This window comes from Streptomyces sp. CBMA152 (assembly GCF_014596475.1).
GTDB lineage: Bacteria > Actinomycetota > Actinomycetes > Streptomycetales > Streptomycetaceae > Streptomyces.
Map to the genome: position 1 here is coordinate 1 of NZ_MECJ01000016.1, position 55,703 is coordinate 55,703.

The 55,703-nt window shown below is 71.9% G+C and carries 54 protein-coding genes, 2 pseudogenes and 1 riboswitch (1 of these 57 running past the window's edge); of the genes and pseudogenes, 32 read left to right on the top strand and 24 right to left on the bottom strand.

The window, feature by feature from the left end:
- From BG418_RS15800 to BG418_RS15810, 3 genes and pseudogenes are all read right to left on the bottom strand, one after another.
- A pseudogene (locus BG418_RS15800) lies at positions 1–191 on the bottom strand (cobalamin biosynthesis protein); the annotation flags it as partial.
- A gap of 107 nt (positions 192–298) precedes the next feature.
- Positions 299–442: riboswitch (cobalamin riboswitch) on the bottom strand.
- 107 nt (positions 443–549) lie between these two features.
- A complete protein-coding gene (locus tag BG418_RS15805) occupies positions 550–774 on the bottom strand; it encodes a hypothetical protein (protein ID WP_188274514.1) in 225 nt (74 codons plus the stop codon).
- A 29-nt stretch (positions 775–803) separates the two neighbouring features.
- A complete protein-coding gene (locus BG418_RS15810) occupies positions 804–2,075 on the bottom strand; it encodes an inorganic phosphate transporter (protein ID WP_188274515.1) in 1,272 nt (423 codons plus the stop codon).
- Between the two features lie 209 nt (positions 2,076–2,284).
- On the opposite strand from BG418_RS15810, the gene BG418_RS15815 reads away from it, so the two are divergent.
- From BG418_RS15815 to BG418_RS15825, 3 genes are all read left to right on the top strand, one after another.
- A complete protein-coding gene (locus BG418_RS15815) occupies positions 2,285–2,944 on the top strand; it encodes a class II aldolase/adducin family protein (RefSeq protein ID WP_188274516.1) in 660 nt (219 codons plus the stop codon).
- A gap of 104 nt (positions 2,945–3,048) precedes the next feature.
- On the top strand, positions 3,049–4,176 hold the full coding sequence (locus tag BG418_RS15820; protein ID WP_188274517.1) for an alpha/beta hydrolase: 1,128 nt from the start codon (positions 3,049–3,051) through the stop codon (positions 4,174–4,176).
- A gap of 205 nt (positions 4,177–4,381) precedes the next feature.
- Positions 4,382–5,812 carry a hypothetical protein gene (locus tag BG418_RS15825; RefSeq protein ID WP_398998962.1) on the top strand — a complete coding sequence of 477 codons (1,431 nt, stop codon included), beginning with the start codon at positions 4,382–4,384 and terminating at the stop codon, positions 5,810–5,812.
- A gap of 26 nt (positions 5,813–5,838) precedes the next feature.
- On the opposite strand, the gene BG418_RS15830 is transcribed toward BG418_RS15825, so the two are convergent.
- Together BG418_RS15830 and BG418_RS15835 are read right to left on the bottom strand one after the other, a co-directional pair.
- Positions 5,839–6,228, bottom strand: coding sequence for a VOC family protein (locus BG418_RS15830; protein ID WP_188274518.1), 390 nt, complete (start codon positions 6,226–6,228; stop codon positions 5,839–5,841).
- Positions 6,229–6,365: 137 nt separating this feature from the next.
- On the bottom strand, positions 6,366–7,259 hold the full coding sequence (locus BG418_RS15835; protein WP_188274519.1) for a neutral zinc metallopeptidase: 894 nt from the start codon (positions 7,257–7,259) through the stop codon (positions 6,366–6,368).
- A gap of 121 nt (positions 7,260–7,380) precedes the next feature.
- On the opposite strand from BG418_RS15835, the gene BG418_RS15840 reads away from it, so the two are divergent.
- The 4 genes from BG418_RS15840 to BG418_RS15855 all read left to right on the top strand — a co-directional run bounded on the left by BG418_RS15840 (position 7,381) and on the right by BG418_RS15855 (position 11,338).
- Positions 7,381–8,076: a hypothetical protein gene (locus BG418_RS15840; RefSeq protein ID WP_188274520.1), complete on the top strand. Its 696-nt coding sequence runs from the start codon at positions 7,381–7,383 to the stop codon at positions 8,074–8,076.
- 185 nt (positions 8,077–8,261) lie between these two features.
- A complete protein-coding gene (locus BG418_RS15845; protein WP_188274521.1) occupies positions 8,262–9,860 on the top strand; it encodes an ABC-F family ATP-binding cassette domain-containing protein in 1,599 nt (532 codons plus the stop codon).
- Positions 9,861–10,207: 347 nt separating this feature from the next.
- The gene (locus BG418_RS15850) at positions 10,208–10,429 is read left to right on the top strand and encodes a helix-turn-helix domain-containing protein (protein ID WP_188274522.1); all 222 of its coding nucleotides are present in this window, start codon (positions 10,208–10,210) and stop codon (positions 10,427–10,429) included.
- Positions 10,430–10,546: 117 nt separating this feature from the next.
- Positions 10,547–11,338, top strand: coding sequence for an enoyl-CoA hydratase/isomerase family protein (locus tag BG418_RS15855; RefSeq protein ID WP_188274523.1), 792 nt, complete (start codon positions 10,547–10,549; stop codon positions 11,336–11,338).
- A gap of 282 nt (positions 11,339–11,620) precedes the next feature.
- On the opposite strand, the gene BG418_RS15860 is transcribed toward BG418_RS15855, so the two are convergent.
- Positions 11,621–12,262: a nucleopolyhedrovirus P10 family protein gene (locus BG418_RS15860; protein WP_188274524.1), complete on the bottom strand. Its 642-nt coding sequence runs from the start codon at positions 12,260–12,262 to the stop codon at positions 11,621–11,623.
- Positions 12,263–12,349: 87 nt separating this feature from the next.
- On the opposite strand from BG418_RS15860, the gene BG418_RS15865 reads away from it, so the two are divergent.
- Genes BG418_RS15865 through amaP form a run of 5 tightly spaced genes read left to right on the top strand, consistent with a single transcriptional unit; the run spans position 12,350 to position 14,745 of the window.
- Positions 12,350–12,856 carry an Asp23/Gls24 family envelope stress response protein gene (locus BG418_RS15865; protein ID WP_188274525.1) on the top strand — a complete coding sequence of 169 codons (507 nt, stop codon included), beginning with the start codon at positions 12,350–12,352 and terminating at the stop codon, positions 12,854–12,856.
- 29 nt (positions 12,857–12,885) lie between these two features.
- Positions 12,886–13,083 carry a hypothetical protein gene (locus BG418_RS15870; protein WP_188274526.1) on the top strand — a complete coding sequence of 66 codons (198 nt, stop codon included), beginning with the start codon at positions 12,886–12,888 and terminating at the stop codon, positions 13,081–13,083.
- A 9-nt stretch (positions 13,084–13,092) separates the two neighbouring features.
- Positions 13,093–13,461 (top strand): Asp23/Gls24 family envelope stress response protein, encoded by a 369-nt coding sequence (locus BG418_RS15875; RefSeq protein ID WP_188274527.1) that lies wholly within the window; start codon positions 13,093–13,095, stop codon positions 13,459–13,461.
- Complete coding sequence (locus BG418_RS15880; protein WP_188274528.1) at positions 13,458–14,162, top strand: DUF6286 domain-containing protein; 705 nt, start codon at positions 13,458–13,460, stop codon at positions 14,160–14,162. The genes BG418_RS15875 and BG418_RS15880 overlap by 4 nt, the downstream gene beginning before the upstream one ends.
- A 4-nt stretch (positions 14,163–14,166) precedes the next feature.
- The gene (gene amaP, locus BG418_RS15885) at positions 14,167–14,745 is read left to right on the top strand and encodes an alkaline shock response membrane anchor protein AmaP (RefSeq protein ID WP_188274529.1); all 579 of its coding nucleotides are present in this window, start codon (positions 14,167–14,169) and stop codon (positions 14,743–14,745) included.
- A gap of 18 nt (positions 14,746–14,763) precedes the next feature.
- Here the strand turns inward: amaP and BG418_RS15890 are convergent, their stop codons facing one another.
- The 6 genes from BG418_RS15890 to BG418_RS15915 all read right to left on the bottom strand — a co-directional run bounded on the left by BG418_RS15890 (position 14,764) and on the right by BG418_RS15915 (position 20,259).
- A complete protein-coding gene (locus BG418_RS15890) occupies positions 14,764–15,519 on the bottom strand; it encodes an SDR family oxidoreductase (protein WP_188274530.1) in 756 nt (251 codons plus the stop codon).
- Positions 15,520–15,523: 4 nt separating this feature from the next.
- A complete protein-coding gene (locus BG418_RS15895) occupies positions 15,524–17,311 on the bottom strand; it encodes a glycoside hydrolase family 15 protein (protein WP_317453665.1) in 1,788 nt (595 codons plus the stop codon).
- 123 nt (positions 17,312–17,434) lie between these two features.
- On the bottom strand, positions 17,435–18,220 hold the full coding sequence (locus BG418_RS15900) for an SURF1 family protein (RefSeq protein ID WP_188274532.1): 786 nt from the start codon (positions 18,218–18,220) through the stop codon (positions 17,435–17,437).
- A 101-nt stretch (positions 18,221–18,321) separates the two neighbouring features.
- A complete protein-coding gene (locus BG418_RS15905; RefSeq protein ID WP_188274533.1) occupies positions 18,322–18,555 on the bottom strand; it encodes a hypothetical protein in 234 nt (77 codons plus the stop codon).
- A gap of 53 nt (positions 18,556–18,608) precedes the next feature.
- Entirely contained in the window at positions 18,609–19,595 is a 987-nt protein-coding gene (locus tag BG418_RS15910; protein ID WP_188274534.1) for a DEDDh family exonuclease, read from the bottom strand.
- A 40-nt stretch (positions 19,596–19,635) separates the two neighbouring features.
- Positions 19,636–20,259, bottom strand: a complete 624-nt coding sequence (locus BG418_RS15915; RefSeq protein ID WP_188274535.1) for a TetR/AcrR family transcriptional regulator — start codon at positions 20,257–20,259, stop codon at positions 19,636–19,638.
- 135 nt (positions 20,260–20,394) lie between these two features.
- Between BG418_RS15915 and BG418_RS15920 the strand changes: the two genes are divergently transcribed.
- The 5 genes from BG418_RS15920 to BG418_RS15940 are packed head-to-tail and all read left to right on the top strand — an operon-like array spanning position 20,395 to position 25,405.
- The gene (locus tag BG418_RS15920) at positions 20,395–21,192 is read left to right on the top strand and encodes an acetoacetate decarboxylase family protein (protein WP_188274536.1); all 798 of its coding nucleotides are present in this window, start codon (positions 20,395–20,397) and stop codon (positions 21,190–21,192) included.
- Positions 21,192–22,076 (top strand): SDR family NAD(P)-dependent oxidoreductase, encoded by an 885-nt coding sequence (locus BG418_RS15925; RefSeq protein WP_188274537.1) that lies wholly within the window; start codon positions 21,192–21,194, stop codon positions 22,074–22,076. The genes BG418_RS15920 and BG418_RS15925 overlap by 1 nt, the downstream gene beginning before the upstream one ends.
- A 53-nt stretch (positions 22,077–22,129) precedes the next feature.
- On the top strand, positions 22,130–23,413 hold the full coding sequence (locus BG418_RS15930) for an amidohydrolase family protein (RefSeq protein ID WP_188274538.1): 1,284 nt from the start codon (positions 22,130–22,132) through the stop codon (positions 23,411–23,413).
- Positions 23,410–24,639 carry an amidohydrolase family protein gene (locus tag BG418_RS15935; RefSeq protein ID WP_188274539.1) on the top strand — a complete coding sequence of 410 codons (1,230 nt, stop codon included), beginning with the start codon at positions 23,410–23,412 and terminating at the stop codon, positions 24,637–24,639. The genes BG418_RS15930 and BG418_RS15935 overlap by 4 nt, the downstream gene beginning before the upstream one ends.
- Positions 24,640–24,664: 25 nt before the next feature.
- Positions 24,665–25,405: a VIT family protein gene (locus BG418_RS15940; protein ID WP_188274540.1), complete on the top strand. Its 741-nt coding sequence runs from the start codon at positions 24,665–24,667 to the stop codon at positions 25,403–25,405.
- Positions 25,406–25,407: 2 nt separating this feature from the next.
- Here the strand turns inward: BG418_RS15940 and BG418_RS15945 are convergent, their stop codons facing one another.
- A complete protein-coding gene (locus BG418_RS15945) occupies positions 25,408–28,533 on the bottom strand; it encodes an NACHT domain-containing NTPase (protein ID WP_223184911.1) in 3,126 nt (1,041 codons plus the stop codon).
- A gap of 167 nt (positions 28,534–28,700) precedes the next feature.
- Here BG418_RS15945 and BG418_RS15950 point away from each other — a divergent pair, with 167 nt between their 5' ends.
- From BG418_RS15950 to BG418_RS15960, 3 genes are read left to right on the top strand one after another with little or no spacing between them, the layout of a single operon-like run.
- Positions 28,701–29,606: a sterol desaturase family protein gene (locus BG418_RS15950; RefSeq protein WP_188274542.1), complete on the top strand. Its 906-nt coding sequence runs from the start codon at positions 28,701–28,703 to the stop codon at positions 29,604–29,606.
- Positions 29,603–30,274, top strand: coding sequence for a lysoplasmalogenase (locus tag BG418_RS15955; RefSeq protein ID WP_188274543.1), 672 nt, complete (start codon positions 29,603–29,605; stop codon positions 30,272–30,274). The genes BG418_RS15950 and BG418_RS15955 overlap by 4 nt, the downstream gene beginning before the upstream one ends.
- Before the next feature lie 18 nt (positions 30,275–30,292).
- Complete coding sequence (locus BG418_RS15960; RefSeq protein WP_188274544.1) at positions 30,293–31,336, top strand: zinc-dependent alcohol dehydrogenase family protein; 1,044 nt, start codon at positions 30,293–30,295, stop codon at positions 31,334–31,336.
- Positions 31,337–31,397: 61 nt separating this feature from the next.
- On the opposite strand, the gene BG418_RS15965 is transcribed toward BG418_RS15960, so the two are convergent.
- The 3 genes from BG418_RS15965 to BG418_RS15975 all read right to left on the bottom strand — a co-directional run bounded on the left by BG418_RS15965 (position 31,398) and on the right by BG418_RS15975 (position 36,055).
- Positions 31,398–32,816 carry a CoA transferase gene (locus BG418_RS15965; RefSeq protein WP_188274545.1) on the bottom strand — a complete coding sequence of 473 codons (1,419 nt, stop codon included), beginning with the start codon at positions 32,814–32,816 and terminating at the stop codon, positions 31,398–31,400.
- Positions 32,817–32,876: 60 nt separating this feature from the next.
- Entirely contained in the window at positions 32,877–34,418 is a 1,542-nt protein-coding gene (locus tag BG418_RS15970) for a S8 family serine peptidase (protein ID WP_188274546.1), read from the bottom strand.
- Between the two features lie 116 nt (positions 34,419–34,534).
- The gene (locus BG418_RS15975) at positions 34,535–36,055 is read right to left on the bottom strand and encodes a S8 family serine peptidase (protein ID WP_188274547.1); all 1,521 of its coding nucleotides are present in this window, start codon (positions 36,053–36,055) and stop codon (positions 34,535–34,537) included.
- Between the two features lie 286 nt (positions 36,056–36,341).
- On the opposite strand from BG418_RS15975, the gene BG418_RS15980 reads away from it, so the two are divergent.
- The 3 genes from BG418_RS15980 to moaA all read left to right on the top strand — a co-directional run bounded on the left by BG418_RS15980 (position 36,342) and on the right by moaA (position 39,477).
- Positions 36,342–36,704, top strand: a complete 363-nt coding sequence (locus tag BG418_RS15980; RefSeq protein ID WP_188274548.1) for a DUF485 domain-containing protein — start codon at positions 36,342–36,344, stop codon at positions 36,702–36,704.
- Positions 36,701–38,335, top strand: a complete 1,635-nt coding sequence (locus BG418_RS15985) for a cation acetate symporter (protein ID WP_188274549.1) — start codon at positions 36,701–36,703, stop codon at positions 38,333–38,335. Before BG418_RS15980 ends, BG418_RS15985 begins: the two co-directional genes overlap by 4 nt.
- Positions 38,336–38,487: 152 nt before the next feature.
- The gene (gene moaA / locus BG418_RS15990) at positions 38,488–39,477 is read left to right on the top strand and encodes a GTP 3',8-cyclase MoaA (RefSeq protein WP_188274550.1); all 990 of its coding nucleotides are present in this window, start codon (positions 38,488–38,490) and stop codon (positions 39,475–39,477) included.
- On the opposite strand, the gene BG418_RS15995 is transcribed toward moaA, so the two are convergent.
- Both BG418_RS15995 and BG418_RS16000 read right to left on the bottom strand, forming a co-directional pair.
- Positions 39,460–39,708 (bottom strand): hypothetical protein, encoded by a 249-nt coding sequence (locus BG418_RS15995; protein ID WP_188274551.1) that lies wholly within the window; start codon positions 39,706–39,708, stop codon positions 39,460–39,462. The two genes, moaA and BG418_RS15995, sit on opposite strands and share 18 nt — an antisense overlap.
- A 177-nt stretch (positions 39,709–39,885) precedes the next feature.
- Entirely contained in the window at positions 39,886–40,260 is a 375-nt protein-coding gene (locus BG418_RS16000; protein ID WP_188274579.1) for a DUF3099 domain-containing protein, read from the bottom strand.
- 256 nt (positions 40,261–40,516) lie between these two features.
- On the opposite strand from BG418_RS16000, the gene BG418_RS16005 reads away from it, so the two are divergent.
- Entirely contained in the window at positions 40,517–40,792 is a 276-nt protein-coding gene (locus BG418_RS16005; RefSeq protein ID WP_188274552.1) for a GlsB/YeaQ/YmgE family stress response membrane protein, read from the top strand.
- A 91-nt stretch (positions 40,793–40,883) separates the two neighbouring features.
- Here the strand turns inward: BG418_RS16005 and tyrS are convergent, their stop codons facing one another.
- From tyrS to BG418_RS16020, 3 genes are all read right to left on the bottom strand, one after another.
- Entirely contained in the window at positions 40,884–42,152 is a 1,269-nt protein-coding gene (tyrS, locus tag BG418_RS16010) for a tyrosine--tRNA ligase (protein ID WP_188274553.1), read from the bottom strand.
- A 73-nt stretch (positions 42,153–42,225) separates the two neighbouring features.
- Positions 42,226–43,623 (bottom strand): metallopeptidase TldD-related protein, encoded by a 1,398-nt coding sequence (locus BG418_RS16015; protein WP_188274554.1) that lies wholly within the window; start codon positions 43,621–43,623, stop codon positions 42,226–42,228.
- The gene (locus tag BG418_RS16020; protein WP_188274555.1) at positions 43,620–45,143 is read right to left on the bottom strand and encodes a TldD/PmbA family protein; all 1,524 of its coding nucleotides are present in this window, start codon (positions 45,141–45,143) and stop codon (positions 43,620–43,622) included. The genes BG418_RS16015 and BG418_RS16020 overlap by 4 nt, the downstream gene beginning before the upstream one ends.
- Positions 45,144–45,328: 185 nt before the next feature.
- Here BG418_RS16020 and fabG point away from each other — a divergent pair, with 185 nt between their 5' ends.
- The 3 genes and pseudogenes from fabG to BG418_RS16035 all read left to right on the top strand — a co-directional run.
- The gene (fabG, locus tag BG418_RS16025) at positions 45,329–46,048 is read left to right on the top strand and encodes a 3-oxoacyl-[acyl-carrier-protein] reductase (RefSeq protein WP_188274556.1); all 720 of its coding nucleotides are present in this window, start codon (positions 45,329–45,331) and stop codon (positions 46,046–46,048) included.
- Between the two features lie 4 nt (positions 46,049–46,052).
- A complete protein-coding gene (gene fabI, locus BG418_RS16030; RefSeq protein ID WP_188274557.1) occupies positions 46,053–46,820 on the top strand; it encodes an enoyl-ACP reductase FabI in 768 nt (255 codons plus the stop codon).
- 253 nt (positions 46,821–47,073) lie between these two features.
- Positions 47,074–47,436: pseudogene (locus BG418_RS16035) on the top strand (hypothetical protein); the annotation flags it as partial.
- Positions 47,437–47,530: 94 nt separating this feature from the next.
- On the opposite strand, the gene BG418_RS16040 reads toward BG418_RS16035, so the two are convergent.
- The gene (locus BG418_RS16040) at positions 47,531–48,205 is read right to left on the bottom strand and encodes a FadR/GntR family transcriptional regulator (RefSeq protein ID WP_188274558.1); all 675 of its coding nucleotides are present in this window, start codon (positions 48,203–48,205) and stop codon (positions 47,531–47,533) included.
- 72 nt (positions 48,206–48,277) lie between these two features.
- Between BG418_RS16040 and BG418_RS16045 the strand changes: the two genes are divergently transcribed.
- From BG418_RS16045 to BG418_RS16055, 4 genes are all read left to right on the top strand, one after another.
- Positions 48,278–49,615, top strand: a complete 1,338-nt coding sequence (locus tag BG418_RS16045; RefSeq protein WP_188274559.1) for an MFS transporter — start codon at positions 48,278–48,280, stop codon at positions 49,613–49,615.
- Between the two features lie 4 nt (positions 49,616–49,619).
- The gene (locus tag BG418_RS40540) at positions 49,620–49,736 is read left to right on the top strand and encodes an SGM_5486 family transporter-associated protein (protein WP_262928591.1); all 117 of its coding nucleotides are present in this window, start codon (positions 49,620–49,622) and stop codon (positions 49,734–49,736) included.
- Between the two features lie 237 nt (positions 49,737–49,973).
- Positions 49,974–50,177: a hypothetical protein gene (locus tag BG418_RS16050; protein WP_188274560.1), complete on the top strand. Its 204-nt coding sequence runs from the start codon at positions 49,974–49,976 to the stop codon at positions 50,175–50,177.
- Positions 50,178–50,254: 77 nt separating this feature from the next.
- Positions 50,255–50,773: a histidine phosphatase family protein gene (locus BG418_RS16055; protein ID WP_188274561.1), complete on the top strand. Its 519-nt coding sequence runs from the start codon at positions 50,255–50,257 to the stop codon at positions 50,771–50,773.
- A gap of 74 nt (positions 50,774–50,847) precedes the next feature.
- Here BG418_RS16055 and serB read toward each other — a convergent pair whose 3' ends face one another.
- Positions 50,848–52,140, bottom strand: a complete 1,293-nt coding sequence (gene serB, locus BG418_RS16060; protein ID WP_188274562.1) for a phosphoserine phosphatase SerB — start codon at positions 52,138–52,140, stop codon at positions 50,848–50,850.
- Positions 52,141–52,318: 178 nt separating this feature from the next.
- Positions 52,319–54,013, bottom strand: a complete 1,695-nt coding sequence (locus tag BG418_RS16065; protein WP_223184913.1) for a streptophobe family protein — start codon at positions 54,011–54,013, stop codon at positions 52,319–52,321.
- A 257-nt stretch (positions 54,014–54,270) separates the two neighbouring features.
- On the opposite strand from BG418_RS16065, the gene BG418_RS16070 reads away from it, so the two are divergent.
- Positions 54,271–55,703, top strand: the 5' portion of a protein-coding gene (locus BG418_RS16070) for an FHA domain-containing protein (RefSeq protein WP_188274563.1). It continues 1,135 nt past the right edge of the window; only the first 1,433 of its 2,568 coding nucleotides appear in the window; it begins with the start codon at positions 54,271–54,273; the stop codon falls past the right edge of the window.

The following is a 55,703-nucleotide window of genomic DNA, read 5'->3' on the forward strand; positions in this document are numbered from 1 at the left end:
GCGGCGCCTCCGGCGCACACGGCGGTGTGCAGTGCGCCCCAGCCCCGGTGGTCGCGCCACAGCGCGCGCTCGACGGCGGCCGCGGCGCGGCCGAACGCGGCGACCGGATGCCCCCGGCGGGGATCGCCCAGGAGCAGGTCGCCGAGGAGCCCGGCGGTGGCGCCGTACGCGAAAGTGCGATCGGCACGCATGAGGTCAGCCCGCCGCAACGCCGCGGAGAGCTCCGGTACTTCTGGGGGGTGCCGGCAACAGGCAGGCGCGCATGGCGGTATGTCCTCACTCAGGGTGTCCGCGCCCTGGTACGACGTCGACCGGCGGTGAGAGTTCCTGGCTCACGGGGGTTTATTCCCCGATGACAGTGGCGGGACCGCGCCGGATTCGCACCGGCTTCCTCTTCTGCCGCCGTAAATGGCTCGGGCAGTCCACCACGCCCAAGAACGCCCGTCAACTCGCTGCTGACCTGCGACGGGAGAGTGTGCCGAGGCACACAGAGAACCGCCCTCCGCAAGGATCCGGAGGGCGGTTCTGGAGACGCGTGGACAGTCGCTGTTACTTGGCGACGATCAGGTTGATGCCGTAGGCGACGGCCGCCGCGCAGAGCGCGAAGCAGGCGTACGCGGTGGTGCGGGCCAGGGCGACGTTGCCCTTGCCGGACGCGGCGGACTGCTGCTTGCTGAGGCCGACGATCCCGACGGTGAACAGGCCCACCAGGCCGACGGTGACGATGAGGCTGACACCGAAGACGGTGCCGAGAGCTGCCCAGTCGATGTGCATGACGATTCCTTAGAGGGTGCGCGGCCGGGTCAGACGGCGGCCGGGCGGGCCGGGTCGGCGGGGGCCACCGGGGCCGGGGCCGGGATGGTGGCCGTCAGATCGGCGGCCACGGCGGCGACGGTCGGGGGCGGGGTGACCGCGGCCATCGCGGTGGTGATGACACCCGCGGGCTCGGCCGGGGCCTCGATCGCGGTGTCGGCCGGGGCGTTGGTGACGTCGGTGTGGGAGACCGGCTCGCGGCGCGACAGCTTCCAGATGAAGCCGGAGCCCGCGACCAGCAGGATCGCCACCAGGGCGATGCCCCAGGTGCCCTGGCCGGTCAGGAACTCGGCGCCGGCGCCGACGAGACCCGCGGCCGGCAGGGTCAGGCCCCACGCGACGAACATCCGGGTCGCGGTGGACCAGCGGACCACACCGCCCTTGCGGCCGAGACCGGCGCCCATGACGGAGCCGGAGCAGACCTGGGTGGTGGAGAGCGAGAAGCCGAGGTGCGAGGAGGCCAGGATGACGGTGGCGGCACCGGACTGGGCGGCGAAGCCCTGCGGCGGCGCGAGCTCGGTCAGGCCCTTGCCCATGGTGCGGATGATGCGCCAGCCGCCGAGGTAGGTGCCCATGGCGATGGCCATGCCGGCCGAGACGATGACCCACATCGGGGGGTTGGCGCCCGGGTGCAGCACACCGCCGGTGACCAGGGCGAGCGTGATGATGCCCATGGTCTTCTGCGCGTCGTTGGTGCCGTGGGCGAGCGAGACGAGACCGGCGGAGGCGATCTGGCCCGCCCGGTAGCCCTTGGCGGTGGCCTTCTCGTCCGTGTTCCGGTTGATCCGGTACGTCAGCCGCGTGGCCAGCATCGAGGCGAGGCCCGCGACGATCGGGGCGGCGACGGCCGGGAGCAGCACCTTGGTGACGACGGTGGAGCCGTTGACCGAGGACCAGCCGGCCGACATCACGGCCGCGCCGATCAGACCGCCGAACAGGGCGTGCGAGGAGCTGGACGGCAGGCCGAGCAGCCAGGTCACCAGGTTCCAGAGGATGGCGCCGACGAGCGCCGCGAAGATCACCTCGGTCCTGATGCCCTTTTCGTTGATGATCCCGCCGGAGATCGTCTTGGCGACCTCCACCGACAGGAACGCGCCGACCAGGTTGAGCGCCGCGGACATGGCCACGGCGGCTTTGGGCTTCAGGGCGCCGGTCGAGATGGTCGTGGCCATCGCGTTGGCGGTGTCATGGAAACCGTTCGTGAAATCGAACACTAGAGCTGTCACGACCACAATGGCGAGCAGCAGCGTGATGTGTTCCATTTACCCAGGCAATCGTTCGACGTCAGTGGCTGGACGAACGTAAGTAACCTGGATGAACGGAAGGTGAACTGGGTCGGGCTTCATGGTGTCTCTGACCGGTTTTTGCTGGGGGCAGGCCCTGACAAACCCCGTGAACTGGCCAAACAGCCCATAGAAGAGATTCTGCTCACTCCCCGGCACGCCGTCCGGGAGCTGCGAGGATCGCGTTCATGGGAGAGCCGAACCACCGTGAACCGACCGCCGCCGCCTGGGCCGAACTGACCGCGACAGCGCGGCGGACAGCGGCGGAAGGGCTGGTCGTCGGCACCTCGGGCAATGTCTCCGTACGGGTCGGGGACCTGGTCCTCGTCACCCCCACCGGGGTCCCCTACGACCGGCTCGGCCCCGACGACACCGTCGCCGTCGACCTCTCGGGCCGCCAGGTCATCGGCACGCTGCGGCCGACCAGCGAGCTGCCGATGCACCTCGCCGTCTACCGCGCCACCGACGCCCGGGCCGTCGTGCACACCCATGCCGTGCACGCCACCGCCGTCTCCACGCTGGTCACCGAGCTCCCGCCGGTCCACTACATGACTGCCACGCTCGGCGGCCCGGTCCGGGTCGCGCCCTACGCGCTGTACGGAACCCAGGAACTGGCCGAGAACATGCTCGGCGCGCTTCAGGACCGCACCGGATGCCTCCTCCAGAACCACGGAACCATGACGTACGGAACGACCCTCTCCCAGGCGTACGACCGGACCGCGCAGCTGGAGTGGATGTGCCGGCTGTGGCTCGCCGCGTCCTCCGTGCCCGGCCGCAGCCCGTCCCTGCTCTCCGACGCCGACCTAGAGCGGGCGGCCGAGCAGTTCCGGGGGTACGGGCAGCGGTGACGGGCGAGGTGTGAGGGGCGCGTGGGACCGGACCGGGTCCGGGGCGTGCCCCGGTAGGCCCTCGCCCACTGGCCGTACGGCCAAGGGCTGCCGACACTGGAACGGTGCGCCCGGCTACAGCGACGGCAGCGGCCGTCACCACACTCATCGGCGTCGGCGCGGCCGCGGTGGCCGCCGGACGGTATGCGAGCGACGCGGCCCTCAAGGCGCCGCCCGGCCGCCCGCTGCCCAGCGACCCCGAGCTCACCGTGCACGCCACGGCACCCGGGCGGATCGCCCTGACCCGCTGCCTCGCCGCCCTGCGCCCCGGGGTGTACGGCATCGAGGGGTCCGGCATCCACGCGGTGGTCGGCGAGGTCGTCGACCACGCGCAGCACCCGGCGGACACCGTGGTGCGCCGCCTGGAGCGGGTCACCCGGGGCAGCCCGGAGCCGGGCGACCGGGTGCGGATGACCCCGCAGATCCACCGGGGCACCCCGGGCGAGGCCCTCGGGCTCGACCACAAGGACGTCGAGATCCCGTCCGAACTCGGCGCGCTGCCCGCCTGGCTGGTCGGCGGCGCCCGCAAGACCTGGGTGATCGCCGTGCACGGCCTGGGCACCACCCGCGAGCACACCCTGAACACCATGGAGTTCCTGCACCGCCAGAAACTCCCGGTGCTCTCCCTCGCCTACCGGGGCGACGAGGGCGCCCCCCGCTCCCCGGACGGCCTCGCCCACCTCGGCGACTCGGAGTGGCGCGACCTGGACGCCGCGATCCGGTACGCCGTACGCAGCGGCGCCGAGCGCGTCATCCTGCACGGCTGGTCCACCGGCGCCACCATGGCGCTGCGTGCCGCCACCGACTCCGCGCTGCGCGACCGCGTCCGGGGCGTCGTGCTCGACTCGCCCGTCCTGGACTGGGAGAGCACCCTGCGCGCCCTCGCCGTCGCCAACGGCGCCCCGAGCGCCCTGCTCCCGCTCGCGGTCCGCGCCGCCCAGGGCCGCACCGGCCCGCACGGAAACCATCTGCGCGAAGCGGCCGACCCGCACGCCCTGCGCGTCCCGGCGCTGGTCTTCCACGGCCCCGACGACACCCTGGCGCCCTGGCAGCCGACCCGCGAACTGGCCGCCCGCAGACCGGAACTGGTGACCCTGCACACGGTCCAGCACGCCCCGCACGCCTCGATGTGGAACGCGAACCCCGCCCGGTACGAGGAGGCACTGCGGCGCTTCCTCACGCCACTGATGTGACGGACGGGACCGACGCCCCCGAAGCGGCGTCCGGGGCCGGGCACGGGCCGGGCCCGGAACCAAGGCATTGCATTCCGTTTGGGCTTTCCGGCTGTCAGCGGACTGTGCTTTCCCGGGGGACAACCCCCGGACCCCCGGCCCGTCGGTATCCGGGCTTACCCCATTCCGTTTGGGCTTTCCGGCTGTGAGCGGGAAGACTGCACCTGTGACGTCCCGGAAGCCTGAAGAGAAGTTGCCGCGCGACTCCAGACTGCGGCTTGTCCGCGCCCCGTATTCGAAGGAAGCCCGCCCCCTGGCCACCGCCCGCCGGGCCGTGACGGACCGGCGCGCCCGTCCGGGCTCCCGGCCGCCGGAGGGCACCCCGGCCGCCGCCGAACTGGCCCGCCAGGCCCGAGCGGTCCTCGCCGACGCCGTACGGGTCGCCCGCTGGGCCGACGCCGAGCGCGCCCGGGGCAACGCCCCGCGCCCCGCGCCGACGGGCACCCTGTCCGCCCCGGCCGCCGAACAGGCCGCCGCCGCACTGCGGTTGACGCCCGCGCAGGTGCGGGCCGGCTGGGACCGGGCCCGGCTCGCCGGACTCGTCGAGCTGCACGGCGGCACCGCACGCCCCGGCTGGCGGCTGCGCGCCTGGGACCGCGACGACGCCGCCGTGCTGCGCGGCTGGGTCGCCCTCTTCGACGCCTGGTCGATCGTCCACCCCGCCCCGGCCGCCATCGCGCCCGCCGCCGTGGCCGAGGTCGTCGAAGCCGTCCCCCAAGTGCTCTCCCTCCTCCAGCTGTCGGCCGGTCCCGTCCTCGTACCGGCCCTGCTCGATCTGCTCGGCCAGCGCGTCGCGGAACTGCGCGACGAGCGCTGCGAAGTGCCGCACGGTGCCGAGGCGGACGGCGCCGGGGGCGAGGGGCCCGCCGCCCTCGCCTTCCTCTCCCTCCTGCTCGACTGGGTCCTGGCCGGGCTCGCCGCCGTCGGCGCGCTCACCCTCGGCGAGGGCCAGGCCACCCTCACCCCGCTCGGCAGTTGGGCGGTGTGGGTCAAGCTGGAGCAGATCTGCGTCGCCGCGCAGAGCCCCGCGGGCAACATCGAGCAGTCCGCCGAGGACATGCTGCGCGGCTGCGCCCGGCTCACCCCCGGCCCGGCCCGCGCCGAGTACCGCGCCTGGCTCGCGGCCCGGCCCGTCGGCAGCGCCGTCACCGAACTCCTCGACGCCGCCCGCGGCGAGGACGCCCTGGTGCGCGGCCTCGCCTTCGAGGCGCTGCGCGTGGTCGGCGCCCCGGCCGAGCCCGAGGTGCGCGCGGCCACCGACGAGATCTTCCTGCGTCCGTACGCCCTGCTCTGGCTCGCCGAACACGAGGGGAGCGACCCCGAGGACGCCACCGCCGTCCTCACCCGCGAGGAGTCCACCTGGCTCTGGGTGGACACCGCCGCGGCCGTCGCGGACCACGGCGAGGTCGAGTTGATGGTGCGTCACCTCGACTCGGCCGTGCAGGGCACCGTGCCCGCCCTGCTCGACGAGGTCCGGGTCGTCGGCCACCCCCGCACGGTCCAGGTCCTGGTCGCGCTCGCCGCCGCCCACCCGGACCCGGCCCTCGCCAAGGCCGTGCGCCGTGCGGCGTTCCAGGTCCACACCGGCGGGGTGTGACCCGGGACGCCGGGGGCGTCAGCCGGTCAGCCGCTCGCGCCGGGGGCGTACGTACCGAAGCTCCACACGTTGCCCTCGGCGTCGCGCGCCATGTAGTCGCGCGATCCGTAGTCCTGGTCGGTGGGCTCCATCAGGATCTCCACGCCGTGCTCCACGGCCCGCTTGTGGTGGGCGTCCACATCGTCCACCGCCACGTACACCCCCGCCGGACCTGCGTCCCGCATGGTCTCGTCGAAGAGGCCGCCGCGTCCCTTCGAACCCACCATCACCACGCCGGTCCCGCTGGCCAGTTCGGCGTGGAACACCGTGCCGTCCTCGCCCTCGTACACACTCACCTCGCTGAACCCGAACGCGTCCTTGAGCAGGCTGATCGCGGCCTTCGCGTCCGCGTACAGAATCGTCGGATACACACTCATCCCGAAACTCCCTTTCCGAGTCCTCGGACCCGTCCCCGGGCCCGCGTCATGCCGCCGATGTGATCTGGATCTCAGTCTGGCACCGGGCACTGACAACGGCCGGTCCGGCGGTGCGCGGGCGGTGCGGGGTCGGGCTCTCAGCGCGCGAAGGTGTCGCAGCGGCCCATGTCGCCGGTGCGGAAGCCCGTGGCGAACCACTGCTGGCGCTGCTGGGCCGAGCCGTGCGTCCAGGACTCGGGGGTGACCCGGCCCTGGAACCTCTCCTGGATCCGGTCGTCGCCGACGGCGGCCGCCGCGTTCAGGCCGTCCTGGATGTCCTGGTCGGTGAGCTTGGTCAGCAGCGGCCGGCCGGTCCGCTTGTCGGGGGTCGTGGTCGCGTGGTGCGCCCACACGCCCGCGTAGCAGTCGGCCTGGAGCTCGACCTTCACGGCGTTGCTGCCCGCGCCCTGACGCCCGTCCTGTGCCCGGCCGAGCGTGCCCATCAGGTTCTGGATGTGGTGCCCGTACTCGTGCGCCACGACGTACGCCTGGGCGAACGGCCCGCCGGTGGAGCCGAACTTGGTGCGCAGTTCGTCGAAGAAGCCGAGGTCCAGATAGACCTTCCGGTCGCCCGGGCAGTAGAACGGCCCGACCGCCGAGGTCGCCGCGCCGCACGCGGTGGAGACCCGGCCGGTGAAGAACACCGTCAGGGCGGTCGTGTAACTGCCGCCCCGGCGCGGGAACTCCTGACGCCAGTAGTCCTGCACGCTGTTGACGACGGCGAGGATCCGGCAGTCCTCCTTGGTGTTGGCGTCGCGGCCCTTGAGGCAGCTCTGTTGCACCTGCCCCTGCGCGGACACCGAGGTCGCCGGTGCGGAGTCGCCGGAGGAGAGCCCCAGTTGCTCGGGTCCGACACCGAACAGCAGCCCCAGGACCAGCGCGATGATTCCGACGATCCCGCCGCCGACAGTGGCCCTGCCGCCCGGGATACGGCTGCCTCGCTCGTCCTTGACCTCGGACGTGTCCAGATCGGCGTCGTCGTCGAACTGCACGGGCGCACCACCCTCTGTTCAGCGAATGTCACTCTGTGTGCTGCCGAGTATGGCATCGACTATCAAACAGTTCATTGCGTTACGCCCTTTTTGTTGTGGTGGCCGATACGCTCGGCGCCTCATGGACCGGAACCGTCTCGCGCTGGCCGCTGTCGCCGCCGTCCTGGCCCTGCCGCTGGTCACCGCCGCACACCACGCCCGGCCCGCCCCCTACGGCGACCGCCTCACCGCGGCGCCCGCAGCCCCGGCCCGGTCGGCGGTGCGCGTACGGGGCGCGGCCGTCGAGGCGTACGACCCCAGGAGCGGGGCGCGCGGCTGGACGTACCGCCGTGAGGGGCGGCGCCCGCTCGCCGTGCGCACCGCGCCCGGGCACGCCTTCGCGCTGTGGAGCGACGGGATGGTCACCGACACCGCGCGCGTGCTCTCGGTCGACGCGGTCCGCTGGCACCGGGCGGTGCCGGGCCTGGCGGACTGGCTCGAAGGCCGGCCCGGGCGGGCGTCGGGGGTGCTCCAGGAGCTCGGCCCGGCCGCCCGGGCCGGCGCCATGCTCGCCGTCGTCACCCCCGAGCGCATCACCGCCTACCGCGCCGCCGACGGGGATCTGCGCTGGACGCTGCCCGCGCGGCGCTCCTGCGCCTTCGATCCCGGCCGCGTCGCGCGCGTGGACGGTGTCCTGCTCGTCGCCCAGCCCTGCCGCGACCGGGACGTCTGGAGCCAGGAGCTGGTGGCGGTGGACTCGCTCGGGCGGATCACCCCGGGCCGTACCCCGCTCGGAAACGACCTCCCCGCGCGCGTGGACGCTGCCACGCGCGCGTGAGGCGGGCCGGGAGCCCCTCTCCCGGGACCCGGACCGGACGGACCGGCGTTCGTATCACCGCACGTAAAAGCAGTTGCACACCCCCGCTAGAATTGGCCCATGGCAATTCTCCTCGCGCATTAGACGGCGGCGACGCTCCGCGACCCCCGTCCACCCCGCCGTCCCACCCGCCCTGGAGTATTTCCGTGATCACCGCCACTGGCGTCGAGCTGCGCGCCGGCGCCCGCGTCCTCATCGAGTCCGCCTCCTTCCGTGTCGCCAAGGGCGACCGCATCGGCCTGGTCGGCCGCAACGGAGCCGGCAAGACCACCCTCACCAAGTGCCTGGCCGGCGAAGGCATGCCCGCCGGCGGCACCATCACCCGCTCCGGCGAGGTCGGCTATCTGCCGCAGGACCCCCGTACCGGCGACCTCGACGTCCTCGCGCGCGACCGCGTGCTCTCCGCGCGCGGCCTCGACGAGGTGCTGCGCAAGATGCGCGAGAACGAGGACCGCATGGCGAACGGCAAGGGCGCCACGCGCGAGAAGGCGATGAAGAAGTACGAGCGCCTGGAGACCGAGTTCCTCACCAAGGGCGGGTACGCCGCCGAGGCGGAGGCCGCCACCATCGCGGCCGCGCTCGGCCTGCCCGACCGGGTGCTCGGCCAGCCGCTGCACACGCTCTCCGGTGGTCAGCGCCGTCGCGTCGAGCTCGCCCGCATCCTCTTCTCGGACGCCGACACCCTGCTCCTCGACGAGCCGACCAACCACCTCGACGCGGACTCGATCGTCTGGCTGCGGGACTACCTCAAGACGTACCGCGGCGGCTTCATCGTGATCTCCCACGATGTCGACCTGGTCGAGACGGTCGTCAACAAGGTGTTCTACCTGGACGCCAACCGCTCCCAGATCGATGTCTACAACATGGGCTGGAAGCTCTACCAGCAGCAGCGCGAGGCCGACGAGAAGCGTCGCAAGCGCGAGCGCCAGAACGCCGAGAAGAAGGCCGCGGCCCTCAACTCGCAGGCCGACAAGATGCGCGCCAAGGCGACCAAGACGGTGGCCGCGCAGAACATGGCCAAGCGCGCCGAGCGGCTGCTCTCCGGCCTGGAGGCGGTCCGCGTCTCCGACAAGGTCGCCAAGCTGCGCTTCCCGGACCCGGCGCCCTGCGGCAAGACCCCGCTGACCGCCGAGGGCCTGTCCAAGTCGTACGGCTCGCTTGAGATCTTCACCGACGTCGACCTGGCCATCGACAAGGGGTCGCGGGTCGTCATCCTCGGTCTGAACGGTGCCGGCAAGACGACCCTGCTGCGGCTGCTCGCGGGCGCCGAGAAGGCGGACACCGGCGAGGTCACCCCGGGCCACGGCCTCAAGCTCGGCTACTACGCCCAGGAGCACGAGACGCTCGACCCGGACCGCACGGTCCTGGAGAACATGCGCTCCTCGGCCCCCGACCTCGACCTGGTCGCGGTCCGCAAGACGCTGGGCTCGTTCCTGTTCTCCGGCGACGACGTCGACAAGCCGGCCGGTGTGCTCTCCGGCGGCGAGAAGACCCGCCTGGCCCTGGCCACGCTCGTGGTCTCGTCCGCCAACGTGCTGCTCCTCGACGAGCCGACCAACAACCTCGACCCGGCCAGCCGGGAGGAGATCCTGGGCGCGCTGCGTACGTACAAGGGCGCGGTCGTCCTGGTCACCCACGACGAGGGCGCGGTCGAGGCGCTGCAGCCGGAGCGCATCATCCTGCTGCCCGACGGAGTCGAGGACCTGTGGGGTCCGGACTACGCGGATCTGGTCGCTCTGGCGTGACCCAGCGCGACTGATCCACTCCATATGGATCATTCGGCTTACGCGTGATCCTCAATCTGAGTGAGTGCGTCTCGTACCCCGGCGTGTCATGCACGGGATCAAGATCCGGTACGTACGGGACGGGCCGGTTCCGGGCTGTGACCCGGAACACACCTCTGACCAGCCACTTCGTGGCGGGCCGGGCTCAGCGGTCACTTCGGGCTCGACCGGAACTTTGTGTTCCGGTCGAGCCTCGCTCGTTCCTGCGCCGAAACCCGCTGGGACGGACCTTGCCGAATGGGTGGCCAGGAAGCCCGAGAGGGGTGATCATGAGAAGTCCAGAGCGCACTTCCCATGAGGAGGCACGGGTGGCCGAGACTCTGAAGAAGGGCAGCCGGGTTACCGGCGCCGCGCGCGACAAGCTCGCGGCAGACCTGAAGAAGAAGTACGACTCCGGTGCGAGCATCCGGGCGCTGGCCGAAGAGACCGGCCGCTCCTATGGATTCGTGCACCGGATGCTCAGCGAGTCCGGGGTCGTACTCCGCGGACGCGGCGGAGCGACACGCGGCAAGAAGACCGCGACGGCCTGACCGGGGCCGGGCGGGGCCACGGCCCGCCGGGTCTGGTGGCCACCCGGTCGACCGCGTGGTCGATCGGGTGGTTACTGTGCAGTCACTTGTTGACCGCACCTGACCCGGAGGCGCCCCATGGCTTCGCCCGACCCCGTACTCGACAAGGACGGCGTACGGCTCACCGTCGACGACGCGGTCGCCACGGTGACCCTGACCAATCCGGCCAAGCGCAACGCCCAGTCTCCCGCTCTGTGGCGGGCGTTGGCGGCGGCCGGACAGGAACTGCCCGGCACCGTCCGGGTCGTGGTGCTGCGGGGAGAGGGCAAGTCCTTCTCCGCCGGGCTCGACCGTCAGGCCTTCACTCCCGAGGGCTTCGACGGTGAGCCGTCCTTCCTCGACCTCGCGCGCGGCTCCGACGCGGAGCTCGACGGGGTCATCGCCGAGTACCAGGAGGCGTTCACCTGGTGGCGCCGCAACGACATCGTGTCGATCGCGGCGGTCCAGGGGCATGCGATCGGTGCGGGGTTCCAGCTCGCGCTCGCCTGTGACCTGCGCGTCGTCGCCGACGACGTGCAGTTCGCCATGCGCGAGACGAGTCTGGGTCTGGTGCCGGACCTGACGGGCACGCATCCGCTGGTCGGGCTCGTGGGCTACGCCCGCGCGCTGGAGATCTGCGCGACGGGACGCTTCGTCGGCGCGGAGGAGGCGGAGCGGGTCGGGCTGGCGAACCTTTCCGTGCCGGGTGATGAACTGGACGCGGCTGTACGGGACTTGGCGGGTGCGCTGGTCGCGGCGCCGCGGGATGCGGTGATCGAGACGAAGGCGCTGTTGCGGGGCGCGTCCGGTCGTACGTACGAGGACCAGCGGGTCGCGGAGCGCGCGGCGCAGGCGCGGCGGCTGCGGGACCTGGCGGGCCTGTCCGACTGAGGTTTTGCCCCACCCCGCCCCTTCACCTAGACCCTCCGGGGGTGGGTGGGGGTTGAGGTGGGTTTCCCGGGGGCGAGGCCCCCGGACCCCGGGCGGGGCTGCGCCCCTGCACCCCGCTTCGACTGCGGACCGTGCTGGGTTGCTCGCGCAGTTCCCCGCGCCCCTAGGAGGGCCCTTCGGGCCCATTAAGGGGCGCGGGGAACTGCGCGACAAGCCCCCACCGGCAGCCAGCCGACCGACAATCCGCCGGAGGCTTTCGGGAAGGGGTGGGGTGGGGAAAAATCACCCCGCCCACGTCACCAGCACTCCCACCCCACCCCCCACCACTCCCCGAACCGCCCGCGCCACATCCAGTGCCCGGTGCCCCGGCGCCGTCGTCAGCTCCAGGACGGCGGGGGGATCGGGCCGGGCCGACAGCGGTGGTGGGCCGAGTTCGGCCGTCAGGGACGACACACCCGGGACCGACAGCGCCGCCCGGGCCATCGGCGTGGACGGGGGTCGCCCGCTCGGGGGAGTGTCCGGCGGCGGATGCGCCGGGGCGGACAGAAGCGCGGTCACGTGCACGTCCACCTCCGTGAGCGCCAGCCCGAGACGCCCGTCCGCCGCCTCCCACAGCGCCTCCCGCAGCCGCCCCACCCGCCCGGGCAACGGCGAGGACCCCCACACCGCCACCTCCGCCGACACCCGCACCGCCCCCGGCCCCAGCGCGCTCGGCGGGGCCCAGGGCACGGGCTCGGCCGGGGACACCGGCGACAGGCGCAGGGTGGTCACCGCCACGTCCGGCACCGCGTCCGCGGCCGACCGCAGCACCGCCCCGGCCGCCCGCTCGGTCACCCACACCCCGTCCGCCGCCTCCCCGAGCGGCAGCAGTCTGCCGAGGCCCAGTCGGCGCCGTACTTCCGCGCCCCACGCGTCCGCCGTCATTGCTCCAGCCTGCCGCATCCCCGGCGCGGGAGTGGGGAACCGCACTTAGTGTGGGCAATCGGGGGGAAGTCGAAAGGGATGACCGCCATGAGCGAGACCGCACAGCGCAACCGCCCCGAGCACTCCGGTCCGGACAAGGACTCACCGGACGGAGGCACGACCGGGACCAGGAAGGCCTCCGCCTCCAAGCGCGGCGGTGGCGACCCCGGTACCCGGGGGCGTACCACCATCGCCGATGGTGTCGTGGAGAAGATCGCCGGGCTCGCCGCCCGCGAGGTCGGTGGCGTGCACGCGATGGGCAGCGGTCTGTCCCGTACGTTCGGAGCCGTGCGGGACCGGGTCCCCGGCGGGAGCAAGGCCGCGGTGGCGCGCGGGGTGAAGGCCGAGGTCGGCGAGGTCCAGACGGCCCTCGACCTGGAGATCGTCGTCGACTACGGCGTGTCGATCTCCGATGTGGCCCGCGCCGTACGCGAGAACGTGATCGCGGCCGTCGAGCGCATGACAGGACTTGAGGTCGTCGAGGTCAATATCGCGGTCAGCGATGTGAAACTTCCAGATGAGGAAGAGGACGAGCCGGAGCCGCGTCTCCACTGAGGCCCCGGCCCCCGACTGAGGAGCTCAACATGAGCATGGCGGTGATCGGCATGGTGGCCGGCATGGCCCTCGGCTTCGCCGGATACTTCGGCGGCTTCGGGGCGTTCTTGCTGGTCGCGGCGCTCGGCGCGATCGGCTTCGTGGCGGGCAGATTCCTGGACGGTGATATCGAACCCGGTGACTTCTTCCGTCCCCGGGACCGTGACCGCGGCGACCGGCGGCGGTGACAAGGCCCCATGACGGTGTCGTCGACGGCGTCGCCCCAGCGGATCGAGCCCGGCGAGCGCGGGGCGACCCGGATCGCCGACCGGGTGGTGGCCAAGATCGCCGCGCAGGCGGCGCGCGAGGCGCTTCAGGCGCCCCCCGAAGACGGCGCCGCGCCCCACGCGACGGTGACGGTCCACCAGGACGCGGCCCGGGTCCGGGTCAGCCTGGAGCTCGGCTACCCCTCCGACATCGGCGCCCAGTGCGGCGCTGTGCGTCGACAAGTCGCCGAGCGGGTAAGGGCGTTGGCGGGCATGGAGGTGCCCGAGGTGGCGGTGCAGATCGAACGGCTGCACTCCGCGCACACCGGGACGGCAGCGGATCGGGGGAGGATTCAGTGAACGAGCCCACACCGCACGAGGCGAAACCGGACGAGTCCGGTGGCGACGAGCGGACTCGCCGCCTCCCCGTCGTCCTGGAGAAGAACCCCGAGGGCGGGCTCGACCAGTCGCAGTCGTCCGCCGCGTACGACCCCGTCCTCGCGGAAGGGGACGACGGCGGGGGCGGCCGGTTCTGGTCGACGCGGCGCGTGCCCGCCACGGTCGTGGCGATCGTCGTGCTCGCCGTGGCCGGGCCGCTGCTGTACGACATCGCGGCCGTCCGGGCCGACCGCCCGGCGATGCGCTGGCGCCGCCGCAGCGCCGACTGGCTGGCCGGGCACGCCCTGGACGACGTGGTGGTGCTCGTCGGCGCGGGTGTCGTGGTGGCGCTCGGCCTCTGGCTGATCGTGCTCGCGGTGACGCCCGGGCTGCGGGAACTGCTGGTGATGCGGCGCCCGTCCGCCGAGGTACGGGCGGGGCTCGACCGGACCGCCGCCGCGCTGGTGCTGCGCGACCGGGCGATGGAGGTCCCGGGCGTGCAGTCGGCGCGCGTCCGCATGGGCCGCGCGAAGGTCGCCGTGCGCGCGGTCTCGCACTTCCGTGAACTCGACGAGGTACGCGCCGACTTGGACACCGCGCTCGACGCGGGCATCAAGGAGCTCGGGCTCGCCGCACAGCCCGGCCTCTCCGTGTCCGTGGGCCGCGCCGCCAGGAAGAGGTGAAGCCGTGCTGAGGACGGTGAACCGGGTGCTGCTGGGGCTGGTGGGGCTCATACTGGTCGCGGCGGGCGGTGCGGCCCTCGCCGCCGGGGCCGGACTCTCCGTCCCCTCGTGGTGGCCCTGGCACGGCACCGATGACGTCCTGCTCAGCCGGGCCCGGCGGGAGCGCTGGCACCACTACGGCTGGTGGTGGCCGGTGGTCATCGCCGCGCTCGCCGTGCTGATCCTGCTCGCCCTGTGGTGGCTGCTCGCCCAACTGCGCCGGGCCCGCCTGGCGGAGGTCCTGGTGGACTCCGGCGACGGCGAGGGCGCGCTGCTGCGCGGCCGGGCCCTGGAGACGGTCCTGGCGGGCGAGGCGGAGGCGCTGCACGGGGTGGCGCGCGCCCAGGTGAGCCTGCACGGCCGCCGCACCACCCCGGCGGCGCGCGCCGCCCTGCTGCTCGAACCGCACGCCGCCCCCGCCGAGACCCTGGCGCTCCTCACTTCGCAGGCCCTCGCCCACGCCCGCGACTCGGCGGGCCTGGCCGCGCTCCCGGCCGAGGTACGGATGCGCGCGGTCAAGCACCGCCCGCAGCGCGTCAGTTGAGGGCGGGCCGCAGCGCGCTCAGAACCCGTGCCGTGCCCCGCCGTCCACCGGCAGCATCACACCCGTCAGATACGACGCGGCGGGCGACAGCAGGAACGCCGCCGTGCGGCCGAACTCCTCCGGGGTGCCGTAGCGGCGCAGCGGGATGCGGGACTCGCTCGCGGCGCGGGCCGCCTCCGCGTCGCCGGAGAGCGCGTCCAGCTCCCGTACGCGGTCGGTGTCGATCCGGGACGGCAGCAGGCCGACCACACGGATGCCGCGCGGGCCCAGTTCGTCCGCCAGGGACTTGGCGAAGCCCGCGAGACCGGGGCGCAGCCCGTTGGAGATCGTCAGACCCGGGATGGGCTCGTGGACCGACGCGGACAGGACGAAGCCGATCACGCCGCCCTCGTCGAGCTCGGCGGCCGCCGCGCGGGCCGTCCGCACCGCCCCCAGGAACACCGAGTCGAAGGCCGACTGCCACTGCTCGTCCGTGTTGTCGGCCACGAAGCCGGGCGCCGGGCCGCCGACGCTGATCAGCACGCCGTCGAAGCGGCCGAACCGCTCGCGGGCGGTGGCGACCAGCCGGGCGGGCGTCGCCGGATCGGCGTTGTCGGCGGCCACGCCCAGCGCGTTCGGGCCGAGTTCGGTAGCGGCCTCGGCCACCGCCTTCTCGTCGCGGGCGCTGAGCACCACCTTCGCGCCGTCGGCCGCGAGCGCCCGCGCGGAGGCGAGGCCGAGGCCCCGGGAGGCGCCGGTGACGACGTAGACGCGGTCCTTCAGTCCAAGATCCATGCGCCTATCCTGCCTCCAGCCCCAGCGCGGTCGCCACCAGGCCGATATGGCTGAAGGCCTGCGGGAAGTTCCCCAACTGGCGCTTGGCCACCGGGTCGTACTCCTCGGCGAGCAGCCCCACGTCGTTGCGCAGCGCGAGGAGCCGCTCGAACAGCTCCCGCGCCTCCTTCTCGCGGCCGGTCAGCCGCAGCGCGTCGGCCAGCCAGAACGAGCAGACCAGGAACGTGCCCTCGGCGCCGGGCAGCCCGTCCACGGCGCGGCCGCGGCCCTCGGTGCTGTAGCGGCGCACGAAGCCGTCCCGGCCGAGCTCGGCCCGTACCGCGTCCACCGTCCCGATCACGCGCGGGTCGTCGCCCGGCAGGAATCCGACGCGCGGGATGAGCAGCGTCGCCGCGTCCAGCTCCTCGGACCCGTACGACTGCGTGAAGGTGTTGCGCTTCGGGTCGAACCCCTTCTCGCAGACCTCCCGGTGCACCTCGTCGCGCATGCGCCGCCAGCGCTCGGCGTCGCCGCGCCGCGCAGGGTCGCTCTCAAGGGCCTGGACCGCGCGGTCGGCGGCGACCCACGCCATCACCTTGGAGTGCACGAAGTGGCGGCGGGTGCCGCGTACCTCCCACAGCCCCTCGTCCGGCTCGCGCCAGCGCGACTCCAGGAAGCCGAGCAGGCTGAGCTCCACGTTCCAGGTGTGCGGCTTGGCGGCCATGCCCGCCATACGGGCCAGATGCAGCGAGTCGATGACCTCCCCGTACACATCGAGCTGGAGCTGGTCGACGGCGGCGTTGCCGATACGGACCGGGGTGGAGTCGAAGTGGCCGCTCAGCCACGGCAGTTCGACCTCCGGCAGCCGTCGCTCGCCGCCCAGGCCGTACATGATCTGGAGGTCGGCGGGGTCGCCCGCGACCGCGCGCAGCAGCCAGTCCCGCCAGGCCGCCGCCTCCTCCAGATACCCGGCGGTGACCAGCGCCTCCAGGGTGAGCGTGGAGTCGCGCAGCCAGCAGAAGCGGTAGTCCCAGTTGCGCACGCCTCCGATCTCCTCGGGGAGCGAGGTGGTGGGGGCCGCCACGATGCCGCCGGTCGGGGCGAAAGTGAGCGCCTTGAGCGTGATGAGGGAGCGGACCACGGCGTCCCGGTAGGGGCCCTCGGTGCGGCACTTGTCCGCCCACTCGCGCCAGTCCGCCAGGCTCTGCTCCAGTGCCTCGTGCGGATCGATTATCGACGGCCGGGGCTCGTGCGAGGGGTGCCAGGTGAGGACGAACGCGACCTTGTCGCCCGGCCCGACCGTGAACGACGAGCGGGTGCTCATCTGCTGGCCCCATGTCTTGACCGGCGGGTCGGTGCGCAGCCAGACCGAGTCGGGGCCCGCGACCGCCACCCGGTGGCCGTCGGCGCGGCGCACCCACGGCACCACCCGGCCGTAGTCGAAGCGCAGCCGCAGGACCGAGCTCATCTCCACGCTGCCGCTGACGCCCTCGACGATCCGTACGACGTCCGGCATGACATCGCGCTGCGGCATGAAGTCGATGACCTTGACCGTGCCGGTGCGGGTCTCCCACACGGACTCCAGGACGAGCGAGTCGTCGAGGTAGGCGCGGCGCGTGCAGTCCCCGGCGCCCGCCGGGGCGATCCGCCAGTGGCCGTTGTCGTCGTCGCCGAGCAGCGCCGCGAAGCAGGCCGCCGAGTCGAAGCGGGGCAGGCACAGCCAGTCGACGGAGCCGTCCCGGCCCACCAGGGCGGCGGTCTGGAGATCGCCGATGAGGGCGTAGTCCTCGATGCGCTGGATACGTCGCGTCACGCAGTGGCGCATTCCCGCCCGGCGGAATTGTCAATCAGGCCGATACGTCAATACGACCGGACGTACGCGAACGGAGCCCGCCGGTACGCGTCGGACGGTGGTGCGGCGGTGGTGCGTGGTGGTTCAGGCGGCCGCGGGCGCGGGCAGTTCGGTTTCGGCCTTCGCCGCCGCCTCGGCCCGGTCGCGCTTCTCGCGGCGGACCAGGATCACCCAGCCGACCGGGACTCCGGCGGTGAACAGCCACCACTGGACGGCGTACGCCATGTGGGGACCGATCGAGGAGTGGTCGGGGGCGGGGATCAGCTCGGGGGAGTCCGACTCGGGCGCGGTCTGCTCGATGTAGCCGCCGAGAACCGGCCGGCCGAGCGCCTTTTGCTGCTGGGCGCTGCTGATGAGCATGACCTGGCGCGGCGGCAGCCCCTTGACGTCCTTGATGCCGCTGGCCGCGGTCGTCTGGTCGGCCATCAGCCGGCCGGTGACGGTGACGTCGCCCTTGGGCGGGGCGGGGATCTTCGGGAACTCGGTCTGGCTGCCGTTGTCCGCCACCCAGCCGCGGTTGATCAGCACGGTCGGGCCGCTGTCGAGGATGAACGGGGTGAGCACGTGGTAGCCGACCCGGCCGTCGGCCGCGGTCCGCCGGCGCACGACGACCTCATGGGCCGTGTCGTACGTACCGGTGGCCGTGACCCGCAGCCAGTACTGGGAGTGCGGGACGACATGTCCGGGGGAGGTGAGCTGGGTCACCGGGACCGGCTTCGCCTTCAGGTTGTCCGCTATGACGGAGTTCTGCGCGACGCGGTGCTGGTGGCGGTGCAGCTGCCAGAAGCCCAGCTCGATCATCGTGGGGATGAGAACGAGGGCGAGGAGGGTGACGAGCACCCACTGCCGGGACAACAGGAAGCGGTACACCCCATGAAGGTACAACTCCCACCATGGGGTGTTCTCAGGGGGTCGGGGTACGCAGGGCCGGACCTTCGGGGTACGGGAGGCCCGGCCTTCGGTACGGGGGATCACACCTTGTCGACGATGCCCACCCTGCCCTCCGCCCGGGCGCAGTGCCCGCCGCAGTACCAGTGGCCCTCGACCTCGACGCCCTGGCCGATGACCTGGACCCGGCAGTGTTCGCAGATGGGCGCCATGCGGTGGATGGCGCAGGAGAAGCAGTCGAAGACATGCACCGCGCCCTGCGCGTGCACCTCGAAGGACATCCCGTAGTCGTTTCCGCAGACCTCGCAACGTGCCATGCGCCACAGGGTGGAGCGCGCCGGGCCGCATCGGTGGGCGGCACGCCCTGCACTCACCCGTCTGCCGGAGCCACGTCCCGCAGCAGCTGGGTGAAGGCGGCCTCGTCGACGACCGGTGTGCCGAACGACTTCGCCTTGACGGTCTTCGACGTCGCCGAGTCGGGGTCGTTGGTCACCAGCAGACTGGTGAGCCGGGACACACTGGTCGCCACGTGCAGCCCGGCCTCGACCGCCCGGTCCTCCAGGAGCTCCCGGTCGACGGAGGTGTCCCCGGAGAACGCCACCCGCATGCCCTGCTTGAGTGGTTTGTCCGCTTCGTAACGCCCGGGGTTGGGGTACGGGCACGCCGGACGCTTACGGGCCGGGCGCCAGCTCGCGCCGCGTCCGTACGAACCGGTCGCCTGGTAGCCGATGCGCGGCGCGGCCGGCGCGTCCGACCACTCGGTCAGCGGGCGGCATTCCAGGAGCGGCAGCCGCGCCCCGACCCGCGCCGCCTCGTGCAGGCTCGGGCGGAACGCCTCGGCCAGCACGCGCGCGTCGTCGAGCGCGTGGTGCGCGTGCTGCTGCACCACTCCGAAGTGCGCGGCCAGCGACTCCAGCTTGTGGTTGGGCAGCGGCAGGGCGAGCTCCTTGGAGAGCGCGATGGTGCACAGCCGCTGGCGTACCGGCGCGGTCCGCTTGGCCCGCGCGTACTCCCTGGCGATCATCTGCCAGTCGAAGATCGCGTTGTGCGCGACCAGGACGCGGCCGTCCAGGCGCTCGGCGAACTCCCCGGCGATGTCCGGGAAGAGCGGCGCGTCGGCCAGGACGTCGGTGGTCAGGCCGTGGATCCACACCGGCCCGGGGTCGCGCTCGGGGTTGACCAGCGTGTACCAGTGGTCCTCGACATTGCCCTGGGCGTCCAGGCGGTAGACGGCAGCAGAAATTATCCGGTCGTCGCGGGCGAGTCCGGTGGTCTCCACGTCGACGACCGCGTACCCCTGCGGGTAGGCGGTCGGCCACGTCGGCGCTGCTGTCGTACGGTCGTCGAGCATGGTCACAGAGAATACGGGGCCGCACTGACAGTCCGACCGGCGCCCGTCAACACGGCTGCGCCAGCAGCCCGTCCACGAGGGCCCGCACCGAGGTCGCGAACAGCCGCTCCGGGTCCGCCGGCCGGGCCAGCGCGCGGGCGAGCGCCGGGTCGTGTTCGGCGGCCGCGGTGTGCCACAGCTCGTCCTCGGCGGGGTGCTGGGCGGGGGCGCGTTCGCGGTAGCGCTCGACCAGGACGTGGCCGACGACCTGGACCTGGACGGCCTGGACCACCCGCGCGGCCGCCGCTCCGCGCAGCCCGGCCGTGTGGACCTCGTGGACCAGGGCCTGCTGGGCGGGCAGGAACATCCGCTCGGTCAGGCCGCGTTCATGGACCAGCGCGATCAGATGCGGACGCTCGCGCAGCTCCCGGCGCAGGGCGGTGGCGACCGAGACGATCCGGGCGGCCGGGGTGCGCCCGCGCGGCCGGATCTCACCGAGCTCGCGCACGGTCCGCTCGACGAGCGCGTCGAGCAGCGACTCGCGGTTGCCGACGTGCCAGTAGATCGAGGTCACCGCCGTGCCCAGCTCGGCGGCGAGCTTGCGCATGCTGAGGGCTGCCGGGCCGTGCTGTCTGACCAGGGCCTCGGCGGTCGTCAGGATCTCCTCGCGGCTCAGAGACGTACGCGTCATGGTCCGCCTTCTTCCAACTCCGGTTCCCGCACGGCTCTTTACCCTTCATCGGCGGCGGTGTAACTGTGTTACAGAACCCCGGGGGACGGCACGGCGACCACAGGCTGAGGCACGACCGACGAAGGGTGGTACGACATGGCACGCGTACGGTACGGCGCTCGTACTCAGGAGGAGATCCGGGCCGCGCGCACCGCGAGCTCCAAGCTTCCCGACATCTGGTCCACCGGTGTGACGGCCGTCTGGGAGAGCGATCCGGACGCGGTCGCGGCCGTTCTGCCGCCGCCACTCAAGCCCGCCGAGAAGTCACTCGTACGGGCGAACATCAGCCGCGTCGAGCTGCCCGGCTATCCGCTCGGCGCGGGCTCGGTGGCGGTCTCCGCCGTCCATGACGGGCTGCCGGGGTGGTACCCGCTCGTGATGCCGATGACCCATGAGCGCGCGCTGATCGGCGGGCGCGAGGTGTTCGGCGAGCCGAAGAAGCTCGGGGAGGTCACCGTCGAGCGGGACGGCCTGGTCGTACGGGCCGCGCTGGCCCGGCACGGCATCGCCTTCGTCGAGGTGCGCGGGGCCGTCGACAGCGTCCTGCCGCTGCCGGAGCCCACCGAGAAGATCGACTTCTACTTCAAGTTCCTGCCCGCCGTGGACGGCGAGGGCTTCGAGATGGACCCCGTCCTGGTCCACTGCGTACGGAACGAGAAGGTCCGCAAGCTGGAGCGGATCACCGGGGACGTGGTGCTGCGCGAGTCGATGTACGACCCCGTCGCCGATCTGCCGGTGCGCCGCGTCGTGGAGATCACCATCGGCGAGAAGACCACCGACCAGCGCGGCCGGGTGGCCGAACGGGTCAGCGCGCAGGCCCTGTTGCCGTACATCCACCAGCGTTACGACGACCCGCAGCAGATCCTCGACGGGCCGCCGGCGGGGAGTGTCTGATGCGGCTCGCCGAGGGGCAGACCGCGGTCGTCACGGGCGCGGCGAGCGGGATCGGGCTCGCGATGGCCCGCCGGTTCGCGGCCGAGGGCCTGAACGTCGTCCTCGCCGACGTCGAGGAGGCGGCCCTGGACAAGGCGGCCGAGGAGTTGCGCGAGGAGGGCGCGCGGGTGCACGCGCGCGTGGTCGATGTCTCCGAGCGCGAGGAGGTGCGGGCGCTCGCCGACGCCGCGTACGACACCTTCGAGGGTGTCCATGTGCTCTGCAACAACGCGGGCGTCGGCTCCGGGGCCGAGGGCCGGATGTGGGAGCACGAGGTCAACGACTGGAAGTGGGCCTTCGCCGTGAATGTGTGGGGCGTCTTCCACGGCATCCAGGCCTTCGTGCCCCGCATGATCGCCTCGGGCGAGCCGGGCCATGTGGTCAACACCTCCTCCAGCGACGGCGGGATCGCGCCGCTGCCCACCGCGTCCGTGTACGCGGTCACCAAGGCGGCCGTCGTCACCATGACCGAGTCGCTGTACGCGCATCTGAAGGCGGAGCACGCGCGCGTGGGCGCGTCCGTGCTCTTCCCCGGCCCGCACATGCTGCGCACCGGCCTGTGGGAGTCGCACCGCAACCGGCCCGAGCGGTACGCCAAGGAGCGGCCCCGCAAAACGCCCTACCGCAGCCTGGACCAGTGGGAGGCGGCGATGCGGGCGGCCGGGCGCGAGATCCACTTCACCCCGGTCGAGGACGTCGCCGGGACGGTCGTGGACGGCATCCGGGCCGACCGCTTCTGGCTGCTCCCGCCGAGCGAGCACAGCGACGCGCAGATCAGGGCCAGGTCGCGGTCGATGCTGGACCGGGCCGAACCGACGTACCTGGAGAACTTCGTTCTCGACTGAGGACAGAGGCAAGAGGACTGAGGACTGACGACCGAGGACCGAGGACGGCAGTGATGACCGAGCCGAACGACCCGTATCTGATCATTTCCTCCGACTGCCACGCCGGACTGCCCACCGAGCGGTACCGGCCCTATCTCGACCCCCGTTTCCACCGGGAGTTCGACGACTTCCTCGCCGGGCGCGAGCGGCGCCGCGAGGAGATGACCCGCCTGGGCGTACGCAACGAGGCCTTCGCGGCCAAGTGGTTCGCCGACAACGAGGAAGGCCTCACAGGCGGTTGGGACGTCGAACGGCGGCTCAAGGAGCTCGACGGCGACGGGGTGGCGGCCGAGGTCGTCTTCCCCGACGCGGACGCCGTGGACAGCCAGACCGCCGCGCCCTTCGGCGTGGGCCTGGGCCTCTCCGGCGACCAGGACCCCGACCTCGGCATGGCGGGCGCCCAGGCGCACAACCGCTGGCTCGCCGAGTTCGTCGGGCAGCATCCCGAACGGCACTGCGGGGTCGCCCTGCTGCCGGTGACCGGCGACGTCACGCGCGTGGTGGCCGAGATCCACCGGGCCAGGGAGTCGGGGCTCGGGGCGCTGATGATCCCCTCGATGTGGGTCGACAAGGCCCCGTACCACGACCGCCGTTACGACCCGGTGTGGGCGGCGGCCGCCGAGACCGGGATGCCGCTGGTCACCCACTCGGGCGCCGCGCCCCGCCACGAATACGGCGACCACCTGGGTATCTACGTCAGCGAGGTCACCTGGTGGCCCGCCCGGCCGCTGTGGTTCCTGCTCTGGTCCGGCGTCTTCGAACGCCATCCGGGGCTGAGGTTCGGGGTGGCGGAGTCGGGCTGCTGGTGGCTGCCGAACCTGCTGTGGTTCATGGACCGGCTGTATCTGGGCGCCCACGGCGGCAAGAAGCTCTCGCCGTTCGCCGAGCTCAAGCGGCCGCCCAGCGAGTACCTGGACCGCCAGATCTTCGTCTGTGCCACCAACACCAAGCGCCGCGAGCTCGCCCAGCGCTACGAGATCGGCATCGACAACATCCTGTGGGGCTCCGACTTCCCGCACCCGGAAGGCACCTGGCCGCACACCCGGGAGTGGCTGAAGAAGACCTTCCACGACATCCCGGTGACCGAGACGCGCCGCATGCTGGGTCTGGCGGCCGCCGAGGTCTTCGGCTTCGACACCGCCGCGCTTGCCCCGATCGCCCGCCGCATCGGCCCGACCCCGGCCGAACTCGGCCAGAGCGACGACCAGTCGGCCGTCGAGGCGTCCTGGGCGCGCTCGCGAGAGGTGGGTCGGCACTGGCTCACCGACCACGACTTCCCGGTCCTGGGGGCGTCATGAACGCCGACCGGTACACGGTGATCTCGGCCGACTGCCACGCCGGCGCCGACCTCCTGGACTACAGGCCGTACCTGGAGAAGCGGTACCACGACGACTTCGACGCGTGGGCGGCCACCTACGTCAACCCGCACGAGGACCTGCTCGCCGACACCGCCGACCGCAACTGGAGCTCCGAGCGGCGGATCGCCGACCTGGAGGCCGACGGGATCGTGGCGGAGGTGATCTTCCCCAACACGATCCCGCCGTTCTTCCCGTCGGCGTCCCTGATGGCCCCCGCGCCGACCCGGGAGGAGCTGGACCTGCGCTGGGCGGGTCTACGCGCCCACAACCGCTGGCTCGCCGACTTCTGCGCGCTGGTCCCGGGCCGCCGGGCGGGGGTGGCGCAGATCCTCCTGAACGACGTCGACCGGGCGGTCGAGGAGATCCGCCGCACCAAGGAGGCGGGCCTGACCGGCGGCGTCATGCTCCCGGGCGCGCCGCCGGGCTCGGGACTGCCGGAGCTCTACTCGTCGGCGTACGACCCGATCTGGACGGTCTGCTCGGACCTGGACGTCCCGGTCAACCACCATGGCGGCTCCGCGTCCCCGCCGCTCGGCGAGGAACCGGCCGCGCGGGCCGTCTTCATGGTGGAGACCACCTGGTTCTCGCACCGGGCGCTCTGGCATCTGATCTTCGGCGGCGCGTTCCGCCGCCACCCCTCGCTCAAACTGGTCCTCACCGAACAGGGCGCGGGCTGGATCCCCGGTGTCATCGAGATGCTGGACTACTACCACGAGCGCCTGGTGTCGTCGGCGACCCGGGCGGCGACGGCGGAGTCCAAGTTCGGCGCGGGCCTGGCCGAGTCGATGGGCAAGGGACCGAGCCGGGTCTGGCGCGACAACTGCTACGTGGGCGCCAGCTTCATGCGCCCGCACGAGGTGCCGCTGCGCGACCGGATCGGCCTCGACAAGATCATGTGGGGCAGCGACTACCCGCACGACGAGGGCACCACCCCGTACTCCCGCGAGGGACTGCGCATCGCGTACGCGGGTCTGCCGCGCGACGACGTGGCACGGATGGTGGGCGGCAACGCGGCGCGCGTGTACGGCTTCGACCTGCCGCTCCTGGACGCGGTCGCGGCGAAGGTGGGCCCGACCGTCGAGGAGATCGCCGAGCCGATCGACGAGATCCCGCCGGGCGCGACGAGCCCGGTGTTCGCTCTTGGTGGGTCGGTACGGGTGTGGTGACGGCGGGGGTGAGACCCTTCGCCACATGACGGAAGCGGAGACGGCGCCCGGCCCGGACGAGTCCGGCGGGCACGACGAGGCCCATGGTGAAGCCCTCGGCGCGCGCCTGAACTGGCTGCGGGCCGCGGTCCTCGGCGCCAACGACGGCGTCGTCTCCACCGCGGGCCTCGTCGTCGGCGTCGCGGGCGCCACCGGCGACCGCTCGACGCTCCTGACGGCGGGCCTCGCGGGCCTCCTCGCGGGCTCGATGTCGATGGCGGCGGGCGAGTACGTCTCGGTGTCGACCCAGCGCGACTCCGAGAAGGCCGCGCTGGCGATGGAACGGCGCGAGCTTCGCGAGGAGCCCGAGGCCGAACTGGACGAGCTGACCGGCCTGTTGGAGGACCGCGGCCTCAGCGCCGAGCTGGCCCGGGAGGCGGCCGAACAGCTCACCGAACGCGACGCCCTGCGCGCCCACGCGCGCGTGGAGCTCGGCATCGACCCCGACGAGCTCGCCAACCCGTGGCACGCGGCGGGCGCGAGCTTCCTGGCCTTCACCGCCGGAGCCCTGCTGCCTTTGCTCGCCATCGTGCTGCCCACGGCGTCGGTGCGCCTGTACGTGACGGTCGGCTCGGTCCTGGCGGCCCTGGCCCTGACCGGCTGGTGGAGCGCGCGGCTGGGCTCGGCGCCGGTGGGGGCGGCGGTGCTGCGGAACATGGGCGGGGGTGCGCTGGCTATGGGGGTTACGTATGTTGCGGGGGTTTTGTTGGGGGCGGCGGGGGCTTGAGGTCAGAGGCGGTTGCGGTGAATCTTTAGCCGTTCTGGGGGGATCTGATCGGCGCCGATGAGGGGCATGTCGTCTGGGGCCCTGATGGTGAGGGCGGGCAGGTCTGCCAGTGGCGAGAGATCGAGCGGGGCACCGGCGGTCGTCGACTTGGCGAGGTACACCTCGGCCAAATGGGGCAGTTCGCGCAACGCAGCCAGCCCGGCCGGAATTTCGGACTCGATCAGGGACAGACTCTGGAGCCGGGCGGCGCTGGCCAGCCCGCCCAGATCGAGAGAATCGAGCTGGTAGAGGCCCAGGCGCGTCAGCCGTCCGAGCAGGTTGGGCATCGTGCACAGTTCCCGTAGTTGCGACCGTCCGGCGAGCGCCAGTTCACGGAGAAGCGGCCAGCGTTCGATGCCGTCGAGACTTGCGTATCGGATCTGACGCTGAAGCGTCAGCGTGGTCAGCTGCGGGCCCAGGGGAAGTTCCGTGAGGCTCTCGATGAGCGCGGGATAGCCGATGAAGGCTCTTTGGAGGCAGGTCGCCTCCCGCAGTGGCTCCAGCGAGAGTTCTGGATCAAGCATGTAGAGGGAGATTTGCTCAAGGCCCGGCTTAGCGATCGGTGTCAGATCCCGCAGTGCCGAACACTGGCTCAGACCCACCTGCTTGAGCAGGGGGAGCGAGGTCAGTGGAGTGAGATCTGTGAGACGCATATTGTCGTAGACGAAGACGTAATCCGCTGCCCGGACTTCGGCTAGCGGGGTGAGATCGGTGTGGTTGCCCGACACCTGGATGCGGCGAGCGTCAGGTACCAGGCGAAAGGCGAGCAACTGCTCCTGGGTCGTGGCAGTAAGCACGGATTTGTCCCACGTCCCCGCAGCCAACACCTCCCGCGCGTACTCCTCGGTGTCGAACGCCCCCCATGCAGCCGCGACCTGGCTGGCCACGGGCCACCGCCCATCCCCCCGAAACCGAGAGATCACCTCGAACGCCGCATCCCCCCTGATCGCCGCAGCAGTCCGCACCACCGCCCCCGCCTCGAACTCATCCAGCCCCTCCGGCCCCGGCAGCAGCTCAAGCACCAGCTCGCCCACCTTCGCCAGCTTCTCCGCGTCGTCCAGACAGCGCGGCGGCAGCAGCTCCCGGGTCCGGGCCTCGACCGATTCCCGGACCGCCGGGTCCAGCTCAGGGGCGTGCTCCAGGCAGGCCGCGGCCAACAGCGCCAACCGATGCCGCAGCAGCGGCGCCCGGTCGGCACGCCGGAGCAACTGCTTCAGCAGACGCGCCCGTTCGTCCGCCCGCGCGTGGCCGACCGCCATCTGCACGACGTCGTCCCACGTGTCGTCGTGCGCATTCGCCGCCAGGACGCCGAAGTCGCGGGACTCCACCGCTGCCTTCGCGCCGAGGTAGTCCTGGAAGGTGCGGTGCACGAAACCGACGGTGCCGGGGGCCGGTTCGCGGAGGAGGCCGCTGCGGATGAGGAGATGGGCGAAGACCTGCTCGGCCGTGCCTCGCACCTGCGGCATCGCCGTCAACCAGTCGGCGATCATCTCCATGGCCTCGCTCTGCTCGGCCTCCACCTGGGCGTTGCGGATCAGCCAGTACGCGAGGCGCTGGAGGAGCGCGGTCTGTTCCTCGCGGGTGAGCTCGACGCCCTCCACGCACGCGATCTCGCGTTCCGTGTCCCGTCGTACGAGCAGCATGTCGAGGGCCGCGTCGTACAACTCCTTCCTCGCGCGCGGCAGTTGCATCCGGCGGTCGCGGTTGAGCGCGCACAGCAGGGCGCACATCAGCGGGTTGGTGGCGAGCCGTCCCAGGTCGCGGCGGCTGCCGACCGCTTGGCGCAGCGAGGCCTCGTACGTCGCCAGCTGCGCGCGTTCGGCGTCGCTCAGGCACTCGCCGCGCGCGGCGTCGTGCCAGTGGCCGATGAACGCGCGGATGTCGTCGCGTTCCATCGGCAGCAGTGAATGGGCCACGAAGGCCTGCCGGGAGAGCCAGTCGACGGGGACGGCGGAGGGGCGGGTGGTGACGACGTACCGCGCGTTCGGGAACGCTGTGATCAGGGACTTCAGCCAGGTCTCGGTACGCGCGCGCAGCCGCGTCGGGACCTCGTCCACCCCGTCGACGAGGACGAGTGCCCGTCCTCCCGCGAGCAGTTGCTCCACCCACCCGGCGGGCGCGCGCAGCGGCACCCCGGCCGCGCGCAGGAACTCGTCGGGCAGCGGGAGCGCGTCGGCCTGGGTGAAGGCGCGCAGCCGCAGTACGAAGGGGACGCACCGGTTCCAGTCCGCCAGGTCGCCGGTGAACGTGCGCCGGGCGGCGTTGAGGGCCAGCCACTGCACGAGGGTGCTCTTGCCGGAGCCCGCGGGTCCCCGCAGCACCACGCGATCGGCGCCCGCGAGCGCCTGCTCGGCCTTGACCGCGACCTGGTCGCCCCGGGCGGGGAGAGCCCGCTCGCCCTTGATCGCCACCTGGTCGCCCCGGGCAAGGCCGAAGTCCCCGCGCTCCCCGCTCACCGCGAGGCTGATGTACGCCGTGTCCAGCGCCCATTCGCTCCGCGAGCGCCCCAGCGTCAGCCCGTACAACTCAAGGCGCCCGTGCGTCTCGGTCATATAGGCCGCGTACTGCTCCTCGAAGCTCAGGGCCGTTGCCTCCGCGCGCGGGCCGAGCCGGTCGCGTACGTCCGCCACCAGCGTGTGCGTCCGGCCCGCCGCCCTCGCCTGCTCCACCGCCGCACGCGCGGCGAACGCGGGGTGTGCGGTCAGCTGCTCGACCACGTGGACGCAGCAGTGCCCCAGCAGCTCCTCGTACAGCGCCTCGCCCGGGCCCGGGTGCGGGCGGCGGAGCTCGGCGTACAGCCGCCCGGAGTCCAGGTCGAGCGCGAACAGGCGCTCCGGCGTGATCTCGCCCGCCGCCGCGAACGCGTCCGCCACCGCGTCGGCCGCCGCCGTCCGCTCGTACTCGGGCAGCGAGCCGTACGAGTCCGTGAGCCGCCGCCCGAGCACCTTCGCAAGGCGTTCCGGCGACGCGGGCCTCGGCAGCGGGCGCACGGGGGCCTGGACCAGGCCCGCGCCGGCCTTCGGGCTCAGGAGGGACTTGGCGACGGTGGAGGCCACCGTGCTCGCCACTCGTACGAGCACAACTTCCATGCCTGACACGGCAGTTGACCTCCCCCTGGGGCCCGGAGGAGGGAATCGTACGCCCGGCGGCGATGCCGTCATTGGCAGAAGGTGCCAAAAGTCGCTGACAACTTGTCTCGCATACTTGTCAGTAACAACCTCTAGCGCGCCCGCCACCCCGCCCCTACGGTGCAGGCATGTCGCCGAACCTGCCCGATGTCGTGCTGTGGTCGATACCTGCCTTCGTGCTGCTCACCGTCGTCGAAATGGTGAGTTACCGGATACATCCGGACGACGATGCCGCCGGGTACGAGACGAAGGACGCCGCCACCAGCGTCGGCATGGGCCTCGGCAGTCTGGTCTTCGACGCGCTGTGGAAGATCCCGATCGTCGCGATCTACACCCTGGTGTACGAGCTGACCCCGCTCAGCGTCCCGATCCACTGGTGGACCCTGCCGCTGATGCTGCTCGGGCAGGACTTCTTCTACTACTGGTCGCACCGGGGCCACCATGTGATCCGGATCCTGTGGGCCTGCCATGTGGTGCACCACTCCAGCAAGAAGTTCAACCTCACCACCGCGCTGCGCCAGCCCTGGACGACGTGGACGGTGTGGCCGTTCTATGTGCCGCTGATCGCCCTCGGTGTGCACCCGGCGGCGCTCGCGTTCTGCTCGGCCACCAACCTGGTCTACCAGTTCTGGGTGCACACCGAGCGGGTCGGCAAGCTGCCCCGGCCGTTCGAGTTCGTCCTGAACACGCCCTCCCACCACCGGGTCCACCACGCCTCCCAGGGCGGCTATCTGGACCGGAACTTCGGCGGCATCCTGATCGTCTGGGACCGGATGTTCGGGTCGTTCACCCCCGAGACCGACCGGCCCGTCTACGGCCTCACCAAGAACATCTCCACCTTCAACCCGCTGCGGGTCGCCACCCACGAGTACGCGGCGATCGCCCGTGACGTACGGGCCGCGAGCAGCTGGCGCGAGCGGGCCGGGCGGGTCTTCCGGGGCCCGGGCTGGCAGCCTGCCGCCCCCGTCACGACCGAGCCTGCTGAGGCCACGCCCGTCACCGACCCCGCGCCCGTCTCCGAGCAGCACGCGTGACGGCGGTCGCCGCCGAGGGGAACCGCGCCCGGCTCGCCCGTCCGCTGCTGCTCGCCTTCGGGGCCGTCGCCGTCGTCGACCTGCTCTGCCTCGCCGCCGGGTGGCGGGCCGGGCATCTCGTCGCCAAGCCGCTCCTGATGCCACTGCTCGCCGGGCACGTGTACGCGCGCGGTGGGCCCCGCCTGCTGGTGGCCGCGCTGCTGTGCGGCTGGGGCGGGGACGTGTTCCTGCTGTCCGGCGCCGACCCCGCGTTCCTGCTCGGGATGGGCTCGTTCGCGGCCGGGCACGTCTGCTACCTGGTGCTCTTCGGGCGGGGCCGGACGTCCGGGGCGCTCGGGGCCGCGTACGGGCTCGCGCTTGTCGGGACCGTCGCCGCGCTGTGGGGCGATCTTCCGGCCGGGCTGCGCATCCCCGTCGCCGGGTACAGCCTGCTGCTCACCGCGATGGCGTACCGCTCCAGCGGGCTCGGGCCGGTCGTGGGGCTCGGCGGGGCGCTGTTCCTGCTCTCCGACACGCTGATCGCCACCGGGGTCGCCGACTGGCCGCAGCTGCCGCGCCCGGACTTCTGGGTGATGCTCACGTATCTCGCCGCGCAGGCACTCCTGGCACAGGCGTACGGTGAGAACCGGACTTCCCGTACGGCCGTGTTCCGTACGCCCCCCGACTGACCAGCAAGGACCTGCCCCATGCGCGCCACCGTCATCCATGCCCCCCACGACATCCGGGTGGAGGAGGTGCCGGACCCGAAGGTGCAGCTGCCCACCGACGCCGTGGTCCGTGTGCTGCGCGCCTGCATCTGCGGCAGCGACCTGTGGGCCTACCGGGGCGAGTCCGCGCGCCAGCCCGGCCAGCGCATCGGGCACGAGTTCCTGGGCATCGTCGAGGACGCGGGCGCCGAGGTGAACGGGTTCAAGGCCGGTGACCTCGTGGTCGCGCCGTTCGTCTGGTCGGACGGCACCTGCGAGTTCTGCGCCGAGGGGCTGCAGACGTCGTGCCCGCAGGGCGGGTTCTGGGGCTCGGTGGGCTCCGACGGCGGCCAGGGCGAGGCGGTCCGGGTGCCGTTCGCCGACGGCACGCTGGTCAAGCTGCCCGCAGCGGCGGCCTCCGACGACCATCTGCTCACCGCCCTGCTCGCCCTCTCCGACGTGCTCGGCACCGGCCACCACGCCGCCGTCGGCGCGGGTGTGAAGCGCGGCTCCACGGTCGCCGTCGTCGGCGACGGGGCCGTCGGGCTCTGCGGAGTGCTCGCCGCCAAGCGGCTCGGCGCCGAGCGGATCATCGCGCTCGGCCGCCACCAGGTCCGCACCGACATCGCGCGGACCTTCGGCGCCACGGACGTCGTCGCCGAGCGCGGCGAGGCCGCCGTCGACGCGGTGCGCGAGCTGACCCGGGGCCAGGGCGCGCACGCGGTCATCGAGGCGGTCGGCACCGAGCAGTCGATGCGTACGGCCGTGGAGATCACCCGCGACGGTGGCGCCATCGGCTATGTCGGCGTCCCGCACGGCAGCGGCACCGGCCTCGACCTGAGCGTCATGTTCGACCGCAACATCGCCCTGCGCGGCGGCGTCGCCCCGGCCCGCGCCTACATCCCCGAGCTCCTGCCGGACGTCCTGTCCGGCACCGTCGACCCGTCCCCGGTCTTCGACCTGACGGTCGGCATCGACGGCGTCCCGGGCGGCTACAAGGCGATGGACGAGCGGACGGCGCTGAAGGTGCTGGTCAAGCCGTAGTTCGTACGGAGTACGGGTACGGGTCGGGCGTCTTGTACGACGGCCCGGCACCCCGGCCGGGTCACGCGGGCAGCCACTTCGGGCTGTCCGCGCCCCAACGCCCGGCCGGGCGCGCCCAGTTCGTCGGCCCGCTCGTGAAGGCGACCGGCGGCAGCGCGTGGCGCAGGCGGCCGACCGGGCTGTCCGCCTCCGCGAGCCAGGGAGCCGGGTCGTACGGGCCTGCAGGCGCGGCCGGTTGCCTCGGCAGGTCATGGACCAGCCACTTCGCGGTCTGTGCCAGGGCGAGCCGGGCCACCCGGCCACCGCCGTCCCGCCCGCGCTCGGTCAGTGCGCGCAGCACCGCCGCCGCGAGCAGATAGCCCGTACCGTGGTCCAGGGCCTGCGCGGGCAGCGCGCCCAGGCGTCCGTCGGACGTGCCCTCGACCGCCGCGATCCCCGTCGCCACCTGCACCAGACTGTCGAAGCCGCGCCGATGCACCCACGGCCCGTACTGCCCCCACGCCGACAGCTGCGCCACCACCGCGCCCGGCCGACGTGCGGCGATCGCCTCCGGGGCCAGGCCGAACGGGTCGAGCGCGCCCGGGCGGTAGCCCGTGACGACCACGTCCGCCTGGGCGAGCAGTTCCTCGAACGTGGCGCGGTCCGCGCGGGCACGCAGATCCAGGACCGCCGAGCGCTTCCCCGAGCCGGTGTCGCTGTGCGCGTCCTGGCTCTCCGGCAGCTGCGGGGCGTCGATCCGCAGCACGTCCGCGCCGAGCAGCGCGAGCGTGCGGGTGGCGACCGGGCCCGCGATCACCCGGGTGAGGTCGAGGACGCGTACCCCGGCGGCCGGGAGCAGCGGCGAACCGGAGAGCGGCCCGAGCGGGCGTCCGGGGCCGTCGTCGGTGCGGGCCAGCGTCAGCAGCGGGTGGGCCGCGACCGCTCGGCCCTGCTCGTGCGCCGCCCATTCGCCGGGCGTACGGGCCGCGACGGCCAGGCCGCCCGCCTCGTACACCACCGTCTCGATGTCCTCGGCCCGCCGCCCCGCGAACTCCGCCCCGACCGCCGCCACGGCCCGCTCGTCGTCGAGCTCGGGCAGCCCGAGCGCGGCGAGCAAACGGGTGCGGTGGTGCGGGTAGTTGGCGTGCGTGCGCACCCAGCCGTCCCGGGTGCGCCAGAACCGGGAGAGCGGCGCGAAGGAGACCGGGGCGCGCCCGTCCACGAGCAGATGCCGCTCACTGAGAAACGCCGTGCCCACCGCCCCGTCGTCCACCCGCACACCCGGCACCGGGGAACCGGTGCGCTGCGCGGCCAGTTCGGCGGCGGCGAGCGAACACACCGCGACCGTGGCGCGGGCCAGAGCGGCCACCGGCAACCGGGCGGGGAGCACCCCGATGGGCTCGCCATAGCTGATCCGCCCGGTCAGCGCGGGGTCGCCGCCCAACGCCGCCCAAGCCTGCGCGGTACCGTCCGCGCCACCGTTCCCCGTTGCGTGAGTCATGCACGCACTATGGCACGGCCGAGGCCGGGCGAAACGGGTCGCCCGGCCCCAACCCGGCGGCTAGCGCACCGCGTTCAGGGCGTCCACGATCCCCGCCCCATAGAACCCGCTGTGGTGCCGCCCGCCCTCGCAGACCGCGTCCGGCTTGCCGTCGCCGTCGATGTCGTACGGGTCGGGGCAGGCCGTCGGGTCGGCGCCGTCCTTCAGGAGCTGCTTGATCTTCCAGGCGGGCGCGTGCGGGTGCTCGGACTTCAACAGCGCGGCCACGCCCACCACATGCGGGGTCGCCATGGACGTACCCGCCATGTAGGCCCACTTGCCGCCGGGCACCGGGCCGAGGATCAGGCCGCTGGTGGCCGGGGCCTGCGGCGGCTGGTACGCGGTGGAGTCGCCGCCGGGCGCGGCGACGTCGATGACGCCCAGACCGTAGTTGGAGAACGAGGACTTCAGTCCCTTGGCCCCGGTCGCGGCGACCGTGACCACACCCGGGAGCTCGGTCGGGATGTCGAAGCACTTGCTCGTGTCGACGGTCCGGTTGCCCGGAGTGGTGTCGTTGGGGCTGGCCGGGTCGGTGATCGAGTCGGCCGCGAGGTCGTAGCTCTCGTTGCCGGCCGCCGCCACATTGACCGTGCCCTTGGACTCGGCGTACCGGCTGGCCCGGGTGATCGCCTCGACCAGCGCCTTCTGATCCGGGTCGGTGGTGCAGTTGAAGTACCAGGGGTCGGTGTAATAGCTGTTGTTGGTCACATCGATACCGTGGTCGGCGGCCCACATGAAGCCGCAGACGACGGCCTCGGTGTAGAAGAAGCTGCCGCCCTGGGTGGACACCTTGATCGCGGCGACCTTCACCCCGGGTGCCACGCCCGTGATGCCCACCCCGTTCTTCGCCGCGGCTATCTCGCCCGCCACATGCGTGCCGTGCGGGGAGCCGCCGGTGGTGAACGGGCGCCAGGCGCCGTCCGTGGTGTCCGGCTTGCCGCCGATGCAGCTCACCGACTTGGAGCGGTCGAAGTTGGGCGCGATGTCCGGGTGGGTGTCGTCGACGCCCGTGTCGATGACGCCGACGGTCACCTTGGAGCTGCCGAGCGTCTTCTCATGCGCCTTGTCGGCCTTGATGGCCTTCAGATCCCACTGCAACGGCTCCAGCGGATCCTCCCCGGCCGCAGCCCCGGCGGTCGCGGCCTTCACCTCTTCCTCGGTGAGCAGCTTCGGCGTACCGACATCGGTCGTCGCCTGCGCGGGCAGCGGCGCGGTCCGCGTCGCCCCGGCCGAGGCGACACCTCGTACTTCTCTGATGGTCTTGGCGAAGTCCGGGTTGGCCGAGTGGACGACGATCACGCCGATACGGTCGTACGCCTGCACCACAGTGCCCCCGGCGTCCCCGATCGCCTTGGTGATCCGGGCCGAACCCCCCTGTCCCTTGCGGAGGTTGACGACATAGCTGAGCGAGGGTGCGGCATCGGTCCGCGCGGTTGCCTTCGCCGGAGCCGCGTCGGCCGGTGCGGCGGACGCGCTCCCGGGCAGCACGGCGAGGGCGGTGGCGGTCGCCATGCCGACGGATGCGGCGATGACGCGCTGCGTACGGGAGATGTGCAACGTCATGGGTTCTCCATGTGGTTGACGGATGTCTCGGTACGTACGGAAGTGCCTTGCGGGTGCTGCCCGGTCGCCCGGTCAGTCAGTCATCCGGTCCTGCGCTTGCTCACTCGGTCACCCGGTCACTCGGTCACCGCGCGCAGCGCGTTCACGACGCCGAAGCCGTAGAACCCGTTGACGCGCTTGCCGCCCTCGCAGGTGGAGTCCTGGACGCCGTTGCCGTCCGGGTCGTAGAGGCCGGTCGGGCAGCCGGGGTTGTCGGCCTGCGCCTTGAGCATCGCCCGCAGCGCTGCCGGGGACGCCCATGGGTGCCTGGACTTCAGCAGCGCGGCGACCCCCACGACGTGCGGCGTCGCCATCGAGGTGCCCTGCTTGTAGCCGTACAGCCCGCCGGGCAGCGTGGACAGGACGCGGCCGTTCTTGTCCGGGGTGTCCGGGATCTGGTACTTGTCACCGCCGGGCCCGGCCACGTCGACCTGCCCGAGGCCGTAGCTGGAGTAGTACGACTTGATCCCCTGCGCACCGGTCGCGGAGACGGTGACGACACCCGGCAACTGGGCCGGAATATCAGGGCACTTGGCCGGGTCCACGGTCGTCGTGGGATGCGGCGCGGGCTGGTCGTCGGGGCTGGTGGTGTCGGTGAGCGCGTGCTTCGAGAGGTCGAAGTTCTCGTTGCCCGCCGCCGCGACATTGAGGACGCCCTTGTTCTCGGCGTACCGCGTGGCCCGGGTGACCGCGTCCAGCAGCGCCTTCTGGTCCGGGTCGTCCTTGCAGTTGAAGTACCAGGGGTCCACGTAATAGCTGTTGTTGGTGACGTCGATGTGGTGCTCGGCGGCGAAGACGAAGCCGCAGACCACCGCCTCGGTGAAGAACAGCCCGCTGCCCTGCTCGGCGACCTTGATCCCGGCGACCTTCACACCCGGCGCGACCCCGGCCACCCCGATCCCGTTGCGGGCGGCCGCGATCTCGCCCGCGACATGGGTGCCGTGGTCGCTGCCGCCGACGTACGGCCGCCAGGCGCCCGGCGAGGTGTCGGCGACGCCGCCCACGCAGTTGGCCGACTGGGACACGGAGAAGTTGGGCGCCAGGTCCGGGTGGGTGTCGTCGACCCCGGTGTCGATCACGCCGACGGTGACCCGGCGGCTGCCCTGGTAGATCTTGGCGGCCTTGTCGGCGCCGATCGCCCGCAGGTCCCACTGGTTGGCCTCAAGCGGCTCCTGGCCGGGCCCGGCCGCGGCCGTCGCCTTCGCGGCCTCGGCCGGGGTGAGCGTCTGGGTGGTGCCCTCCTCGGTGGTGGCGAGGGACTTCAAAGGAGTGGTGCGGGTGGCGCCGGCCGACGCGACGCCCCTGACCTCGCGTATCCGCTGGGCGAACGCGGGGTTCGTCGAGTGCACGACGACCACGCCTATCCGGTCGTACGAGACGACGACCGTGCCGCCCGCCTCGGCTATCGCCTTCTGCACACGGGCCGAAGTGCCGTGTCCGCCGGTGGTGTTGACCACGTACGACAGGTTCGGCCCGTCGGCGGGGGCGGCCGGTGCGGCCGAGGCCGTGCCCGCCGGGAGGAAGCCGAGCGAGGCGGTGAGCGCCAGACCGGCCGGGAGCGCGAGCGCCCGTCGCCGCCGGGATCCCAGATGCGCCATGGGTTCTCCACATCATCCGTGAGAACCGTCCGCCCGCGGGTCGCGGTTGGACGGGTACATGACCAGCGAAGCTATCGCCGATCATCCCGGCCCATCAACGAGTTCGGCGGTGTTCGTCCGAGAATTCGTGTGCGTGCCGTGAACGCGACGGAGAGAAAATCCACCGGCCTGAACCGAGACGCGACGCCGTCCGTGCCGTTGTCAGGGGGACCACCATCACCGATCCCCGACAGTGAGGTCCCCCTTGTCGTCCATCCCCACCGCACCCTCGTCGCGAGGAGACTCCGTGGCCACCGATGTGCCACCGCCCCCGGGCGGTACCGACGCGCGCGTCCAGCCCCCCACCGAGCAGTTCGTCGCGGTGCAGGCGAGCGAGGAGTTCGCCGAACTGCGCCGCACCCACCGCAGGTTCGCGTTTCCGCTGACGGTCGCCTTCATCGCCTGGTACCTGCTGTACGTCCTGCTGTCGAACTACGCGGGCGGCTTCATGGGCCACAAGCTGTTCGGCAACATCAACGTGGCGCTCGTCTTCGGCCTCGCCCAGTTCCTCACCACCTTCCTCATCGCCTGGCTCTACTCGCGGCACGCCGCCACCGAGCTGGACCCGCGCGCCGAGGCGATCAAGTCCCGTATGGAGGCCGACGCATGAGCGCCGCGTACGCCCACGTCCCGCTCGCGGCGACCGCGACCAGCGAGCACCGGCCGCTGATCATCACCCTGTTCTCGGTGTTCGTCGTCGCGACCCTGGTCATCACCGTCTGGGCCGGTCGCCAGACCAAGAGTGCCGCCGACTTCTACGCGGGCGGCCGCCAGTTCACCGCCTTCCAGAACGGGCTCGCGGTCTCCGGCGACTACATGTCCGCCGCGTCCTTTCTGGGCATCGCCGGAGCCATCGCGCTCTTCGGGTACGACGGCTTCCTGTACTCGATCGGCTTTCTCGTCGCCTGGCTGGTCGCGCTGCTGCTCGTCGCGGAGCCGCTGCGCAACTCCGGCCGGTACACGATGGGCGACGTCCTCGCGTACCGGATGCGCCAGCGGCCGGTGCGCACGGCGGCCGGTACCTCCACGATCGTCGTCTCGATCTTCTATCTGCTCGCGCAGATGGCCGGTGCGGGCGTGCTCGTCTCGCTGCTGCTCGGCATCACCAGCGACGCGGGCAAGATCCTGATCGTCGCCCTGGTCGGCGTGCTCATGATCGTGTACGTCACCATCGGCGGTATGAAGGGCACCACCTGGGTGCAGATGGTCAAGGCGGTCCTGCTCATCGCGGGCACCATCCTGATCACCTTCCTCATCCTGCTGAAGTTCCACTTCAACCTCTCCGACCTGCTGGGCACGGCCGCCAAGAACAGCGGCAAGGGCAGCGCGTTCCTGGAGCCCGGGCTGAAATACGGCAAGACCGGCACGTCCAAGCTGGACTTCATCTCGCTCGGCCTCGCCCTGGTGCTCGGCACCGCGGGTCTGCCGCACATCCTGATCCGCTTCTACACCGTCCCGTCGGCCAAGGCCGCCCGGAAGTCGGTCAACTGGGCGATCGGGATCATCGGCGCGTTCTATCTGATGACGATCGTGCTCGGGTTCGGCGCGGCCGCGCTGCTCAAACCGGCCGACATCATCGCCTCCAACCCGGCCGGCAACACCGCGGCGCCGCTCGCGGCCCTGGAGATCGGCGGCGGCAGCGGCTCCAACGGGGGCGCGATCCTGCTGGCGGTGATCTCGGCGGTCGCCTTCGCCACGATCCTCGCCGTCGTCGCGGGCCTCACCCTCGCCTCGTCGTCGTCCTTCGCGCACGACATCTACGCCAACGTCATCCGCAAGGGGAAGGCGACCGAGCAGGAGGAGGTCCGGGCCGCGCGCTGGGCGACCGTCTTCATCGGCGCGGTCGCCATCGTGCTCGGCGCCTTCGCGCGCGACCTGAACGTCGCGGGTCTGGTGGCGCTGGCCTTCGCGGTCGCCGCCTCCGCCAATCTGCCGACCATCCTGTACAGCCTGTTCTGGAAACGGTTCACCACCCAGGGCGCGCTGTGGTCGATCTACGGCGGTCTGACCACGGCGGTCGTCCTGGTGCTGTTCTCGCCGGTGGTCTCCGGCAACCCGAAGACGTCGATGTTCAAGGGCGTCGACTTCCACTGGTTCCCGCTGGAGAACCCCGGCCTGATCTCGATCCCGGTCGGCTTCCTGCTCGGCCTGATCGGCTCGCTCCTGTCCAAGGAGGAGCCGGACGCCGGCAAGTACGCGGAACTGGAGGTCAAGTCCCTCACGGGGATCGGCGCGCACTGAGGACGTCCGTACGGAAACCCACCGCGGCCGTGTCGTAGAGACCTACGACACGGCCGCGTCGCACCTCGTGGCAAACGGCCCCTGTGGTTGTCACACCTCTCGCGTAGGCTCGGCGGTATACATCATCCGAACACCGGGGGAGGGGGCCCACAGTGCTCATCGACACGTACGGCCGGGTCGCCACTGACCTGCGCGTTTCGCTGACGGACCGCTGCAATCTGCGCTGCACCTACTGCATGCCGGAAGAGGGCCTTCAGTGGCTCTCCAAGCCGGATCTGCTCACCGACGACGAGATCGTCCGGCTGATCCGGATCGCCGTCACCGATCTCGGGATCACCGAGGTCCGCTTCACCGGCGGGGAGCCGCTGCTGCGGCCCGGCGTCGTCGGCATCGTGGAGCGCTGCGCGGCACTGGAGCCGCGCCCCCGGATGTCGATCACCACCAACGGCATCGGCCTGAAGCGCACGGCGGCCGCACTGAAATCGGCCGGTCTGGACCGGGTCAACGTCTCCCTGGACACCCTGCGCCCCGACGTCTTCAAGACCCTCACCCGTCGTGACCGCCACAAGGACGTCATCGAGGGCATGGCGGCCGCCCGCGAGGCCGGGCTCACCCCGGTGAAGGTCAACGCGGTCCTGATGCCCGGGCTCAACGACGACGAGGCCCCCGACCTGCTGGCCTGGGCGGTGGAGAACGACTACGAGCTGAGGTTCATCGAGCAGATGCCGCTGGATGCCCAGCACGGCTGGAAGCGCGACGGCATGATCACGGCGGGTGACATACTCGCCTCGCTCCGTACGCGGTTCACGCTCACCCCCGAGGGCGACGACGAGCGGGGCTCCGCGCCCGCCGAGCGCTGGGTGGTGGACGGCGGGCCGCACCGGGTCGGCGTCATCGCCTCGGTGACCCGCCCGTTCTGCGCCGCCTGCGACCGCACCCGGCTCACCGCCGACGGCCAGGTCCGCACCTGTCTGTTCGCGCGCGAGGAGTCGGACCTGCGGGGCGCGCTGCGCTCGGGGGCGCCGGACGAGGAGATCGCCCGGCTGTGGAAGCTGGCGATGTGGGGAAAGAAGGCCGGATCCGGTCTGGACGACCCGGCGTTCCTCCAGCCCGACCGCCCGATGTCAGCGATCGGTGGCTGATTCCCACTCGGCGAGCGGCACCACGTCCTTGAGGAAACCGCGCATCCCGAGGAACTGGGAGAGGTGCTCGCGGTGTTCGTCGCACGCGAGCCACGTCTTGCGGCGCTCCGGCGTGTGAAGCTTCGGGTTGTTCCATGCCAGCACCCAAACGGCGTCGGTGCGGCAGCCCTTGGCGGAACAGATGGGCGTCTCGTCGGCGATCTCGTCACTCACGGATACATTCTGCGCCATCAACGAGGGGTGACATGGCGACGCCGAGCAGCCACGGGGGGAGCTGCCCGGCGTCGGTCCGTCGCTCCGACGGGGGATGCGGAGCGCCTACGCAGTATGTCATGGGGGACCCGGTGTGGTGCACCGGAACTTCATGATTGATCTGAGCTTTTCTTGAGCTTTGCAGACTGTGACGGATCAGGTCTGCTCGCGTGACCACTGTTCGTGGTCAGGGGTCCCGGCGGCCCCCGAAGGCCGCGTCGGACCGCCCTGCGGAGCGGCCCCGAGCATGGGTCGCGACGGCGCCGGAATGTAGGTCGAGGGCAGTGAAGGCACGTTCTCCCGACCGGCGTTGGCGATCACGACAGCCACATAGGGGAGCAGGGCTCCCAACACCAGGGTCACGATTGCGACAGGGCGCTCGATGTTCCACAGGACGGCGGTCAGGACGACCGACACCGTACGGATCGACATCGAGATCACATAGCGCCGCTGGCGCCCCCGCACATCCTCGGCGAGTCCCTGCCGGGCCCCGGTGATCCGGAAGACCTCGGCCCCGCTCCGCTTCCGCAGCACGCTCCACCACCCGACTCCACACCGGACTCTCCCCGGCCCGGACTGCTCTCACCGTACGCCCGGGGTCCGCCGGGTTCGAGACCGGGGCAGGTCCGACGTGTGCGAATGATCCGGTGCGTACTGCGTATGGACGTGTCCGACATGCGCCGTATGGCGGATGGGTCAACACTGGCTGCGACCGCTCATGTCGAGCGGAAGGCCCCGGCGCGGTGCTCAGCACAGCGCTCCTGACGGGCGGAACGAGGAGGCAGCCATGGGCTGGTTGTGGGCGATCATCGTGGGTTTCGTGCTGGGCATCATCGCGAAGGCGATCCTGCCCGGTAAGCAGCACAGTCCGCTCTGGCTGACGACCATCTTCGGCATCATCGGCGGCGTGGTCGGCAACTCGATCGCCAGGGCGATCGGCATCGCCGAGACCAAGGGCATCGACTGGGGCCGGCACGGCCTCCAGGTCGCGGCGGCGGTCGTGATCGTCTTCCTCGGCGACATGGTGTACATGGCGCTGAGGGGCAACAAACAGCAGGCCTGACGGTACGCGGACGGGGCGGCGGGTCCGACGGTACGCCGAAGGGGGCGGCCCGTGACGGAACCGCCCCCTCCGTACGTATCGAAGGCGCAGGTCAGGCGCCGGTGACCTCGATCGCCGCCAGGTTCTTCTTGCCGCGGCGCAGCACCAGCCACCGGCCGTGCAGCAGGTCCTCGGCCGTGACGACCGCGTCCTCGGACGTCACCTTCGCGTTGTTCACGTAGGCGCCGCCCTCCTTCACGGTGCGCCGGGCCGCCGACTTGCTCGCCACCAGCTCGACCTCGGCGAACAGATCGATGACCAGGCCGAGCTCGGCCACCTTGGCGTGCGGCAGCTCGCTGAGCGCGGCGGCCAGCGTCGGCTCGTCCAGCTCCGCGAGGTCGCCCTGACCGAACAGCGCCTTCGACGCGGCGATGACGGCCGCGCACTGGTCGGCGCCGTGCACCAGCGTGGTCAGCTCCTCCGCGAGCGCGCGCTGCGCGGCGCGCGCCTGCGGGCGCTCCTCGGTGAGCTGCTCCAACTCCTCGATCTCCGTACGGGACTTGAAGCTGAAGATCCGCAGGAACTTGGAGACATCACGGTCGTCCGCGTTCAGCCAGAACTGGTAGAACGCGTACGGCGTGGTGCGCTCCGGGTCCAGCCAGACCGTGCCGGACTCCGTCTTGCCGAACTTGGTGCCGTCCGCCTTGGTGATCAGCGGGGTGGCCAGCGCGTGCACCTCGGCCTCGGGCTCGACCCGGTGGATCAGGTCGGTGCCCGCAGTGAGGTTGCCCCACTGGTCGCTGCCGCCGGTCTGGAGCACACAGCCGTGCCGCCGGTACAGCTCCAGGAAGTCCATGCCCTGGAGGATCTGGTAGCTGAACTCGGTGTAGCTGATGCCCACGTCGGAGTTGAGCCGCCGCGCGACCGCCTCCTTGGCGATCATCTTGTTGACCCGGAAGTGCTGGCCGACATCGCGCAGGAACTCGATGGCCGACAGGCCCGACGTCCAGTCCAGGTTGTTGACCATGGTCGCGGCGTGCGGGCCCTCGAAGTCGAGGAACCGCTCGATCTGCCCGCGCAGCCGCTCGACCCAGCCCGCGACGACCTCGGGCGCGTTCAGCGTGCGCTCCGAGTTCGGCTTGGGGTCGCCGATCAGGCCGGTGGCGCCGCCGACCAGACCCAGCGGACGGTGGCCCGCCTGCTGGATCCGGCGCATGGTGAGGATCTGGACCAGGTTGCCCAGGTGCAAGCTGGGCGCGGTCGGGTCGAAGCCGCAATAGAACGTGACGGGACCGTCCGCGAACGCCTTGCGCAGTGCGTCCTCGTCAGTGGAGAGGGCGATCAGCCCGCGCCACTGCAGCTCATCGACGATGTCCGTCACGGTCGTACGTCTCCTAGGTCTGATGTATCGATTGGGCCTGATGTATCGATTGGCAACAGCCAGTGTATGGGGGTCACACGCCCTGGCTGACCGAGCTCATGTTGAAGTCCGGCACCCGCAGGGCGGGCATCGCGGTCCGGGTGAACCAGTCGCTCCACTCCCTCGGCAGGGTCTTCTCGGTCCGCCCCGCCTCGGTGGCCCGCGACAGCAGGTCCACCGGCGACTCGTTGAACCGGAAGTTGTTGACCGCGCCGACCACCTCGCCGTTCTCCACGAGATAGACGCCGTCCCGGGTGAGCCCGGTGAGCAGCAGCGTCGCCGGGTCGACCTCGCGGATGTACCAGAGGCAGGTCAGCAGCAGGCCGCGTTCGGTGGCGGCGACCATCTCCTCCAGCGAGCGCTCGCCACCGCCGTCCAGGACCAGGTTGCCGATCGAGGGCGTGACGGGCAACCGAGTAAGCCCCGCGCTGTGCCGGGTGGTGATCAGCCGCTCCAGCCTGCCGTCCCGCATCCAGTCGGTGGGGGTCAGCGGCAGACCGTTGTCGAAGACGGAGGCGTCGTCGCCCGAGGCGTGGGCCAGCTGGAACGGCGCGGACTCCAGGCCCGGCTCGTTCGGGTCGCTGCGCAGCGTCAGCGGCAGCCGGGCCAGCTTCTCGCCGAGCCGGGTGCCGCCGCCGGGCTTGGAGAAGACGGTGCGGCCCTCGGCGGCGTCGCGCGCGTTGGACGACCACAGCTGGTAGATCAGCAGGTCGGCGACGGCGGTGGGCGGCAGCAGCGTCTCGTACCGCCCGGCGGGCAGATCGATTCGGCGCTCGGCCCAGCCGAGCCGGACGGCCAGCTCCTCGTCGAGCGCGCCCGGGTCGACGTCCTTGAAGTCCCGCGTCGCGCGCCCGGCCCACGCGGAGCGGGTGCGGTCCGGCGACTTGGCGTTGACTTCGAGCGTGCCCGTCGGCTGGTCGTGGCGCAGCCGCAGGCCCGTCGACGTACCCAGGTACGACGTGGTCATCTCGTGGTGCGCGAACCCGTACAGCTCCCGCCCGCCCGCGCGGGCGCGGGCGAAGGCCTCGCCGAGCGCCGGGGCGAACGCGGCGAAGACCGCCGAGGACGTCTCGGCGGGCGCCTCGGTGAAGTCGGCCGCCACCGGCACCCCGTCGATCAGCGGCTGGGCGTCCTCGGCGGGACCGGCCCCGCGCGCGGCCGCCTCCGCGGCCCGTACCAGCGGCTCCAGGTCGTCGGCGGTGACGGCGGACCGCGACACCACACCGGACGCCGTGCCCTCGGCCCCGTCGACGGTCGCGATCACGGTGAGGGTGCGCCCGCGCGTCACGCCGTTGGTGGTCAGCGCGTTCCCGGCCCAGCGCAGATTGGCGGAGGAGTGCTCATCGGCGATGACGACGCACCCGTCGGCGGTGGACAGCGAGAGCGCCCGCTCGACGATCTCGTGCGGCTTGACGGTCGTACGAGAGCTCATCGCCCGGCCTCCTGCGTGGTGTTGAGAATGTTGACGCCCCGGAACAGGGCCGACGGGCAGCCGTGGGAGACCGCCGCCACCTGGCCCGGCTGGGCCTTGCCGCAGTTGAAGGCGCCGCCCAGGACGTACGTCTGAGGGCCGCCGACCTTCTCCATCGAGCCCCAGAAGTCGGTGGTGGTCGCCTGATAGGCGACATCGCGCAACTGGCCCGCCAGTCGGCCGTTCTCGATACGGAAGAACCGCTGGCCGGTGAACTGGAAGTTGTAGCGCTGCATGTCGATCGACCACGAGCGGTCGCCGACCACATAGATCCCGCGCTCCACGCCCCCGATCAGGTCCTCGGTCGAGAGCCCGCCCGGGTCCGGCTGGAGCGAGACGTTCGCCATGCGCTGGACGGGGACGTGCCCGGGGGAGTCCGCGAAGGCGCAGCCGTTGGAGCGGCCCAGGCCCGTCAACTTCGCGATGCGGCGGTCGAGTTGGTACCCGACGAGCGTGCCGTCCTTCACCAGGTCCCAGCTCTGCGCCGCAACGCCCTCGTCGTCGTATCCGATGGTCGCGAGGCCGTGCTCGGCGGTGCGGTCGCCCGTCACGTTCATGATCGAGGAGCCGTACGCCAGCTTGCCCAGCTGGTCGAAGGTGGCGAACGAGGTGCCCGCGTACGCCGCCTCGTAACCCAGCGCCCGGTCCAGCTCGGTGGCGTGGCCGATCGACTCGTGGATGGTCAGCCACAGGTTCGACGGGTCCACGACCAGGTCGTACGTGCCCGCCTCGACACTCGGCGCCCGCATCTTCTCGGCCAGCAGCGCCGGGATCTGCTCCAGCTCGGCGTCCCAGTCCCAGCCGGTGCCGGTCAGGTACTCCCAGCCGCGCCCGACCGGCGGCGCGATCGTCCGCATCGAGTCGAACTCGCCGGTCTTGCCGTCCACGGCGACCGCCGTGAGCTGCGGGTGCAGGCGGACGCGCTGCTGGGTGGTGACGGTGCCCGCCGTGTCCGCGTAGAACTTGTTCTCGTGGACGGTGAGCAGCGAGGCGTCCACATGCGCCACCCCGTCCGCCCGCAGCAGCCGCTCGCTCCAGTCGGCGAGCAGCGCGCTCTTCTCCTCGTCCGGTACGGAGAAGGGGTCGATCTCGTACGCGGAGATCCAGGTCTTCTCGGAGTGCACGGGCTCGTCCGCCAGCTCGACGCGCTCCTTCGAACCGGCGGCCGCGATCACCTGCGCCGACAGCTTCGCCATCGCGACGGCTTGGGAGGCGACCTTGGCGGCGGCGTCCATGGTGAGATCGACGCCGGAGGCGAACCCCCAGGCGCCGCCGTGCACCACCCGGACCGCGTAACCGAGGTCCGTCGTGTCGGACGACCCGGACGGTTTCGCGTCGCGCAGCCGCCAGGCCGCGCTGCGCACCCGCTCCAGACGGAAGTCGGCGTGGTCGGCGCCGAGCGCACGGGCCCGCGCGAGCGCGGCGTCGGCGAGGGCGCGCAGCGGCAGCGCCGTGAAGGCCGCGTCGAGGGAATGAGGCACGGATGTCTCCTGTCGTGTGAGACCGGTCGCCCCGATCATGTCGCGTTCGCGGGCCGTCTGCCTACGTCTTTCTGTAGGGACCCCACAGCGCATCTTCCACGCCACTGTCACAGGTCGATTCCCCGTACACGTGCAGGTACCGATAGTTTGCGGAAGTACGAAACCGCTATCGAAAGGGTGATCCGTTGAGCCGCTCGGTTCTCGTCACCGGAGGAAACCGGGGCATCGGCCTCGCCATCGCCCGCGCTTTCGCCGAATCCGGCGACAAGGTCGCGATCACGTACCGCACCGGCGAGCCGCCGGCGGCCCTCGCCGAGCTCGGCTGCCTGGCAGTCAAGTGCGACATCACCGACACCGAGCAGGTGGAGCAGGCCTACAAGCAGATCGAGGAGGCCCACGGGCCCGTCGAGGTGCTCGTCGCCAACGCCGGTGTCACCAAGGACCAGCTCCTCATGCGCATGTCCGAGGAGGACTTCACGTCCGTCCTCGACACCAACCTCACCGGCACCTTCCGGGTCGTCAAGCGTGCCAACCGCGGCATGCTGCGCGCCAAGAAGGGCCGTGTCGTCCTGATCTCGTCCGTCGTCGGTCTGATGGGCTCGCCCGGCCAGGCCAACTACGCGGCCTCCAAGGCCGGTCTCGTCGGGTTCGCCCGCTCCCTCGCGCGCGAGCTGGGCTCCCGCAACATCACTTTCAACGTCGTCGCACCCGGTTTCGTCGACACCGACATGACCAAGGTGCTCACCGACGAGCAGCGCACCTCGATCATCTCCGGGGTGCCGCTGGGCCGCTACGCGCAGCCCGAGGAGATCGCCGCCGCGGTCCGCTTCCTCGCCTCGGACGACGCCTCGTACATCACTGGTGCCGTCATCCCGGTTGACGGCGGATTGGGCATGGGTCACTGATCACATGAGCGGAATTCTCGACGGCAAGCGCATCCTGATCACGGGTGTGCTGATGGAGTCGTCCATCGCCTTCCACGCCGCCAAGCTGGCTCAGGAGCAGGGCGCCGAGGTCATCCTGACCGCGTTCCCGCGCCCGACCCTGACCGAGCGCATCGCCAAGAAGCTCCCCAAGCCCGCCAAGGTCATCGAGCTCGACGTGACCAACCAGGAGCACCTGGACCGGCTCGCGGGCCTGGTCAAGGAGGAGCTCGGCAGCCTCGACGGCGTCGTCCACTCCATCGGCTTCGCCCCGCAGGACGCCCTCGGCGGCAACTTCCTCAACACCCCCTTCGAGTCGGTCGCGACGGCCATGCACGTCTCGGCGTTCTCGCTGAAGTCGCTGGTCATGGCCTGCCGCCCGCTGATGAGCTCCGGCGGCGCGGTCGTCGGTCTGACCTTCGACGCGCAGTTCGCCTGGCCGCAGTACGACTGGATGGGCCCGGCGAAGGCCGCCCTGGAGGCCACCTCCCGCTACCTCGCCCGTGACCTGGGCAAGGAGGGCATCCGCTGCAATCTGGTCTCGGCGGGCCCGATCGGCTCCATGGCCGCGAAGTCCATCCCGGGCTTCTCGGACCTGGCGGCGGTGTGGGACACCCGCTCCCCGCTGGACTGGAACATGGCCGACCCCGAGCCGACCGGCCGCGCCATCGTGGCCCTGCTCTCGGACTGGTTCCCGAAGACGACGGGCGAGATCGTCCACGTCGACGGCGGCGTGCACATGATCGGCGCGTAAGCGCTTCGCTTGGAGTGCGGTGATTCGGCTGCGGACCGTTCGTGGCTGGTCGCGCCCACGCGGCGGAGCCGCAAATGTCACAGCCCCGCGCCCCTTATAGGGCGCTGCCTGATCGGCTCGTACGTACGGCCGTCCTCCTCCGCCTCGTGCGGATGGAGGGCGGCCGTCGTGCGTGTCCGGCTCCTTCCCCGCAGACTGAGCGAAGCGGACATGTCCGGCATTCGGTCGGGGAGGAGGTGGGGCAGTGCGGCCCTTGCGGACAGCGCAGCGCCGAGCCGTCGCCCTGGTGGCGCTGCTCGCCGCGATCCCGGCCTCGTTCGCACTCCCAACGGTCGTACGGGCCGCCACCGCTCCCGACGAGCCCGCGCAGGCAGCGCCGCCCGAGCCCTTCGGGGCCGACTGCCGCACCTCGGTCCTGGGCTCGCACGTCATCGCGTACTGCCACAACCCGTATCCGGACACCGACCGGGTGCGGCTGCACACCCAGTGCGTGCGCTGGTGGGACATCGCCGCGGACGCGGCGCCGGTCGCGGTCGCCCCGGCGCAGACCGTGCGGCTCACGGACCGCTGCTGGAAAGAGGTGCGGGCGGTGTGGGTCACCCACGAGAAGCCGAGTCCCCGGTCGACCGGGACCCTGACGCCCCGGCCCCGGCGGGCCCCCGTCGTGATGGAGGAGCCGGAGCTCGCGGAGGACTGAGGAAACGCGCGCCCTAGAGGCGCTGGTTCAGGCAGAAGAACGCGTGGCCCGCCGCCTCCGTCGCCGCCGTGTCCGCGTCGCCCGCGCGGATCGCCTCGACCAGGCGCGCGTGGTCCATGTGGTTCTCCGGCCGCAGCTCCCGGCCGACGTCGTCGCGCAGCCAGTCGCGCAGGAGGTCGCCGAGGTCCGCGTACAGCTCGGTCAGTACGTCGTTGTGCGAGGCCGCCACGATCGCCAGGTGCAGGGTGGCGTCGGCGGCGACGAACGCCTCCGCGTCGCCCGACGACCAGGCCTCCTCGCGCCGCGCGAGCGCCGCGTCCAGCTGGGCCAGATCGCGCGGGGTGCGCCGCTCGGCGGCCAGCCGGGCCGCCGAGGACTCCAGCGTGGAGCGCAGCTCGGCCACATGGCGGGGGTCGGCGGTCGCGAACCGCCGGTGCATCACACCCGCCAGCTCGCTGGTCGCGACGACGTACGTGCCGGAGCCCTGCCGGATGTCGAGCAGCCCGTTGTGCGCGAGCGCGCGGACCGCCTCGCGGACCGTGTTGCGCGCGACCCCCAGCTGTTCGACCAGCTCGGGCTCGGTGGGGATGCGCGATCCCACCGGCCACTCGCCCGAGGTGATCTGGTTGCGCAGCTGCGCGATCACCTGGTCGGCGAGGGGAGAGCGCCGCGGAGAGCTCAGCGTCATGCCGCTCCTTGTGTTCGGTGGCCGTCCAAAGCGATTGGACAACCAATCATCCCATGATTCTATGATGGCGTCATGGCCGACGACGAGACCCGCACCCTGAGCCCCGCGCCGGGCACCATGACCGACGACTCCATTGAAGCCCCCACGGGCGTGAACCCGGACGGCACGGGCCCGCGTACGGATGGCCCGCGTACGGACGCCCGGGCGGCGTGGACCACGCGGCTCGTGCTCGTCGGCCTCGTCCTCGCCGCGATCAACCTCCGCCCGGCCATCACCAGCCTCGGCGCGCTCTTCGAGGAGGTGCGCGACGGGCTGCACATGAACGGCAGCGTCGCCGGTGTCCTCACCTCCGTGCCCCCGCTCTGCTTCGCCGTCTTCGGCATCATGGCGCCGCGCCTGGCCCGCCGCTTCGGCCCGGCCGTGGTCGTCTGCGCGGGCATGGTCGCGATAGCCGCCGGTCTGCTGCTCCGCCCGTTCGCGGGCGGCACTCCCGGCTTCCTCGCCGCCAGCGCGCTCGCCCTGATGGGCATCGCGGTCAGCAACGTGCTGATGCCGGTGATCGTCAAGCGGTACTTCCCGGACCGGGTCGGCCAGATGACCGGCCTGTACTCGATGGCCCTCGCCCTCGGCACCGCGCTCGCCGCCGCCGCGACCGTGCCCATGACCGACGTCCTGGGCGGCAGTTGGCGCACCGGCCTGAGCATGTGGGCGCTGCTCGCCGTCGTCGCCGTACTGCCGTGGCTGCTGCTCGTGCGCGACCCGTCGGGGCGCCAGGACCGGCAGACGGCCGCGCGGACGCAGGCCGAGGAGGGCCCCGCCTTCCGGATCACCCGCAGCCGTACCGCCTGGGCGCTCGCCTGCTTCTTCGGCCTCCAGGCCACCGCCGCGTACATCACGATGGGCTGGATGCCGCAGATCTTCCGGGACGCCGGGGTGTCCGCCGGGACCGCGGGCGTCCTGCTGGCGGTGACGATGGTGATGGGCGTCCCGCTGGCGTTCGTCATCCCGCGCGTCGCCACCCGGATGCGGAACCAGGGCCCGATCGTCGCCGTCCTCGGCGCCTGCGGACTCGCCGGTTACGCGGGCCTCTACTTCGCCCCGGCCGCAGGCGCCTGGGCCTGGGCGCTGCTGCTCGGCATCTCCAACTGCGCCTTCCCGCTGGCCCTCACGATGATCGGCATGCGCTCGCGGACCGGTACGGGCGTGGTCCGCCTCTCCGCCTTCGCGCAGTCCACCGGCTATCTGATCTCGATCCCCGGCCCCACCCTCGTCGGCGCCCTCTACGACCGCACCGGCGGCTGGGGCCTGCCGATCGCGCTGATGGCGGGCCTGATGGTGCCGCAGATCGTGGTCGGTTCGCTGGCGGGCCGGGACCGGACGGTGGAGGACGAAGCGGGAATGCGAGACTGAGCGCATGCCTGTGCTCGAACCGAATCCCCAGAACGGTCAGAAGAAGCTGCTCATCGTGCTCGGCGCGATGCTGGCGATCACGGCGGTCATCGCCGTCATCGCCACCCTCGCCTCACCCTGACCCCCGCCCGCCCCCTGGTTGCCCCACCCCTCCCGAGCAGCCCCGCACGGCCTTCGTCACCCCTCCTGAGCTGGGACGACGTAGCCGGTGGTGGTGCTGGCCCCCCTGACCCCTAGGGGGGAAAGCCCCGGGGTAAGTGGGTGGGTCACCGGATGGGCGGAGGACGCCGTGATCCGTAGGTTCGACGTACGTCAGCGACCCGACGTACGTCACCTTTTCGGATTTACGGAGGCGGCCATGCCGGCCACGAACAACCGGTCCACCCACCCGGCCACCGCCGACGCCGACTTCAGGCTCCCGTGGTGGGCGGTGGCCCTGCCGACGGTCGCGTTCGTCCTCCTGCTCGTGCTCATCACGGGCTCGCACGAGGCCGACGCCGCCTCCGGTGCCCCCGCTCTCAGCCACCTCGTGGACCGCGTCCAGCACGCCCTGTCCCGCTGAACGCCCTTGTCAACCCGGGCGGGAGAGCTCCCCGACAGCCTGCGCCCGATGGCGTGATTCATGCGAAGCTGGGGGACATGAGCGTCGACACACCCCGCAGGATCGTCCTCCTCCGGCACGCCAAGGCCGACTGGCCCCAGGTGTCCGACCACGACCGGCCGCTCGCCGACCGCGGCCGTACGGACGCCACCGTGGCCGGGCGCCGGCTCGCGGACACCAAGATCGAATTCGATCTGACTCTCTGTTCGACCGCGGTCCGGACTCGCGAGACCTGGAAGCTGGCCGTGCACGAACTGCCGCACCGCCCCAGGACCGTGTACGAGGAGCGGCTGTACGAGGCCTCGCTCGGCGAGCTGCTCGCCCTCCTCAACGAGACCCCGGACGACGTGAACGACCTGCTTCTGGTCGGCCACAACCCCGGGATGCACGCGCTCGCGGACGCGCTGGCCGACCGCGCCGAGGGCGATGTGATGGTGCGGATGAACCGGAGCGGCTTCCCCACCGCCGCCTTCGCGGTCGTCGCCTTCACCGGCTCCTGGAAGTCGGTCGAGCACGGCGTCGGCACCCTGACGGACTTCTGGGCGCCGCACGACTGAGGCAGCACCCGTGTCACGCGGTACGACAGAAGGCCCCGGCGCGGACGCTGCCGGGGCCTTCTGTCGTCCGCGCGTCAGTGGGGCTCGTCAACGAACCCGTCGGCGGTCTCGACCTCCTCGCGGGTGATCCCGAGGAGATAGAGGACGGCGTCCAGGAACGGTACGTTCACGGCCGTGTGGGCGGCCCGGCGGACCACCGGCTTGGCGTTGAACGCGACGCCGAGACCGGCCGCGTTGAGCATGTCGAGATCGTTGGCGCCGTCGCCGATCGCCACCGTCTGGTCGAGCGGTACGCCCGCCTCGGCCGCGAACTCGCGCAGCAGCCGGGCCTTCCCGGCCCGGTCGACGACCGCTCCGGTGACACGTCCGGTGAGCTTGCCGTCGACGATCTCCAGGGTGTTGGCGGAGGCGAAGTCGAGGCCGAGGCGTTCCCGCAGATCATCGGTGACCTGGGTGAACCCGCCCGAGACGACGCCCACTTGGTAGCCGAGCCGCTTGAGCGTACGGATCAGGGTGCGCGCGCCCGGAGTGAGCCGCACCTCGGCGCGGACCTTGTCCACGACGGAGGCGTCGAGCCCGGCGAGCAGCGCCACGCGCGCGTGCAGCGACTGCTCGAAGTCGAGCTCGCCGCGCATCGCCTGGGCGGTGACCTCGGCGACCTTGTCCTCGCAGCCGGCGTGCGCGGCGAACAGCTCGATGACCTCGTCCTGGATGAGCGTGGAGTCCACGTCCATCACGACGAGCCGCTGGGCGCGGCGGTGCAGCCCGGCCGAGACGACGGCCACATCGACGCCGAGGGCCGCGGCCTCGATGGCGAGCGCGGTGCGCAGGGGTCCGGTCTCGGCGCCGGAGACGGCGAACTCGACCGCCGTGACGGGGTACTTGGCGAGCCGGAAGATACGGTCGATGTTGCCGCCGGTGGCGGTGATCCGGGCCGCTATGGCGGCTGTGGACTCGGCGGTGAGCGGGTGGCCGAGCACGGTGACGTGCGAACGCCCGCTGCCGCGCGGCCGGTTGTCGCCGATGCCGGAGATGATCTCGGCCTGGAGCTTCAGCGAGTCCGCCCAGCTGTGCACGGTGGCCCGCAGCTCGCCCGCCGTGCTCACGGTCGGCTCGGTGACGAGCGCGCACAGGGTGATACGGCCACGGGTGACGACCTGCTCGATGTCGACGACGTCGACGGAGTAGGCGGCGAGCGTGTCGAAGAGTCCTGCGGTGATCCCGGGCCGGTCCTTGCCGAAGATCTTGACGAGGAGGGTGGGGACGTCGGCGCCGGCCGAGGGGGCGGGGGTGTCCGCGCCGGGTGCCGCACCGAGGGGCGCGTCAGGGTTCTGACCAGCGGGGCGAGGGGGCTGTGATGCGCTCATGGTGATCCCACCGTATAGGCCCGGCGCGCGCCCCCGACGGCCTGTCCCGCCCACCGGACAGCGTGTCACCGCCCGGCGGCAAATCGACAGCGGACCGCTACCTGGTGGTCACTTTGAGGTGATCTCCCGGTCGCCGGGCGCGGCGCCGAGCCTGTCGGCGGGCCCGGCGGCCGCATGATCACCCCTGCCTCCCCGCCCCCGGCGGTGGTGGAGGCGGCGGCGGTTTCTCCTGCGGCTTCGGCGGGCGCTGCCGGGGCCGGGAGCGCTGCGGCGGGGGAGTCAGCGGTCCCACCACCGTCGGCGCCCCGTGCACCCCCTGCTCGGGCGCGCGCAGATACGGATTGGTCTCGTCGTGCGAGGGCCGGTACACCGGCGACGGGGTGTAGGGCCCGGGCCGCCGGTACACCTCGTCCGCACTCGGTCCCGCAGCGGCCGGGACCGGCTCGGCGGCGGGCCCGGCCACCCGTCGCCCCGCCGCCCCCACCGCGTACGCGAGCAGCGCCCCGGCCCCGCCCGCGGCCGCGCCCCACGCCGCGCCCAGCACCAGGGCGAGACCCGCGCTCCCGTGCAGCGCGATGTCCGCGCCGAACGCGTCGAAGCCGAGCACGGAGAGCGAGGCGTCGGCGGAGACACCCGTCAGCCACACGAGCAGCGGCAGGGCGAGCGCGGTCACCGCCGCGAGCGCCAGCGCGCACCGCCCCGCGAACGCCCCCAGCGAAAGCCCGCGCACCGGCGTACGTGATGCCGCGAGCACCCCCGCGTACAGCATCATCACGCCCAGCGCGACGGCCAACAGATAGACGCGGCCGTCCAGTTCGGCCAGGCGGCCCAGGCTCACCCGCTGGTCGGTCTTGACGCCCAGCAGCTTGTTCAACGGGTCGGGCAGCACCTTCAGCAGGGCGCCGCTCGCGTGCCCGCTCCACGGCACGAGCAGGCCGAGGGGGATCGCCAGCCACACCCCGTTCGGCGCGCCGAGCAGCGCGGCGCCCGCGATCCGCTTGGGGTGGCCGTCGCCGATGAGGGCGTACGCGGCCGCCGCGAGGCCCGCGAGCACCGCCACCAGAAGCACCGCGACCAGCGCGGAGGCCGCAGGCCGTACGGTCCGGTGCGCCCACTCCCAGCCGCGCGGCAGCGGGGTGCGCCGGGACGCGAGCAGTGTGATCAGCACCACGCCGAGCACCCACAACACCGCTCCGGCCAGCGAGTGCGCCGTGTCCACGGTGAACCCGACCCGCGCCTTGGCGTCGGCGAGCTTGCCGAGCTGACCCGGCAGCAGCCCGCCGATGTCCCCCAGGTCGCCGAGCCCGGGGATGGACACCCCGCCGGTCCCCGGCACCTTCGCCTTGTCGAGCCCGAGCGCTCCGCCGTCGAAGGTGATGAGGTCGTGCCCGGCCCAGGCGAGCCCGGCGACCACACCGACGAACAGCACCGCCACCCCGCCGACCCGCGCGGCCAGTTCGGCCCCGGGCAGCGGTGCGCCCGCCGCCCGCAGCGAGCGCAGGAAGAAGAAGGCGAGCAGCAGCGCGCCCGCGAGCGAGACCCCCAGTGGCGTGATGTCGACGGCCGTCCTCGCCTCGGCACCGGTCAGCCCGAACGCCGAGACGTCCCCGGACGGGGTGACGGAACCGCCCGCGCCGAGCACCACCACGGCAGCGGTCATCGGACCCAACGCGCCCGCCGCGTCCGCGCCGAGCAGATGCAGGCCGAGGGCCGCCACGCCCGCCATGCCGACCAGCGCCCAGCTGACCGAGGCGACCGACGCGAGCAGCACATCGCCCCAGGGCAGGCGCCCGGAGGTCCCACGGGCCTCCTTCGCCCCGGGGGTCGCGAGCGCTCCGGAATTCCTCTGTGCGCCCCTGTCGCCCATGCTCATCAGGCCCCCCGGGATTTGCTCCGACTTGCCCCATTCGCGCATGATCCGTACGCAGTCATGGGTGGTTACCACTGTCCGGGGGCGTTTCTCCCAAGTCAACGGCGCGTTCGGGCACGGCTGTTGCGGGACTGCTACACGTCTGTGCACGTAATTCACAAGGGCCGGGTTTCGGATACGAGCCCGGGCCTGAAATAGTTCCCCCCGATGTTCGCCATCCCTAGACTCCTCGTATCGGGGGATTGCTCGGGGGACAACAAGTGGGGCATGGAGTGCCGGAACTCGTACTGGAATTGAATGGCAGGACCTGGACGCTCGACGCGTCCCGGTCGTACACCCTCGGACGTGATCCGCAGGGCGACCTGGTCGTCGACGACGCCAGGGTCTCGTGGCGGCACGCCACGATCAGCTGGGGCGGCCGGAGTTGGGTCATCGAGGACCACGGCAGCACCAACGGCACCTATGTGCAGGGCCAGCGGATCCATCAGATGGAGATCGGGCCCGGCTCCTCGGTGCATCTGGGCAACGCGACGGACGGCCCGCGGCTGAATCTCACTGGTGCCGCGGCGGCCGCCGCGCCCGCCGGTGCCGGTGCGTACGCGCAGCCCGCCGCCGCGGCCCAGCAGGCGCCGCAGCAGGCTCCGCCGCAGCAGCAGCCCCAGCACGGCGGCCAGGGCTGGGCGCCTCAGCAGCCCCAGCAGGCGGCCCAGCAGCAGGCACCCCAGCAGGCGTGGCAGCAGCAGGCCCCGCCCCAGCAGCCGCACGTCCCGCAGCAGCAGGGCCCCGGCCAGGACGCGGGCGCGCCGCCGGTCTACGGCGACCGCAGCCCCACCACGTTCCACCAGATGGCGCTCGGCCGGGTGATGCGGATCGGCCGTGCGCTGGAGAACGAGCTGGTCGTCTCCGACCTCCAGGTCTCGCGCCACCACGCCGAGTTCCACGCGACCCCCGACGGCCGGATGGAGATCCGCGACCTCGGGTCCCACAACGGCACGTACGTCAACGGTATGCCGGTCGCCAAGGGCGGCACCGCGGTGCTCGGCCCCAACGACATCGTCGGCGTCGGCCACTCGACGTTCCGTATCGTCGGCGACCGCCTTGAGGAGTTCGTCGACACCGGTGACGTCTCCTTCTCCGCCCGCCACCTCACGGTGACGGTCGACGGCGGCAAGGACATCCTCAAGGACGTCTCCTTCGGCGTCCCCGAGAAGTCGCTCATCGCGGTCATCGGCCCCTCGGGCTCCGGCAAGTCCACCCTGCTCAAGGCGCTCACCGGCTACCGGCCCGCCAACCAGGGCGACGTCCTCTACGACAACCGGAACCTGTACAAGCAGTTCGCCGAGCTGCGCCAGCGCATCGGTCTGGTCCCGCAGGACGACATCCTGCACAAGGAGCTGACCGTCAAGAAGGCGCTGAAGTACGCGGCCAAGCTGCGCTTCCCCGCCGACACCAGCGAGGCCGAGCGCAACCAGCGCATCGACGAGGTCCTCGGCGAGCTCAAGCTGGACATCCACAAGGAGAAGAAGGTCACCTCCCTCTCCGGTGGCCAGCGCAAGCGCGTCTCGGTCGCCCTGGAGCTGCTGACCAAGCCGTCGCTGATCTTCCTGGACGAGCCGACCTCCGGCCTCGACCCGGGCATGGACCGCGATGTCATGCAGCTGCTGCGCGGGCTCGCCGACGACGGCCGCACGGT

Bases quoted from the DNA above. Each gene is read 5' to 3' on its own strand.
- BG418_RS15805 (WP_188274514.1), bottom strand. From the start codon at position 774: ATGCACATCGACTGGGCAGCTCTCGGCACCGTCTTCGGTGTCAGCCTC.
- BG418_RS16045 (WP_188274559.1), top strand. From the start codon at position 48,278: ATGGCCGACGACGAGACCCGCACCCTGAGCCCCGCGCCGGGCACCATG.
- BG418_RS16055 (WP_188274561.1), top strand. From the start codon at position 50,255: ATGAGCGTCGACACACCCCGCAGGATCGTCCTCCTCCGGCACGCCAAG.
- BG418_RS15890 (WP_188274530.1), bottom strand. From the start codon at position 15,519: ATGGATCTTGGACTGAAGGACCGCGTCTACGTCGTCACCGGCGCCTCC.
- BG418_RS15975 (WP_188274547.1), bottom strand. From the start codon at position 36,055: ATGGCGCATCTGGGATCCCGGCGGCGACGGGCGCTCGCGCTCCCGGCC.
- BG418_RS15950 (WP_188274542.1), top strand. From the start codon at position 28,701: ATGTCGCCGAACCTGCCCGATGTCGTGCTGTGGTCGATACCTGCCTTC.
- BG418_RS15915 (WP_188274535.1), bottom strand. From the start codon at position 20,259: ATGACGCGTACGTCTCTGAGCCGCGAGGAGATCCTGACGACCGCCGAG.
- BG418_RS16015 (WP_188274554.1), bottom strand. From the start codon at position 43,623: ATGAGCTCTCGTACGACCGTCAAGCCGCACGAGATCGTCGAGCGGGCG.
- serB (WP_188274562.1), bottom strand. From the start codon at position 52,140: ATGAGCGCATCACAGCCCCCTCGCCCCGCTGGTCAGAACCCTGACGCG.
- fabI (WP_188274557.1), top strand. From the start codon at position 46,053: ATGAGCGGAATTCTCGACGGCAAGCGCATCCTGATCACGGGTGTGCTG.
- BG418_RS40540 (WP_262928591.1), top strand. From the start codon at position 49,620: ATGCCTGTGCTCGAACCGAATCCCCAGAACGGTCAGAAGAAGCTGCTC.
- BG418_RS15925 (WP_188274537.1), top strand. From the start codon at position 21,192: ATGCGGCTCGCCGAGGGGCAGACCGCGGTCGTCACGGGCGCGGCGAGC.
- BG418_RS15815 (WP_188274516.1), top strand. From the start codon at position 2,285: ATGGGAGAGCCGAACCACCGTGAACCGACCGCCGCCGCCTGGGCCGAA.
- BG418_RS15830 (WP_188274518.1), bottom strand. From the start codon at position 6,228: ATGAGTGTGTATCCGACGATTCTGTACGCGGACGCGAAGGCCGCGATC.
- BG418_RS15855 (WP_188274523.1), top strand. From the start codon at position 10,547: ATGGCTTCGCCCGACCCCGTACTCGACAAGGACGGCGTACGGCTCACC.
- BG418_RS15935 (WP_188274539.1), top strand. From the start codon at position 23,410: ATGAACGCCGACCGGTACACGGTGATCTCGGCCGACTGCCACGCCGGC.
- BG418_RS16040 (WP_188274558.1), bottom strand. From the start codon at position 48,205: ATGACGCTGAGCTCTCCGCGGCGCTCTCCCCTCGCCGACCAGGTGATC.
- BG418_RS15810 (WP_188274515.1), bottom strand. From the start codon at position 2,075: ATGGAACACATCACGCTGCTGCTCGCCATTGTGGTCGTGACAGCTCTA.
- BG418_RS15865 (WP_188274525.1), top strand. From the start codon at position 12,350: ATGAGCGAGACCGCACAGCGCAACCGCCCCGAGCACTCCGGTCCGGAC.
- BG418_RS15860 (WP_188274524.1), bottom strand. From the start codon at position 12,262: ATGACGGCGGACGCGTGGGGCGCGGAAGTACGGCGCCGACTGGGCCTC.
- BG418_RS15995 (WP_188274551.1), bottom strand. From the start codon at position 39,708: ATGGCGCAGAATGTATCCGTGAGTGACGAGATCGCCGACGAGACGCCC.
- BG418_RS15965 (WP_188274545.1), bottom strand. From the start codon at position 32,816: ATGACTCACGCAACGGGGAACGGTGGCGCGGACGGTACCGCGCAGGCT.
- BG418_RS16050 (WP_188274560.1), top strand. From the start codon at position 49,974: ATGCCGGCCACGAACAACCGGTCCACCCACCCGGCCACCGCCGACGCC.
- BG418_RS15970 (WP_188274546.1), bottom strand. From the start codon at position 34,418: ATGACGTTGCACATCTCCCGTACGCAGCGCGTCATCGCCGCATCCGTC.
- BG418_RS15960 (WP_188274544.1), top strand. From the start codon at position 30,293: ATGCGCGCCACCGTCATCCATGCCCCCCACGACATCCGGGTGGAGGAG.
- BG418_RS15940 (WP_188274540.1), top strand. From the start codon at position 24,665: ATGACGGAAGCGGAGACGGCGCCCGGCCCGGACGAGTCCGGCGGGCAC.
- BG418_RS16065 (WP_223184913.1), bottom strand. From the start codon at position 54,013: ATGAGCATGGGCGACAGGGGCGCACAGAGGAATTCCGGAGCGCTCGCG.
- BG418_RS15875 (WP_188274527.1), top strand. From the start codon at position 13,093: ATGACGGTGTCGTCGACGGCGTCGCCCCAGCGGATCGAGCCCGGCGAG.
- BG418_RS15870 (WP_188274526.1), top strand. From the start codon at position 12,886: ATGAGCATGGCGGTGATCGGCATGGTGGCCGGCATGGCCCTCGGCTTC.
- BG418_RS15920 (WP_188274536.1), top strand. From the start codon at position 20,395: ATGGCACGCGTACGGTACGGCGCTCGTACTCAGGAGGAGATCCGGGCC.
- BG418_RS15945 (WP_223184911.1), bottom strand. From the start codon at position 28,533: ATGGAAGTTGTGCTCGTACGAGTGGCGAGCACGGTGGCCTCCACCGTC.
- BG418_RS15840 (WP_188274520.1), top strand. From the start codon at position 7,381: ATGGACCGGAACCGTCTCGCGCTGGCCGCTGTCGCCGCCGTCCTGGCC.
- BG418_RS15930 (WP_188274538.1), top strand. From the start codon at position 22,130: ATGACCGAGCCGAACGACCCGTATCTGATCATTTCCTCCGACTGCCAC.
- BG418_RS15985 (WP_188274549.1), top strand. From the start codon at position 36,701: ATGAGCGCCGCGTACGCCCACGTCCCGCTCGCGGCGACCGCGACCAGC.
- BG418_RS15905 (WP_188274533.1), bottom strand. From the start codon at position 18,555: ATGGCACGTTGCGAGGTCTGCGGAAACGACTACGGGATGTCCTTCGAG.
- BG418_RS16005 (WP_188274552.1), top strand. From the start codon at position 40,517: ATGGGCTGGTTGTGGGCGATCATCGTGGGTTTCGTGCTGGGCATCATC.